This window comes from Clostridium swellfunianum, from assembly GCF_023656515.1.
In the GTDB taxonomy this organism is placed as follows: Bacteria; Bacillota; Clostridia; order Clostridiales; family Clostridiaceae; genus Clostridium_AT; species Clostridium_AT swellfunianum.
The window spans coordinates 927,058-984,728 of record NZ_JAMOFV010000006.1 but is presented as its reverse complement, the minus strand read 5'-3'; the positions used below and the strand labels follow the sequence as shown (position 1 = coordinate 984,728).

Genomic DNA, 57,671 nt, shown 5'->3' with positions numbered 1-57,671 from the left:
GTGCTTATAAAGTATATCTTACTGAAGAAGGCAGACAAACTGCTAATGAAGTATTTAAAATACTTTATGAATGGAATGATACTTTAACTTCTGATTTCACTGAAGAAGAAAAAGAGTTAGCTCTAACTTTTCTTCAAAGGATGGTAAAAAATAAAAATAGGATAATACGAAAGGAGAATGTAAATGATTGATAGAGAAAAAAGATTAGCAAATGAAAGTATTCCGAAGCTTTTAATGAGCTTTTCTATCCCAGCTATAATTGGAATGCTTGTTAACGCCTTGTACAACATAGTAGATAGAATTTATATAGGAAAGATGGAGGGGGTTGGCCAATATGCTATTACTGGTGTAGGCTTAAACTTTCCAATAATGACAGTTATAATGGCATTTGCCATGCTTTCAGGTATTGGGGCAGCAGCTACTATATCCATAAGACTTGGTCAAAAGAAAAAAGATGAGGCGGAACATATACTAGGAAACGCTTTTGTACTGTCTATTTTATTCTCAATTATTATAACAATAGTTGGTTTGTTATCAGTAGATAAGCTTCTTCTTATATTTGGCGCTAGCGAAAATACTTTTGGTTATGCAAAAGATTATATTGTAATTATACTTATTGGTACTATATTTAATGTTACAGCTTTTTCAATGAATCATGCTATAAGAGCCTCAGGAAACCCTAAAAGAGCTGCTTCAACAATGCTTATAGGTGCTGTATTAAACACAATTTTAGACCCAATCTTCATATTTACGTTTAATATGGGTGTAAAGGGTGCTGCCTTGGCTACTATTATTTCTCAAGCTGTTTCAGCTGCTTGGGTTATAAGCTATTTCTTAACAGGTAAAAGCAACCTTAAGCTTAAAGTAAGCAACTTTAGGCTTGATGCTCGTATTGTTAAAACAATCTTTGCAATTGGAATGTCTCCTTTTGCGATGCAGCTGGCTGCCAGTGTAGTTTCAATAACTGCAAACAAATCCCTTCTAACTTATGGAGGGGATTTAGCAGTTGGTGCAATGACTGTTATAAACAGTATTTCGACATTGTTCTTGATGCCTATCTTTGGTATAAATCAAGGCTTCCAGCCAATAGTAGGATATAATTATGGTGCAAAAGCATATGACAGAGTCATAGCTACACTTAAGTATGCAATATTTGCTGCTACATCAATAGTTGTTGTGGGCTTCATATTTGTTCAGATCTTTGCACCTCAAGCTATTATGCTGTTTAATGATAATACTGAGCTGGTAGCTATTGGTTCTAAAGGTATCAGAATTTACCTGTTCATGCTTCCTATAATAGGCTTTCAAATAATAAGCACTAACTACTTCCAAAGCATAGGGAAAGCTAAAATATCAATGTTTTTAAGTCTGCTGAGACAGGTTTTACTACTGATTCCGCTTTATGTTCTATTGCCAAGAATATTTGGAACCTTAACAAGTATTTGGTTTGCAGGGCCACTTGCAGATGCTACAGCATCAGTATTAACATCATTTTTCTTGTTTAGAGAGTTGAAGCATTTAAAGGATGCTCATGAAAGCTCAACTGAAAATTCAAAATTAGTTGAAGAGTCTTTATAGACTCTTCTTTTTTATTAATTTAAATAATAATTTATGGAAAAAAGCAAATACTATTATCACAAGATATTATATTTTAAAGGAGATTTTACCAATGAATAACCAAAAGGATATAAAGACTTTATTTTGTCAAACTTATGACATTGGAGAAGATGAAGTAAAAGTTACAGATTTCTCAGACAATACTTTGTCAGTAGAAATTCAAAATCAACCTTTTCACTACACTTATTCCATAGTTAATAAATTGATTCGTTTCAAGCCTGTAGAAAAATAAAAAGAAGCTGCAGAGAGATTACAACTCCCTGCAGCTCAATCAAGTCTTATATGGCAGTATCCGCCTGGATTCTTCTTTAAATAACGCTGATGATACTCTTCTGCTTTATAGTAATTTTCTAAAGACTTAATTTCAGTTACTATCTTTTTCTCATACTTTTTCTGCTCATTTTCTTTGCTTTGTATTATTGCTTGCAAATCATCTTGGTCTATATAATATATTCCAGTTCTGTACTGGCTTCCAATATCATTTCCTTGTCTATTAAGCGCAGTTGGATCTATTATAGTCCAAAATCTCTCTAAAAGTTTTTGTAAAGAAAGCTTTGTTTCATCGTATTTTATCCTGCACACCTCAGCATAGTAAGTATTTTTATAACATACCTCTTCATAAGTTGGATTCGGTGTTCTGCCATTAGCATAACCTACTTCAGTTTCAACTACCCCTTTTATTCGTGAAAAAAACTCTTCAACTCCCCAGAAACAGCCTCCTGCTAGAACTACTTCCTTCATATCATCATACCCTTTTCTACAGCTTATTTTGTATCTTATTTATAAGATTTTCTTCCACAAGCTCGCTCTTGCTAAAGCCTTTTCTAAAGTATCTTATCTGCTTATACTTAATTCCATTCATCTCAAAATCCAAAACATCTATTCTATCCCCAGTATAAACTACCGGTTCTTTTTGCCCTTTTAAAAATATATGAACTTCCATTTAGCACACTCCATTCTATATAGCTAAGGCACCTCAACTCAGGTGCCAGCGACTAACTTATATGTATTATATTGTTTACATTCCAACTTAAAACTAATCCTTTATTTCTGCTATCTTTTACATTGTTAACATACATATTTGCACCCTAAGCACTGGTGTGCAGCCACCCTTTATTCTTAATTTGTAATGTTAGTATACTACCAAAATAATCCTTATACAAGATTTTCTTATATCACTATAAAATTTTACAAGCTTCTTGTGCATTATTTTATTATATTGTAATATAATGATATAAGGATATATTAAGGAGGAATCTGATATGAAAAATGTAATTATGTATACCTCAAGTACATGACCGCACTGCCATACTGCGAAGATGTATCTTCGAGAAAAAGGTATTAGCTATGTTGAAAAAAATATAAGCCTAGATCAATCAGCTAGAGCTGAACTTATGAAGCGTGGAGTAAGAGGTGTTCCTGCCTTTATTATTGGCGATGATGTTGTGGTAGGACTAGATACAAATAAAATAGAAAACTTAATTGATTATACAGTTATAAACTGTCCAAATTGTCCTTCCAGACTTAGACTTCCTAAAAGCAAAGGCAAAATTACTGTAACTTGCCCAAGCTGCAGTCAGGAATTTAAAACAACAACCTAAAAATATAGAGCAGCTGCAAACTGCAGCTGCTCCTCTTGCTTTATATTATTTATTTAAACAAGATTTAAAGTTAATCTTAAGCGTTAACAATTTCCTTTGTATCTCTTGCTATCATAAGCTCCTCATTAGTTGGTATAACAAGAACTCTAACCTTAGAATCCTTATCGCTTATATCGACTGCTTTTCCAAAAGTATTATTTTTTTCTTTGTCTATTTTAACTCCTAAAAACTCCAAACCTTCACAGCAAGCTTCTCTTGCCTTTGAAGAATTCTCGCCGATACCAGCAGTAAATATGATGCAGTCCACTCCGCCTAAAACACCAGCATAATTGCAAATAAAACCTCTTATTTTATAGTGGAATACATCTAAAGCAAGCTTCGCTCTCCTATCTGTTTCAGCCGCAGCCCAAAGGTCTCTAAAGTCGCTGCTAATACCTGATATTCCTAGCACTCCTGATTTTTTATTAAGTATATTGGTTACTTCCTCCACAGATAAATCTAATTCTTCCATCATATAAGCTATTATTGCAGGGTCAATGTTTCCTGATCTTGTACCCATGGCAATACCAGCAAGAGGTGTAAAGCCCATACTTGTTTCAATAGACTTTCCTCCTTTTATAGCAGCTAGGCTTGCTCCATTGCCTAAATGACAAGAAACGATTTTTAAATCATTAATATTCTTTTCAAGCATTTCAGAAGCAACCTGTGAAACATACTTATGTGAAGTTCCATGGAAACCGTATTTTCTTATTTTATTATTTTCATAAAGTTCATAAGGCAGCGGATAAATATATGCATGCTCAGGCATTGTCTGATGGAAGGCTGTGTCAAATACAGCTACCATTGGAGTACTTGGCATAAGGGCTTTACACGCATTAATTCCTATAATATTTGGAGGATTATGAAGAGGGGCTAGTTTAGAGCATTCCTCTAAAGCCTGCATAACTTTTTCATCAATCAATACTGAGCTTGAGTAAAATTCTCCACCGTGAACAACTCTGTGTCCTACAGCTGAAATTTCATCTACACTGTTTATAACTCCGTTAATCTCATCTACTAGAGTATTTAATACTAATTCAATTGCATCCTTATGATCCTGCATACTCTGCTTAATGATGTACTTTTCTCTTCCTTCAACCTTTTGAGTTAAAGTTGATCCTTCAATACCAATTCTTTCAACCAAGCCTTGTGCCAAGCACATTTCATTATCCATGTTGATTAATTGATACTTTAAAGACGAGCTTCCGCAGTTAATTACTAAAATTTTCATATGTTTTCCCCTTCCCTAGCATTACTATATTTATATATTATTTATCACATATTGTATATCACATAGTTTATATTATATATCATATATCTTAATATGTATATAATTAACCGTGTATTTTTGGTGTTTTAAAATATTCTTTAACACATAAATTAAAAGCACCTGATATTTCGGTGCTTCCCAACCTGATACTGTTAAAATACTTAATATATAACAAATTTTAAATAATACTTAATTTTTCTTGAAGCAGATATTACATGAACTGACTGCTCAGACGTATAGTTTCCTTTTTCCAAGTCTTCTACACTAAGCTTAACACCTTGATGTTGCAGCAGTTTTGTAAGGATATACATTTCCGAGTCATATTTATTTTTGTCATCCGAAACTATTACAATAGCCTTTTTTCTTAAGTATAAGCATTCTAATGCTTCAGCCAAGCTAGTTGTCCTTAACATGCTGACCCCTCCCTTTGCTTAAATCTCTATCTACATTATACTATATATTAATCATATATTTCCATACTTCGCCAAATAAAATACTAAAGTTCTCACTTCTTAATAAAAAATCAAAAGAAGCAGCTAAGAAACTAAGCGTTTCCTAGCTACTCCAAAACAGTGCACTATCCTTGATTTATAAACTTCTTCTTGCAAAATCCACAAATTTAAATTTATCAGGTCTATGTCTTGATTCAGTATACTGAAAAAGACTGGTGTCTTCTAAATATACATGGCTCCTTACAACAACAATCATGTCATAACCTTTTAGATCTAAATATGCCTTATCTTCTTCAGTACACGCCTGAACCGTTATTTCTTTTTTTGCATAACCTATTTTTAGTCCTAAGGATTTTTCAAGATGCTCATATATAGAATTTTCACATATATCAACAGTTAGATTAGGAACAAATTTCTCACTCAAATAGTCTTTATCCAAAATAATTTTCTGATCACCTATTTGTCTTATTCTAATAACTTCCCATACCTTACCTTCTTCAGCTAAATCCATATCGTTTTTTAAAAAACTATCCGGCTCAAAAAGCTCAAGTTTTTTAACAGTTGTTTTAGCTTTCATATTCATCTTTTGTGCAAGTTCTTTGAAACTTATTAATCCGGATACAGGGAAATCATATCTGTTTATATCCAATACAAAAGAACCTTTTCCTTGCAGCTTTTGTATATACCCCTTTTGCTCTAGAAGATTTAAAGCTTTTCTAACAGTATCTCTTGAGACACCATAACCTTCCATCAATTCACTTTCAGAAGGAAGCTTTGAATTAGCTTCAAGATATCCGGTTTCGATTCTGCCAACAAAATCATTATAAATACTAAAATATTTGCTATCCATAATTCATCACCGTTGCTATTTTACCACTTCCAAGTCTATTTCACAAGATGATACACTATAGACTCATAGGGTCTTAAACTTATTTTACTAAATTTTTCAGATGAATCCCTATAATTTGATGTTAATATTTTACTTTTATATTCTTTAAAATTGAACTCATCGCTTAGATCAATGTAGGTATTTTCGCCATAGAAATTGTTTATAACAATAAGTTTTTCATTTTTATAGCTTCTCATATATGCATATACTTTTTTGTGATTTTCAAGTAATGGTTTATAATCTCCATAGGCTATAATATCTTGCTCTTTTCTAAGTTGAATTAGCTGTTTATAGTGATAGTAAATAGAATTCTCATCTTTCAGTGCATTATCAGCATTGATATTCATATAATTGCTGCATACTGATATCCAAGGAGTTCCAGTAGTAAATCCCCCATTCGCACTGTTGTTCCACTGAACTGGTGTACGGGAATTATCTCTAGACTTAGCCTGTAGAATCTTAATTATTTTATCTTCCTCTACTCCTTGCTGCTTTAATATGCTGTAGTAGTTTATAGTTTCAATATCCCTATACTGTTCAATACTACTAAAATAGGGATTTGTCATTCCAAATTCTTCTCCCTGGTATATAAAAGGTGTTCCTCTAAGCATATGCACTGCCGTTGCCAGCATCTTTGCTGATTCCATTTGGTATACTTTATCATCGCCAAAGCGAGAAACTATTCTAGGCTGATCATGATTACACCAAAATACAGCATTCCATCCATTTCCTTTTTCCATGCCAACCTGCCAGGAGTTGAGGATGTCCTTAAGCTTTTTAAAGTCAAAGTTCATAAGAGTCCATTTATCTCCATCTTTGTAATCTACTTTCAGATGGTGAAAATTAAATACCATTGATAATTCTCTTTCCTCAGGATTTGAATATCTAATACAGTTGTCTATAGTAGTTGAAGACATTTCACCTACAGTTATAACATCATCCTGTTTTCCAAAACTCTCTTTGTTAAGTTCCTTTAAATATCGGTGAACTCTTGGGCCATCTGTATAAAATTTGCGGCCATCTCCTAGTGTATCATCTTCAAAATTATCCGGCTTTGAAATTAGGTTTACAACATCAAACCTGAAGCCTTTTACACCCTTATCAAGCCAAAAGTTTACAACTTTAAACAGTTCCTCTCTGATCTGCTGATTTTCCCAATTTAAATCTGCTTGAGTAACATCAAATAGATGAAGATAATACTCATCATATTCCTTAATATACTCCCAAGCTGACCCTCCAAACTTTGAATTCCAATTTGTAGGTGCATCGCTATCCTTTGATTTTTTAAAGATATAATAATTCTTATATTTTTGATCTCCCGACAAAGCCTTTTTAAACCATTTGTGCTCTGTGGAAGTATGATTAAAAACCATGTCCAGCATTATTTCTATATTATGCTTACGTGCTTGCGCTACAAGTACTTCAAAATCCTCCATGGTACCAAAGCGAGGATCAATGCTGCAGTAGTCAGCAACGTCATAGCCATTATCCTTTTGAGGCGAATGGTAAAAAGGTGTCAGCCATAAATAATCTACCCCTAGGTCCTGAAGATAATTAAGTTTTTCAGTAACCCCTTTTAGGTCACCATAACCATCCCCATTTGAATCCATAAAAGATTTAGGATAAATTTGATAAACTACGCTCTTTTTAAAGTCTTTCATACTGTACACCTCTTGTTTTATATTTTAAAGCAGAAAAGGAAGGAGTTTAAGCATCCCCCTCCTTTTTTATTCTTAAAACTATTTTTTTACAACTATTTTTCTCTTATTGAAGAAAATTGTTAGTACAAATGGTACGACTATTGCAACCAGCATTGCTAAGGCAAATATACCCATGTACTGAGGCTTTATTGATAAGATGCCTGGAAGTCCACCAACTCCTATGGAGTTAGCCATTACACCTGAACCTACAGATATAACAGCAGCTATACCTGAACCTATCATTGCAGCTAAGAATGGGTATACATATTTAAGGTTTATACCAAACATAGCTGGCTCAGTTACTCCTAGATAACAAGAAATTGCGGCTGGTATTGATATTTGCTTTTCTTCTTCATTGTTTCTGTTTAGATATATAATCGCTAAAACAGCTGAACCTTGTGCAATATTTGATAAAGCTATCATTGGCCAAAGATTTGTTCCACCCAGCTGCCCCATAAGCTGCAGATCTATAGCATTTGTCATATGGTGGAGTCCTGTTATAACCAGCGGTGCGTAAACAAAGCCAAATACTGCTGCAAATAGCCATCCAAAAGCTGAAGTTAGTCCTGAATAAACTATATTGGATATAAAGGATCCAATTTTCCATCCTAATGGGCCTAATATTGTATGTGCTATTAAAACTGTTGGTATAAGTGCAAGAAATGGTACTACTATCATGGAAATTGCTTCTGGAACTGCATCACGAAGCTTAGTTTCCAAAAATGTCAACAGGAAGCCCGCTAGTACTGCAGGGATAACCTGTGCCTGGTAGCCAATCATCTTTATCTGTGCAAAGCCAAAGTTCCATACAGGAATTTCCTTAGCTCCTGCAACAGCATAAGCATTAAGAAGCTGCGGTGACACCAAAGTTAAACCTAAAACTATTCCTAATATCTGAGTTGTACCCATCTTTTTAGAGATTGACCATGTAATTCCTACAGGCAGGAAGTGGAATATAGCTTCACCAATTAACCATAGGAAGTGATGTGTACCTGCCCAAAATTGCGAAACCTCAACCAAAGTCTTAGTACCGCCTTCAAGCATTTTTATATCGCCTATAATATTACGGAAACCAAGTATTAAACCTCCAACAACTATAGCTGGAATAAGTGGTGCAAAGATTTCTGCCAAGTGAGCAATTGCCCTTTGAAGAACATTCATATTTTGTTTTGCTGCCTTCTTCGCTGCATCCTTATCTACACCTTCAATACCAGAGCTTCCTACAAAATCGTTATAAAACGTTGATACTTCATTACCTATTATGACTTGGAACTGACCTGCTTGAGTAAAAGTTCCTTTAACTACCTTCATTTCTTCTATTTTTTTAACATCCGCCTTTGACGCATCATTTAAAACAAAACGCATACGAGTAGCGCAGTGTGTTACTGCGGCAATATTTCCTTTACCTCCAACAAGCTCCAAAAGTATTTTGGCATCATTACTAAACTTACCCATATAATAACCCCCTCTTTCTTTCTATAAGGACAATACAATTATTCCATTAATCAGTAAACATTTTCATATGCTTTTAACTTATACGTACAAGTTGTTCTATGATTAAATTATATCTTGTACGTATATGTCCGTCAATATGTATTTTACTTTTTATTATAACTATTTTCCTATTTATAATAAAAATAGAGTAGCACATCTGCAGAGTATCATTCTGCAGGTGTGCTGCTCGTTGTCTTATCTTATTAATTTACTCCATGTCCTTGGTCCCACAATACCATCTGCAGATAAACCATTATTTCTTTGAAATCTAATTACCTGACCTTTCGTATTAGGTCCAAATATACCATCAACTGCAGTATTAACTCTAGATTGAATGTATCTTACAGCAATACCTCTTGAACCAGCTCTTAAGAGCGGTTTAGCTAGTATTGTATTTATTGCGCCTAAAGTTTTAGGACCTGCTATCCCATCTACTCCTATGCCTGCAATCCTTTGTAATCTTCTAACTGCTTCTCCTGTCCTTCTACCATGAATTCCATCTTCAACTAATGCATTACCATTATTATCTCTAATTTTTAATAGGTTTAGAACTATTTGAAGTTCTAAAGTGCCTGTGTCAGCTCCAGCCACCTTACCGGGACTTGGAGTTGTTTCTGGTTCAGGTTCTACTATAGGTGGTTCTGACGGTTCAGTGATATTAAGCATAGCATATATTTCCTTTTGCACTTCATCCCTAAACATATCAACAGTTCTTCCATACTTTGCAAAGTAAGCAATTGGATCTGTATGGTTAGTTTCTCCCCACCTATCACTCACTTCTGCGTGTGACATTAAAGTATCTTTAGTTATTGTGGTATCTTTAATAATATTAACATGCAGCCAAGCAAAAAGCCAAACTCCTCTTTTCCAAATCTCTTCAAATTTGTCTCTATCATTATAGTTGCACAGCTCTATCCCTATATAACTTCTATTAGCTGTGCCTCCTGCATGCCATGCCTGTTCATTCCAAGGTACAGTTTGAGTTATGCTGTCATAATCTACAAAAGCATGAACAGAAACACTTCTTCCACCTGCCCCGCTATCAAAATATCGAAATTCATCTTCATCAGATGCACCTGGTGTAGCTGTTTCATGAAGGACAGTACCTACGGCATTTAAAGGCTTATAGGATCTGTTTTTTGAAATATATCTCTGAGTAATTGTATAAGCCATATTCTCACCTCGCTTATTATTTCTATATCATATACTATGCAGCTAACCTGGTATTGCTGATAAAATATATGCTATAGCTAAGCCTAATTTTCACTTTGTTCATTTATATTGTAAAATATATGTAATTCCTCCATATTTCATGGCTAATATTTCAATTTGCTTGAGTATGCACCAAAAATGGTGTATATTAGTAATAATGTAAACTATAAAACCATAACATTTAAACGGATTACACTATTTTTGTAAGTTTAACTGGTATAAGAAAAGGCATAACCGCATACATTTTATAGTTTCTAGTAATGGAGGGATAATAGTGTCTAGAAAAATATATATAACTCAGCCTGACAAAGACAAGCTATTAAAAATAATTAATAAGGCTAAATTTGAAAGTTTAGACGATAACTTAAATTTAAAAGACCTTGAGGTAGAAATTATTAGAGCTACTGTTACTGATATTTCAATGCTGCCGAGCAATGTTATTACTATGAATTCAAAGGTTTTATTATTAATGGAAGGTATTGAGGAAGAAGTTACTCTCGTGTATCCTAGTGAAGCTGATATTATAGAAAATAAGATTTCTATATTGTCACCTATCGGAACAGCAATTCTTGGTTATTCAGAAGGTGATATTATAGAATGGAATGTACCAAAAGGAACAGCACAAATTGAAGTAAAGAAAGTGCTTTTTCAACCAGAAGCACTTGGATATTATGACTTGTAAAAGCTATCGGAGTATGCCGATAGCTCTTTTGTTTTGTGCTCATTAAATATCATGGACGAAAAAAACCAGGTGCTATATGCCTGGTTTGAATTAATACATTATTCTAGCATGTCACAAATATAAAATAACTCATCCTTACTTAACTCAATATTTAAGGAATTTCTAAATACTTCATTTGCTGCTTCAAGACATTTTAATGCTAATAAGTTGTAGCTATCTCTTTCCTGTTTGTAGACTAAACCATCCTTTATAACCATTCTCTCTAAAGCACAACCTACATGTACCAAAATCCTTATTCTCATTGCATTATCAAAATTCTTTTTAAGATTATTCTCCAATACACTTAAGAATTCCATCAATACACCAATTATTTTACTTGGATTTAGGTAAGTTAAAAATTGTTTTAAGCTATCCTCACACAAGTCTTTTACAACTGTATTTGTATGTTTTGGGTTTATTTTTATATGGTTGTTCTTAATAATACCAGCTATTACTTCCTCTCCATTGCCTCCAATTAACGCTTCTAATGAGATGAAAGGCGACTCAATATTAGGGTTTAAGATGCCTACTGAGGCAATTATACTAAACTTTTCCTTAAGCGATTCAACCTTTTTATTTAAATCTTTTACACTAACTGGGATAATCTTAATTGTTTCATCAGTTAAACTCTTAATTACATTTGCTACCAACTCTGTTAACTTTTCTGCAGTGCCAACACCGGTGGAGCATATGGTAATTATTGCTTTTTCCTTATCTTCTTCCTTTTTTGACTCTGCTATTAAATTTCCATATCCTTTAAATCCCTTTAGTGAGTCATAAAGTGTATCTAAATCCATATCAAAAAGATTAGATTTTCTCACTGCTTCAAGCACCAAAGCAGTTGAAACCATATCTATTGTCTTAACTTTAATACCTGTCTTATCCGTAATTATGGTATCAAAGTTAGCCAAGGATCCCATATCTACTAATAGTAGAACCCCTCTTCCAGCATTAACTTCTTTAACTTTTTCTATTATTTCATCTAATACTTTCTTAGGGCTAATTTCAAGGGGCATATCTATAGCTTCAACAATGCCTTCACCTAGTAATCTCCTAGTAACACTTACCATACTGCTTGCGGTACTTGTCCCATGCGCTGCTACGATTACTGCAACATGCTCAGTATTTTGATTATCGTCAGTTGTATTTAAAAGTATTGTTAAGTAAATTAGCTCCATTTCCGGTACTAGAATATTATATTTTTCTTCAAAAAGCCTTTTAATCTCTAGGGCAATATTAAATTGTTCTGGGCTGTCTTTTATAATATCTTCAATGTTTTCATACTGTAAGGGTTTCTTAGATTCCACTCTTTTAATAAAAGAGCTTAAATGAAGGCCTAGTGCATATAAAAATCTTTCACTTAACTTTTTATTAAATTTCTTTTCTATAAAAGCCTTTACTTCTTCAGAAAACAGCAGCATATCTTCGCTAATTATCTCTAAAATCTTATTCCTACCCGATGAAGCATTTTTAAATTTATCATAGAAAGATTTTATATGAATATTAATGTCAGTAGTAATAAAGTTCTTTATATACTCTTCATCCACTCCTTCTTCCTTAAGCAGTGCAGCTTTATCTTCTATAATCTTATACAGGTTAAATGGCGGTTCATAGTCGTCACCTTGTATTAGATTCTTACTGCCATTGGGTAAAATTACCATATGAGATTTGGTATACTCCGATATTTCCTCCAGCTCTTTTCTTTTAGAACTTATATTAAAAAGGCCGCTTTTAATATCTGAAGGCAGAGCTTTAAATTCAATATTTATGGATTCTTTATCCTCTATGCAATTTAAAAAGCCTTTAGCACATACAAGTTGTATATTGGATTTCATCTGACCAACGTTACCATAGGAAGCACTTCCTATAAGTGCTTTAACTGCATCAGCCTCAACTTTGATACTTTTGTTAACTCTATGCGCCTCATTGGATAATAAAAATTTAACTATATCAAGCCTGTCCTTTACTGGGCGATCTTCTAAGCTAGGGATGTTTATCACTATTGGAATCCTTCTTACGAAGGTTTTTAGCAGTGAAGATCCAGGTTCTTCAGTAGTTGCTCCAATAATTAAAACATTAGCCTTTCTCTTTCTCTCAGATTCACCTAATCTATTAAAGGTACCAGTATCCATAAAATAAAATATCATTTCCTGGCCTTCAGGTGATAATCTGTGTATTTCATCCAGGAACAATATTCCGTTGTTAGCCTTTTCAACTATTCCTTCTTTTTCGCTTTCTGCTCCAGTAAAGGCACCTTTTATATGTCCGAAAATATGGGATATAAGAAGCTGGGGATTGTTATAATAATCAGCACAGTTAAAAACAATAAAAGGAGCATTTTCTTTAAGTCTCTTAGCATACTTAGCATAGCTGTACATCATATTAGCAAATAAGGTTTTTCCTACACCAGTTTGTCCTACAATTAAGGTGTGTAATCCATTTGGTGGATAAAGCATTGCAGCCTTAGCTTGTTCAATCTGATTTTTTAATCCAGAATCAGCACCAATAAGAGAACTAAAAGGCGATTGGTCTGTTACTTCAGTTTTTTCTTCATTTACTAATTCTTGAAAATCTTTTATTTCGCAGAGCCCCTCTTTTAGTTTTAATCCCATAAGCTTTTCAACCACTGTCTTGTCAATATACAATACCGGCCTGCCCTTAATCCTTAGAACTTTATTCTGTCTTAATAGTGTATTAAGCTCCATACTTACGTTATTTCTTAATATCCCTAAAGCCTCAGATATTTCACTTGCACTAAATCCTTTATTATTCTTTAAATCTTCTATATTTAATACTTGAGATTTCTCCATAAGATAGTTATAAATCTTATCTATTCGTTTCATGAACCCTCCTGTATTCCTCTATGGTACGTAAAGACTATTAATCTTTACGCCTCCTGTATTCCTCTATGGTACATAAAGATTATTAATCTTTATGCCTCCTGTATTCCTCTTCAGTACCCAAAGTTCATTAATCTTTGTGCCACCTGTAGTTTCTAAAACAATAACAAAACAGCACTGTATCAATGTGTATCAATACACTTTGATACAATTATAGCATGTTTTATTAAAAATGTGTACCCTAATCGGTCATGAGATAAAAATAAGGCGCTGTTCAGGAATAATGTTGTTTTACATGTTATATTAAGTTGTAGAAATGTTCGAACAAGCATTAATAATATTTTAATTATTAGTCTTATATACGAAGTGATAGTTTCCTAAACTTTATATAACATAAGGATTTTCAACACTATTCTTGAACAGCACCAAAATAAAAAAGCCTTATTCTACAACGAGATTAAGATGAGCTTTTCTTAAATCTCGATTGCAACGCTCTTTTCACCACATCAAAAAAACCTAACGAACGAACCATATGACTTGGATCTACATATTTTGAAACAGCACGAAGCACTGTCTTTGGTTCTTTAGAAGAAAAAGTATAGGCACCATTTTTCTTTGTTTGGATGGCATATCGCGGAATCCACTTTCCTTTTAGAAGTACAGATGCAATAACATAGTCCACCTCTTCCCAAGGAATTTGAATAAACTTTCGAGAATCTCGAGAATTATAAAACTCAAAACCCTTGTCACCAACCATGACTTTACCATAATCTGTTAGTCCCGTAAAAGCTGTTGCATCAATTACTAGATCCACCTTTGTATTGAGTGACTGAATCATACGCTCTACCTCTTTTCTAGTTTTACACACATTGTTTCTATCTATATGTTTTTAAAGGAAATAAGGATCCATTGGTAAAAAACCACATAAATAAAATTTAACAAAAGCCCAGGCTATAAGCCTAGGCTGAGTATAAAATATTACATTAAGCCAATTAAGTGGAATACAATACCAATAGCGAATAGTGCAAGGATAATAATAATTGGAGATACTTTCTTCTTAAGTAACCACATACAAATAAGTGTCACTATTAATCCTGCAAGTCCGGGAATCAATGAATCCAAGTTGCTTTGTAAGGTTGTAATCTTAGTATCAGTTAAGGACAAACCAGCTGCTTGCTGAAGCAGAGCTTCTTTAATACCTTCAGCCCCAGCAGGAAGCTTGTTCCAATCAATGTAAGCACCCTCACTTAACTTAACGGAGGATACTACAGGTTTGAATCCAACAGATACCCATCTGTTAACCAAGGAGCCTAAAATGAACATACCAAGGATGGATGCACCTTTTGTAATATCTTGTAGTAAACCACCAGATAAATCGTCAGTAATACGAGAGCCTGCTTTGTAACCAAACTCTTGCGTATACCACATAAATCCCATACGGATAATATTCCAAGCAAAGAAAAATATAATTGGTCCAAGGATGTTGCCACTTAATGCAAGTGAAGCAGCTAGTGCCCCTAAAATCGGCCTAACAGTAAACCAGAAAACTGGATCTCCGATACCAGCTAAGGGCCCCATCATACCAACCTTAACACCTTGAATAGTTATGTCATCGATTGGCGCGCCATTTGCTCGTTCTTCCTCTAAAGCCAATGTTACACCAATAACTGGTGAAGCTACATATGGGTGAGTATTAAAGAACTCCAAGTGACGTTCTAATGCAGCTGCACGTTCTTCTTTAGTCTTATATAATTTTTTGATTGCCGGAATCATTGCAAATGCCCAACCACCGTTTTGCATTCTTTCATAGTTCCAAGATCCTTGAAGAAAAAATGAACGCAACCAAACAGAAATACGATCTTTTTTTGTTAATTTTAATTCCTTTGACATTTTCCTGCTCTCCCCCTTCTTAGTAACTATCTATAAGATCACCTAATGGATCACCAGTATTTGAGTTTCCGCCATTACCTGAACCGCCTTGTTTACTAAGCGAAATGTAAAGAAGAGCTAAAGCTACACCAATTGCACCTAGTCCAATAAGAGTAATTTGTGAAACAGTTGCTAATACAAAACCAATTGCAAAGAACGGCCATACCTCTCTGGTAGCCATCATGTTTATTACCATTGCATAACCAACAGCTACAACCATTCCACCACCGATTGCGAGTCCTCCTGTTAACCAAGTTGGCATGGCTTCAAGTAATGCACGAATTGGATTAGCACCAATTGCTATTATAAGGCCTGCTGGAATTGCAATACGTACACCTTGCATACAAATAGCAGCAATTTGCCATGCTTCAACTGTTCTGAAATTTCCCTCTTTAGCCGCAGCATCCATAAAATGTACAAAGGCAGTAGCAATAGTACGAACAATAATTGTTAATAATAATCCTGCAACTGCAAGTGGAACAGCAATAGCTATAGCGGAAGAAACGCCTGCTTCACCCTGTCCGCTAAGAACCAGAATGATTGCGGATGCAACAGATGCTAAGGCTGCATCAGGTGCTACGGCAGCACCTATATTTGCCCAGCCTAAGGCAATCATTTGAAGAGTACCACCTAAAATTAGGCACGGTACTAAGTTACCAGTAACTAATCCGATTAGAGTACAGGCAACTATTGGTTGGTGAAATTGAAATTCATCCAGGATACCTTCCACACCAGCCAGAAATGCTATAATTATGACTAACATTATTTGAATTATACTTAGAGTCACGATTATTGAACCTCCTTATTTATCTAAAATAGTTAGATTATTTTACTTTGTTTAATTCCTCTTGTGCTTTTTTAAGGATTTCTTCCATATTTCCTTTTGAATCATTCGGAACTTTACGAACATCAAAATTAAGTCCTGCCTGTTTTAGCTTATTAAAAGTATCTATATCATTTTGATTAAAAGCAAGAACTTTGTTTGGTTGCACTTTACCTATAGAGTGAGCCATAGAACCAACATTAATTGTCTTTAGTGGTACTCCTCCTTCTACCGCTCTAAGTAAATCTTGTGGATTTTCAAAAAGTAGCATTGCACGTTGTCCACCAAAATGCTCTTTATCTTTTGCAAGTTTAATCATATGATCAATTGGAACAACATGAGCTTTAACTCCTGGAGGAGCAGCCTGCTGTATAAGTTTCTTACGAAGCTCATCTTTAGCTACTGAGTCTGACACAACAATAATTCTTGTTGGTTGTACAGTTTTTGTCCAAGCAGTTGCAACCTGCCCATGAAGCAAGCGAGAATCAATACGAGCTAAAACATATTCGAAGGATCCAGGTGCACCTGCATTGAACTTAACTGCCGAAGCTTCTAACGATTTAGATTTATCTGCTGGTTCCAGTTCTTCAGGCTTAACTTGAACTCCTTCTCTTGATGTTTTTAATATATTAGCTGCAATTTCCTGTGCGGATTCCATTGAAAAACGTGATCCAAAAGCTTCAAGCACCATTGGCAGATTCATGCCGGCTACGATTGCCCATTTATCTTTGTGTTCTTCAAATAGACTGCTGGCTTGGTTAAATGGTGTACCGCCCCAAAGATCAACTAAAAATAAAACCTCATCTTGGCTTTCAAAGGATGCAATTGCATCTTTCAATTTTGCTTTATAATCATCAGGACCTTCACTAGGCAGCAACGTAACAGCTTGCACGTTTTCTTGTTCTCCGAAGATCATCGTACCGGATTGCAAGATGCCTTTAGCGAATTCTCCGTGACTAGCAAGAATAATTCCTACCATCTTTATACCTCCTCGTATTCCTATTAGGTGCATAAAGCTTATTAATCTCTATGCTCCTATTTTTCATATGTTACAGTAAAATTTATAAATAAGTTCTAAGGAACCTGTAACCAAAATTAATGATTGTGATTTTTTTTCTGAATTAACTCAAACAGATTATGTTTTCGATCAGCGGGAACTTTTCGAACTTCTAATTCCACATCAAGTTCTTTTAGCTTAAGAAACATTTTAATGTCTTCATCATCTACTGAAATAAAGTTTGTCAACATTGTCTTTCCTTCTTTGAAAGACATGCCCCCTATATTCACACTCTTTATGTCTACTCCGCCTTCAACCATTTTAACTACGTCTGTTGGATTAGTGAATAAAAACAAAACTCTGTCATTTTCATACATAGGATTTTTGTATGCTCTTATTGCCTTTTCAATCTCTACTACGCTTACTTTAATTCCAGGTGGGGCAACTTGAACTAAAAGTATTTTTCTAAGAGAATCATTAGCGGCATTGTCATTGCATACTATTATTCTGTTACATTTTGTTTCTTTTGACCAAACTGTTGCTACCTGTCCGTGTATTAATCTGTCATCAATTCTTGCTAAAACAATTTTCATTTTATAAATCATCCTCTTCACTTTGTAATAAAGTTTTTTTGGCGAGTTTATCCCTTGACTAGCGCTGCTTTAGCTATATTTAAAAGTTCTTCAACACTTAAAAACTTCTATGTATCAATTAATAGCAAATGTCATGCCAATAAAGTGTATTAAATACTCTTAAATTGCTTAAGGCTATATGTACCAATGGTTTAACATTTAATTTTAGTTATTGTAATCTTTTTCTTTAATACGCTTTCTATGAACTTTGATACACTTTTATTCTTGTTTCAAACCATTTTGATATACTTATTCTGATATTTCTACAATATAACGAGTTTCTTCTTCATTTGGCATAATATTTAAAGAATCTTTAAATATATAGTTTCCTTTATAGGTAAGTTTTATTATATTTTTAAATACATAACACCTTTAATCAGTATCCTTTCAAGTTTACACCCTAAAGGCGCTTATGAACAAAGCTATTCTTTTCACAGCATCCTGCGTGTATGATTATTTTAATACTCATAGTATTGTGGAATTCTATCCTATGCTCTTTTTCTGATACACTTAAAAGTTTTATTAATACACTAGTATTTTTATAAATTCACAGGATCTACTGAAGCTGCTATATTAACCTCATTGAAAAATCGTCAAGTTTAAGCTGGATGCTCTTTTATTCAAAGTTAATCTATATTTTTTACCTTAGGTTCTAAGCTAATGATTATGGAAGTATTGTTCGTGATCAATAAATTATAAATAAGCGAACTACTAATAATTATTAGCAAAATTCACCTCCAAATCATACTATAAAGTATGTTCATATTTTTTATTGGAGGTTTTCATATGAGAAAAAAACAGCTCACTTTATTTTCTTTAATTTTTTCCTTTATACTTATAGCAACCTTGTTTAGCGGCTGCACCAGTAAGAGTTCCCAAACTACTGTTAAAGTAAGACTAAACGAAGTTACCCGTTCCATTTTCTATGCTCCTATGTATGCAGCAATTAGCGAAGGTTTCTTTAAAGAAGAAGGAATCGAAATCGACCTCACAACTGGAGAAGGCGCAGATAAGACAATGCAGCAGGTTTTAAGCGGCAATGTTGATATTGGTTTTTCAGGGCCTGAGCAGGTAATTTATATCTACAATCAAAAACGTGAGGATTATCCTGTAGTATTTGGACAGCTTACTCAAAAGGATGGTTCCTTCATAGTTTCTAGGCAGGATGAAAAGAACTTTAATTGGGAAACCTTAAGAGGTAAAAAACTTCTAGGCGGAAGACCTGGTGGAGTCCCTCAAATGGCACTTGAATATGTTTTGAAAAATAAGGGAATTGATCCAAACAAGGATTTGGACATGATAACAAACATCGCATTTGCAGCAGTTACTGGAGCCTTCAAAGGCGGAACAGCTCAATATGCAGCTTTGTTCGAGCCTAACGCAAGTTTACTGAGAAAAGATAATACTGGTTATGTTGTGGCTTCTGTTGGTGCTGAAGCAGGTACTATACCTTACACATGTTTCTATGCAACAAAATCATATATTGAAAAGAATCCTCAAGTCATAGAGAAGTTCACAAGAGCTATCTATAAGGGACAGTTATGGGTTCAAAAGAATACAGAAGCAGATGTAGCTAAATCCATTAAGTCCTTCTTCCCTGGCACAGATGAAGAAGTTATAGTTAGTGTTATTAAGAACTATAAGGCTATTGAAGCTTATGCTCCTAATCTAGTGTTAAAAGAATCAGATATGACAAGACTTATGGATATTATCCAATCCTACAAAGCTGACTTGATAACTGAAAGACCACCTTACAGCAAGATAGTAAATAACAGTTTTGCTGAGAAAGCTATAAAAGATGTGAAATAAATAAAATGGCATACCGAGTTCGGTATGCCATTTGTAAGGTGTTCTTTATTTCCTATTTTTATGAAATACTTACTGATTTCTTTCTTAATTCACAGTCAAAGTTTTTCAGTTTTCATCCATTTTTAAAAGTTCTACAAAGAAAATTGAATATTGCCTTTGCAAACGCTAAGCTTCCATGTGGTTTTGGCGATAATTTTGATTTCTAAACCCAGGTATATCTTATACAGGATTTATACCACACATGTTCCTGTACATCCATTCTCCTATGGAACCATATTCATAGCCACAATCATAGCAGTCTGTGTATTAACAGCACTTCTACCGTTAGATGTAAAATACTCTTAGTATTGCTTGTCTTACTTCCTCTGTCAGGTTGAAATATTCTCTTTATATTTCTTGTTTACCTAGAACTTTAGCTGCCTTAGAAACCCAAACATGTAATACTTTTTGGGTTACCCCGAATATTATTTCTCATACAAAAATTTCTCAGGAAGTGTTACCTTAAAGTCTCTTCCCAAATCTCTAAAATTTTGTGGTGTAATAGTTTGTAATTTGTCAGGTCTCATTGATAGCATTTTTATAATAATTTCAGCTGATTTCTCAACTGTATGCATAAGTCCAAAAGTAAAATCAAAATCTTCACCAGAGCAGAACATGCCATGATGAGCCCATACTGCAACATCATACTCTTTCATTAGTTCGCTGGTAGCTACTGCAATATCACGTCCTCCTGGAACCATCCAAGGTACTATGCCTATACCGTCTGGAAATACAACAGGACATTCCGTAGCCATTTCCCACAATTCGCGAGTAAAAACTTTATCCTCTAAAGGAAGTATAAAGGTTAGAGCAATTACATTTGTTGTATGAGCGTGATATATTACTCTATGCTTTCCACCTGATGATATCATTTTTACTTCATGATTCATAAGATGAGAAGTGAGCTCGCTGGTTGGTCGTCCGCCATTTACAAGCCCCCAGCAGATTCTGTAATTTTCACCTTTATCATCTAGTTCTATTATTGCCATAGAATCTTCAGGCTTTATAATTATATTTCTAAAAAATTTGCCGCTGCCTGTTACTAGGAAATACTCCCCTTCAAGCTTTGGTACACTGGTACCTATAGCCTCCCATTCACCCTCTTTATTTAAAGCTTCAGCAACACTTTCAACTTCTTCCTTCTTTATTCTATAAGTTAAGTTTCCACCGTTTCTTTCATGCCAACCTTGCTCCCATCCATCATTTGCCATACGAATAAAGCCTTGTACAAATTCTGAATCTAGTACTCTCATTTATAAACCCTCACTTTCTATAATTAGTTTCTCTTACTTAAAACTTCTTTCTCGTATTTCTTTACTTCTTTAAACCAATCTTCCTTTTGCAACACTCCGTTTATTTCGCAGAAGTAATTCCATACATCTCCTATAGGATATAATTTTAATTCCTCTTGAAGCATCATAAGTTCTGTAAATTTTCTTGTGTTTTGAAGCTCAGTTAATTTTTCTTCTGGAAGTAAAAGTGCATTTAAAAGTGCCTTTTGCATATTTCTCATACCAACCACCCAAGCTGAAATTCTGTTTATGCTTGCATCAAAGAAATCAAGTGCCAATATAACTCTATCTGAGCCATTTCTAATAATTTCCTTTGCAATTTCCTTTGTCTCTTCATCAAATAAAACTACATGGTCGCTGTCCCAACGCACTGATCTTGTTACATGAAGAGCAACTTTATCAGAAAACAGCAGCATGGAGGAGATTTTATCTGCCACAGATTCTGTTGTATGATAATGCCCATTGTCCAATAAACAAAGCAAGTCCTTTTTAGCTGCATAATTCATGTAGAATTCATGAGAACCTACAGTATAACTTTCAACACCAATTCCAAAAACCTTTGATTCTACTGCTACATAAACCTTACTCTTGTCATAAGGAATAGAAAGAATCTGATCTAAAGAATCTTTTAGTCTTGCTCTTGGTGCCATTCTATCTGCTGGTATATCTTTAAAACCATCTGGTATCCAAATGTTTAGAGTACATGGTGTGTGGAGCTCTGTTGCAAAATATTCAGCTATACGAAGACAGCACTTTCCATGCTCAATCCAGAAACTCCTTATTTCTTCATCCTCACTTGATAGAGTCGCATTTGAAGCCTTAGTGTGAGAAAAATAAGTTGGGTTAAAATCTATTCCAAGCTTTCTTTCCTTTGCAAATTCAACCCACTTTTTAAAGTGCTTTGGCTCAAGCTTATCACGATCTACCTGCTCATTTTCTCCAAATATTGCATAGCTTGCATGTAAATTTATTCTGTGACCTCCTGGTATAAGACTTAAAGCCTTATCAATATCTGTCATTAATTCTTCTGGATTTCTGGCTTTTCCAGGATAGGTGCCTGTTGCCTGAATTCCTCCTGATAAGCTTGAAGCTCCTTCAAAGCCTGATACATCATCTCCCTGCCAGCAGTGCATAGAGATAGGTATTTGTTTAAGTGTTTCTATAGCTGCATCTGTATCTACACCTACTCTTTTATATATTTCTTTTACGGATTCATAACGTTCCTTAATTGTCATAGTATTTCCTCCTGCTATTTATATATTTTTATTTCAAAGGATTTATATATACAGTTTCTTGCCTCCTGTAAATCAGTCAGATCATCATTCATCATCATTTGAATTGCTAAATTTCCTACAGCCGTAGCCTCTACAGGACCTGCAGCAACCTTTCTTCCAGTATATTTTGCTGTAAGCTGATTAAGGTATTCTGCATTGGCTCCTCCCCCTACAACATAAATCTGGTCATAACTTAAGCCAGTAAGTTCTTCTATTTCTTTAATTGTATTTCCATAGCATAAAGCCAAGCTGTTATAGATTACCGCAGCAAACTCTCCATCAGTAACTGGCTCCTGCTGTTTTGTTTCTCTGCAATATTTCTTTATTTCATTAAGCATACTTTCTGGTGCTAAAAACCCGCTGTTGTTACAGTCTACTATAGTGCTTATACTTTCTTTTGACGCCATATCACATAGCTCAGCAAACGAATGCATTGTACTAAATTCTTTTCTTGCACACTGAATCATCCAAAGCCCCATTATGTTTTTCAAGTATCTGAATCTGTAGTCATAGCCGCCTTCATTTGTAAAGTTGAGCACCATGCTTTTTAGGGAACAATCTGCTTTAGCTCTCTCTATTCCCATAAGGGACCAGGTTCCTGAACTAATATATAAAGTGTCTTCCTTATTTGAGGGTACTGCTATTATCGCGGAACCAGTATCATGAGTTGCAGGCATAACAATCTGACAATCATAGCCTATTTCCTTCTGAATTTCCTTAGTAAGTCCTCCAAGAACTGTACCTGGTGTAACTATATCTAGAAAAATTTCCTGTGGAAATCCTAACTGTTCTATTAGTTCTCTGTCCCAATCCTTTGTTTCTGGGCTAACAAGCTGGGTAGTAGTAGCATTAGTATATTCTGTTTTCTTAACTCCACTTAACAGGTAATGGAAATAGTCAGGAATCATTAGCATGCTTTTAGCCTTCTTTATATATTTAGGATGTTTTTCCTTAACAGCCATCAATTGATAGATTGTATTAAAAATCTGCTTCTGTATACCTGTTCTTTCATAAAGGCTTTCTTCTGATATAATTGAATATACTTTTTCATCCATACCTTTTGTTCTGCTGTCTCTATATGCTGCAGTATTTCCTAATATGTTATCATTTTCATCAAGAAGTACAAAGTCAACAGCCCATGTATCTATTGAAGCGCTTCTTGGAACCTTTCCAATGTCTTTACACTTCTTCATTCCAGCTTTTATTTCGTAAAATAGCTTATCTAAATTCCAGCAGAGTTCATGGTTTTTCATCTCCATTGTGTTTTCAAATCGATATATTTCTTCTAGAATTATTTTTCCATCTTTAATATATCCAAGTATATGTCTTCCACTGGATGCTCCAATGTCTATGGCTAAATAATAATTATTCATTGCTCTTCCCCTTTCCAAAGCTTGCCCTATATCAACATTTTATAGTGATAAGGGATATAAAAAAAGAACACCATTTGTAAAAAAAGTGTCCTTATTTGTAAATTTGGCTTATTTAATTTTCTGCTTTTCTATATTGCTTTGGCGAAACACCATACCTGGCTTTGAAAATACGATGGAAGTAACTTAAATTGTCATAGCCTACAGCATAGCCAACATCGGATACCGGCATGTTTGTGCTATTAAGTAGAAATGCAGCCTGAATAAGCCGTTTCGTTTGAACAAGCTCCGTATAAGTTTTCCCCGTAAGCTTCTTAATTTGCCTGCTGATCCAGTATAAATCAAAATGCAAAGCCTCTGCAAGAGCTGATAATTCACCATCCTTATAATGTTCCTCTATAAATCTATATACCGTTAAGATAAGTCCCTGCTCAAAAAGATTCCTGCCTACTGTCACTTTATCTGTATGGTTCATTAACTGCAAAAACATTAGTCCCATTGTAAGTTGATTTATACTGCGCTTATTCAGCTGATTATTAGTGAGAGTCCAAATGAGATTTTCCACAAGGTTTTGAATTGGCAGAACATCTGCAACCTTAAAATGAAGATAGCCAATATTATAGTCCGTACTTCTAAGACATCCTATAATAAAGTGCCTTACCATATTTTCCTCCTCACCAATCATTTTTAAGGATTGATCAAAAAATTCAGGAAGAATAATAAAATTTACTGCAACGTCGTTGCCCTCTGCAGGTAAAATCTCCTGAGTGGCATTTTGATTAAGAAATAAAAGTTCCCCTTTATTCAAGGTAACCTTGTCTCCATTAATAATATGCTCTGTTTTCCCCTCACACATGTATACAACTTCTACATAATTATGGGTATGCATTGGAAAATGAACAAACCTTGTATGAGTTCTAACTTCAATCAATTTACCGCTGTCTAACAGTTTTCTGCTATCTACTATAGTTGACTTTGAGCTCATATATAATTCTTTATCAATTTGATTTTTACCATGCAATATACCAATCTCTTCCTTTGTGAGATGCTTTAGCTTTTGTAGAATATCTTTATTCATCTTTCACCTATGTTATATAATTCAAATTATTTCTCTTTAAAATAAGACTTACTATCTATTTTCATTTTAGTATAATTTCCATCTAGGTGCTATCAATACTCCCATAGGCTTTAGCTGATATTCATATGCCCAGCTAGTACCCTCAGTTCGCCATGCATTAGGACCAAACCAAGTTGTTGAGTGATTGCAGTTGTGAACTGTACCAAAAGTATTAACTCTATTTCCGAAGGCTGTAATATCAATTACATGAGTTCCTTCCTTCACCTTTCCCAGACTTAAAGTATAAGGAGCAAAAGCAATCTTACCCTTTTCTACTCCATCAAAAGATACTGATAGAAGTGGATTTCTAAACTGTGAAGCTTCAAGCACTAATTCACCTTCCTGACTTTCAATTAAGCAGTGATAGGTTACGTTTCCAGTATAAAAAGGCAGTCCTTGCTTAGTCCAATCCCCAAAGGCTAATATTTCTACAGGTTTTATTATTTTTGCCCTGCTTCCCTTTACCTCTACTCCAAAGTCTCCAAGCAGATAACACCATTCCACATTTGTCTTTGAATTAAAAGGGATATTTAAAATTATTTCTGATTTACCTTCTTGTAAACTTGGAAGTTTTATTTTTTTAATACACTCATCAACGTACCAGCCTTCTATGAGTTTTTCCATTTTACTTCCATTTATTATTATTTCTGCAGCCTCTGCATTTTCTATAGCTAAATAAGGATTTTTTACTGCTATCTCTGATTCAATAGTGAATTTTAGGCTAAGCTTATGTTCAAGTTTTTCTTCTTCAGGATTAACCCAAGGCTGTGCAAACGCCTCCATCCTTAGTGGATATCCTAACTTTTCTCTAAACTTATTATCAATTCGTAGTAGTTCCTCTCTTTCATTCCACTCTCCTCCATCAAAAGAGTATTCCGCCATATCAAGTAAAAGACAATTTGGTTCGGAAAGTGATACTGGTACAAGGTCCTTTAAATGTAACTCATTGATGTGCTGTTTATTTTCATCTCTTAATGAGTTTTCTTTTATAGGTTCTCCTTCTTCAAGACAAAGCAATAGACTGTCATGCTGTGAAAATTCATGTTTAATCCAAGTTTCATCACCCTTGATTAGAGCAGGATAAGGATAAACCTCTCCGTTCATAGCATTATATACTTGTATATTCCATTTTCCGTTAACTTTAATGTTAATCTTTTCCATAGATGCTATATCGGGATTATTCATCTTTTTAACATGACAAATAAATAGCCATCTCCTGCCTTCATCCTCTCTCATTTGATAAAATAAGTTATCCGAAGCTGATCCATCTTCTTTCCTTATATCTATCTCTCTATAGCCTTCAAGCGCTTTTAATATCCTGTTCTTTGTAAAAGGAATATTTGAACACTTATGAGCCAGTTCTTTAACTCTATTGGACTTTACAGCATCTACCAATGTTGGAATCTCACCAATAAATATGATTTTACCTCCTGCCTCCGAGAAAGCCTCCAATCTTTCTACAGTAGTTGAACGCAGAGTCTCACAATTAGGCACTAATACAACATCATAATTCATTTTCCCAACCTTTACAGGTGTAGCTGCTTCTAATGAAGTTTGATCAGGAAACAGAGATTCAGCAATAAAATCAAAATCAATAAGTCCAAATAATAACCATTCAATAATATTTTCAAAGTTATTCTGCATCTCCTCACGTATTACTGCTGTCTGCTCTTCTGGACCGAAGTGTATCCAGTATGACTCTATTGGGTGTATAACTCCAACCTTAACACGAGCTTTACCTCTTGTCATAACTGTGTTTAAACGGCTAAAGTAATTCTCTATCAATGAATATTCCTTATACCAGGGAGACTGATAACCAATACTTGCAGGATAATCTCTCTTAGCTTCTCCCTCCATGGATACCCAACTCAGGTGGTGGACACGTGTTGTGACCCCTAATGCTGCCTGCCAGTCCCCTGCCAATTTATGTCCTCTAAAATCAAAATCCCAGTTTGTTACTCCATAAATCTCGCTTAAAACCCCAGGGCATCCAAATTGATGAGCTGCACTTTGAGCCTGTTTTGCAGTTGAATATTCTCTATCATCACATAACATGTCTATACCTGGAAGCTGAAAAGAACGATAGGAACGCATTGCTTCTCCTAAGGCTCTCGTTTGAGAATTAAGAGTTGGCTCCTCCATCATATGGCCAGTAAGCATTATTCTATGAGCTTTGCACCAATTACCTACAGTATCTGCAAAAGCTGAAGAGAATCTTTCGCTTAAATGGTCATGATATAGATATCTTACCTTAGATATTTTACCCTCTGAAAGCTCCCAAAAAATCTCTGGAAGATAATCAAGAATACTATTTCCATAAGCTTTTTTATAAGTTTCATCAAAATCATCTGTGAAGGGCAATATTATCTCCTTTTCTTCTTCAGCATAACCTAGATTTTCCTTATGACAAAATTGAGGCTCGTCTGTAAATATTGCTGGTATTGACTTTCCGAAGTCGTCTCCAAATTTACTATAGTATCTTTCGTGAGTTACTTCTATAAATTTATTAATTGCTTTCGGATCTAATGTATTTACATAGGCTTGGTTATTAAACCAAGGATTAATACCAGCGGTTTCAAGATAGGCCAACCAAACCTTAGCCCCTATAGAAGTTGATTCATTATCTTTTAATCTCTTATAGCTTGCCAGGCGCCCATTATCTAGTATTACTTCATACCTTGCAAGCATCTTCCTATCGCTACTTCTCTGTGGTCTTGCTGATGAAGTATACTCACTTGCAGCTAGATCTTCCCCTTCATAAGGTTTTGGTGTAAATACAAGAAATCTAGATATATATTTCTTTTCCTTTGTAACTAACCCGCCAGCTGATCCTGAAGGCCATCTATCCTCATCATATAGCCAGCAGAGCATTTTATTTTCTTTAGCTTTATCATTACACTCTTCTACAAGCTTCATAAATTCATCACTTAAATACTCTATAGCCATACCGGTACGGCAATGAATATGAAAACCTCCCATTCCCATTTCCTTAAGCTGGTCAATTTCTTTTAACAGCAGTTCTTTATCTATCTTGCAATTCCAAGCCCAGAAAGGAGTCCCTCTGTACTCTGAGGTGGGATTACTGAAAAGTTCTGTACATAGTTTTTTCTCTTTATTTCTAGGATAAAGCATAAATTCACCTCATTATTAAAAATACAAAGGAGCTGTCTTTAATTTTAACTTTAAGACAACTCCTTTTTTAAAAGAACTATTTTATATTTTTGTATTACTTTAATATTTCTTTGAGTTCGCCCTTTACCTTATTCCAATTTTCTGTCCACCACTTATCTGCAGTGGCTGAACCCATTTTCTTAATATCAGCTATCATGCTGTCCTTAGTTGAAGCAAATTCTGCATCACTCTTAGCTAATACTACTTTTGAAACATTTTTCTTCACATAGTCCTCTATGTCAGCTGTTATTTTCTTAATATCATTTGGTATTACAGGCATAACAGTTTTCATTTCAGGAGTATATGATGGAGCTTTTAATTTTCCTTCTTTTTCAAGCTTAGTGAATAACTCACCAGGTACTGAAACTCCATATTTGTCGCTGTAATCTTTATATCCAGCATTATTTCTGCTTGCATATGCTGCTTTACCGTAAGTAAATAAATCCATTGGAGACTTATCAATTTCACTTACTGATTGTGGTAAGAAGCCTGAAAGTTTTTGATATGCATTTATTCCAGTATTGTTAAGGAAGTTTTTATCATTCTTTTGAGCTTCTAATGTTTCTGGCTTAACAACTGACTTGCCATCTACTATATCCCACTGAGTTCCTTTTACTCCGCTAAATATAGTTCTTGACCCCTCAGGTGAGAAAGTGTAGTTTAGAAGGTCCATTACTCTATCAGGAACCTTGCAGTCCTTACCTATGAATAATTGGAAAACTCCATTAGTTCCAATGTAACTTTCATTAACATAAGTATTGTTGTAACCAAAATCACCCGGAATTGGAATACCTATATAAGATGCTAGCTTAGCATCTGGATTTGCTGAGTTTCCTACTACACCTGTGTAAATTTCATCTGGCTGCCAGAATGCTGGAACAGTTAAGAACTGACCTGCTTTAGCCTTCGCCATATAGTTATCATATTTATTTATAAAGAAGTCCGGGTCAAGTATGCCTGCTTTATTAGCCTTATAATAGAATTCTGCAGCTCTCCAGAATAAGCTATTCTTATCAGTGAAAGATGCTTCTAAATTATCATCTGGAGTTTGGTTATACATTACATTCATGTCTTTCATACCATTTGGATAAGCGAATTGAGTAGCAAAATTCCAAAGGCCCCAATCCTGCCATCCTGAAATTCCATAAACAGGTTTTCCGTCTTTAGTTGTTGGATGAGCCTTCTGCATTTTAGCAAGTACATTTATAAACTCATCTAGCGTCTTTATTTCAGGAGCTCCTGCTTCTTTGTAATAATCCCATCTTGTATAGAATGAGGTTAAATTTGGCTGGAAGTCTTGAACCTTTCCGCCTGTCGGATTACCATTGAGTACTGGAAGAAAGTACTGTTTTCCATCTCCTCCGCTTTTATATTTTTTATAGATTGCTAATGGTTTTGCATGATATTTTAAAATATTTTGTCCATTGCTCTTTAGCAAATCATCAATAGGTAAAGCTAACTTATTAGTCAATACTGTTGGGATATTATCATTAGTAACAAAGTTTAAGTCATAAACGTCGCCGCCTGCAAGCATTACTTTAGACTTATCAGGACTTCCAGCTATTACATTGATCTTAACTCCTGTTTGCTTCTCAATTTCTTTCGCAACATCATTTGCTGATGAAGCAGTAAAAGCATCTTCGAAATACCAGTCTATTGTAACTGGCTTTTTAGATTTTTCACCTTGTGAGTTTTCATTAGCTGGTTGACTTTTGTTACATCCAGAAGCTGTTGTAAAGATACTTATAACCAAACCTAATGCTAATACTCTTGATAGAATCTTTTTACATAACATTTGCATGCTCCCCCTAAAATAATATTTAGTTACTTCTATATTAATATAATTAGTATAGACTTTAAAATGGTAACATCTACCCTTTCACAGCCCCCATCATTATTCCTTTTACAAAATACTTTTGCATAAAAGGATAAACAAGCAATATTGGAAGTGTTACAACAACAGTTATTGTCATTCTTATTGATTCCGGCGATAAATTTTTTAAGGCTGATACATTAACATTGCCGACGTTAGCTGATGCTGCAATACTCTGGGCCTGATTCAAATAATTGTACAGAATAAGCTGCAGTGTCTGCAGATTTTTGCTAGCTACAAGGAAAAAATTATCATGCCAGGTGTTCCACTGGCCTACTGACGCAAATACCACAATAGTTGCTAATATCGGTTTGCTTAAAGGAAGAATAATCTTCCAGAATACTGTAAAGTAGCCTGCTCCATCTATCATAGCGGACTCTTCTAATGAAGCCGGCAATTGCTCGAAAAAGGTTTTTAAAAGTATTATATAGTAGGCATTAACGGCGTAAGGTAGTATATAAAGCAGAAAGTTATTTTTTAGTCCAAGGTTTTTCATAGTAATATACCAAGGAATAAGCCCTGCATTTAAATACATTGCCATAGCACATATTCTGTAGATAATTTTTCTATAAGGTAGTTCGTTCTTTGAAACTGCATAGGCAAACAAACTGGATAGCACTAGCGTAATAGTTGTACCAATTAATGTCCTAGCAAGTGAAACTATAAATGCTGAAAAAATTCCGTTAAGGTTGAAAATTTGGGAATAAGAATCAAGTTTAAATCCAGCAGGTAGAAGATATATACCGCGAGCTGTTTTATCTGGATTGCTTATTGAAAATATAAAAACGTAATAAAAAGGATATATGCAGATGAGCATAAAAAGTATTAATATTATTGTGTTAATAACGTCAAAAGTCATATCTCCAATACGTATTTTTCTTCTATTCATTTGCAAAAGTCCTCCTTTCCAAATTTATATAAATGCTGTTCCTCTTATTTTTTTTGCGACAAAGTTGCATATAAACAAAATTGTGATACTGATGGCGCTCTTAAACATGCCTACTGCTGTTGCAAAAGAATACTGAGCATTCTGTATTCCTGACCTATATACATAGAAGTCAAGCACATCTAGCTTATTTGCTACTATAGGATTATTAAATACGAAAAACTGATCAAATCCATTTGATAGTATATTACTTGCTTGTAAAAGCAATAATACTAGGAAGGTCTCTGATATACCCGGCAATGTAATGTAAATAATCTTATGAAATCTATTAGCTCCATCCACTGTGGCTGCCTCATATAACTCCTGATCTATTCCTGTTATAGCTGCTAAGTATATAATAGTGTTCCATCCTGCTGTTTTCCAAACTACAATAAGTGCTTGTATTATCCACGCATGATCAGCATTAGCTAGGATATTTACTCCCTGTGAATTTGGATTTATCATTTTTACTAAGGAATTAAGCATACCTTCATTTGAAAATATGGCATATAGGAAAGCGTAGACTAATATCCAGCTTATAAAGTTTGGTAAAGTTGTGGTAGTTTGAATTAGTTTTTGCAAGCGTTTACTCTTTAGTTCGGAAATCATCACTGCTAATATAACTGGAAAAAAGCTAAATAGTAAGTTTAATAAACTGATTGACAGGGTATTTACTAAGACACTCCTAATTTGTAGTTCTGTAACTGCCATCTTTATATATTTTAATCCTGCAAAAGTCTCAGCATTTAATTTAATGCCAGGCATATAATCGAAAAATGCATAACTCCATCCAAACAACGGAAGATAACTAAAGGTAATGAGTAACAATAGAGGCGGTATCGCCATTAACAACAGTGTTGCCTTTCCAGATCTATTTTGTTTTTTGTATTTACTCAAACCTGTTTTTTTGTGTTTTGCTACTTGCATGTTCAACTTAAGAACCTCCTCTCCTCTTCATACTCATATGATACTATCTTTCTTTTTTTTAATATATAAATGATTCTACGAATTTTTGCACTATTATACTAGCTTTGCATCGCAGTCAAAAAACTAGATATTATTATTGCATTATTTTACGAATTATTAATTTTCAAGCATTTAAGACATTACAAAAGGTATAGGTGCTGTATTAAATACAACCTCTATACCTTTCTAGGAAAATAAAATCTTTAATTAAGTTTTGGTATCTTCAAGCTTACTGTTGTGCCTTTTCCTTCTATACTATCCAAGTGCATTCCATACTCATATCCAAAAAATAATTTTATTCTTTTATTTACATTTACAAGGCCAATACTTTTTTCTTCTTCTTTATCTTCTATGACCTCTTGAGTTTCAGTTTCATTTAATTTCTTTTGAATATTTTCTATAATGTCCTTTTTCATTCCTTCACCATTATCCTTAACTTTTACTAAAATATCCTGTCCTGAACTTTCAGCACTAATAACAATCCTAATTTCAGGACGTTTTTCCTCTAATCCATGCAAAATGCTATTTTCAACTATAGGTTGAAGCACAAACTTTATTATTTTAAAGTTATTAAATTCCTCACTTATCCTTATTTCCAGCTTTAGTACTTCACCATACCTGTAATTCATAACCCTTACATAATTTTCTATATATAAGGTTTCTTCGGAAATTGTGCAAAGAGGATTGTTTTTTTTAAATATTGGCCTTAGCATATTACCAAGAACAGTAATAGCATCTGCAACATTTGTCGCATTTGCTCCATAAGCCATCCACTTAATAGTATTTAAAGAATTATATAAAAAATGCGGATTTATTTGGGCTTGCAAGGCTTCGATTTCATACCTTCTCTTCTTTTCTTCAATAACCTTTACTTCATATACAAGTCCATTTATGCTTTGTGACATCTTATTAAATTGTCTTCCTACATAATCTAGTTCGTTATTCACATTTAAATCAAGAGTTGTATTTAAATCTCCACCCTGCATTTTCTTCATGGCACTTACTAAATGATTCAAGGGATTAGTTATTCTATAAATCCAATAACCTGAAATAATAAAGGAGGCAATTACACTTAATACATTGACTATAATAATAGTTAATCGTAATAATCGAATATCACTATAATATATATTGTAAGGTATTTCTGCCACAAGATGCCAATCCTTCATTATAACGTTTCCATTAACCACATGTCTTTTATCGTCTTTTGCATCATAAACAAAGCTGCTATTTACTTTTTTATTTTTTATGTCATCAAATATCACGCTCTCTGTTTTAAGAGAAGACTTGTCTGCGCTTGAGACAATTATTCCCTTGTCATCAGTAATGTACATATTAATTCCAGATTGATTATTAAGGTTGTTATACATGCTTGTGAAATTTGATTCATAAAGATTTATAACAATAGATCCAACCACAACTTGTACAGAGTCCTTTAAACTTCTTGATGCTGTAATTAAACGCTGGTTAGCTCCTGTGTATCCATATCTTTGAATATCAAAGTCTCCTGCAATAAAGCTTCCATTCCAAATAGTACTTATAGGGTTTTCTTTTATGCTTTTGTATATATCCGAAGAATAAAAAAAACAATTTGATGGGTTAACTCTATAATAGTCAAATCTACTTCTAGTGGATGCAAAAATTACCCCATTTTCACCAAATACATATATAGAATGAATTGCTCTATTGTTATCTATGTAAGCTTCCAGCCTTTCTACAACAGATTTTGCAGTTTGAACTTTTAAGTAATCATTTAAGTTATCGTAATTCAACATGTTCTGAATATTAATATCTGATGAAATTAAATTAATAACTCTATTAACTTCATTGTCTAAAAAAGATATATTATATTCAGCCTGGTTTATACGCTCCTCAACAATTACCTCCATTTGCTTTTTCATAATATCAAAAACATTTACATATACCAATACGGAACCTACAGCAAGAATTAAAAAAGTCATTGCCATAAAAGATATGATAAGCTGAGTTTTAAACTTTAAGCTAATTCCCTTTCCTCTTAAGAACTTATTCTTGCCTGATATCATTCCTATAACATATTTCCTAAACATGTCCCCTCCTATATTCGTTAGGTGTCATTCCCACAACTTTTTTGAAAAGTCTGTTGAAGTAACTATCATGAGAAAATCCAACCTCTTCAGCAACCCTGTAGGACTTCATAGGAGTATCTCTAAGTAATTTTTTTGCTTCTTCCAATCTAACTTGATTTAAAACGTCTACATAATTAACGTTAAGCTCCTTTTTAAATAAGCTGCTGAGATAATTGGGGCTGATACAAACCTCATTAGCTACTTGCTGAAGCGAAATATTTTCTTTATAGTTTTGTTTAATGAATTTAATTGACTCAACAATCTCACGACTGTAATTGTGCAATTTGCTGTCTAGTTTCTTTAAGTCCCTCATATACTCTTCGAAAACAATCAATGATTGTTTATAAGTATCCACATCATCAATTCTTTTAATAAATTCCATTAAAATTGATGAAACCGAAACATCCGACATATTAAACATGATTGGAATAACATCCAGCAGTTTGCATAGTTCTCTTAAAACAGCTTTCTTCTCAACCCTTTTACTAACCATTTGTTCCTTAAATATAGTTTTAAGTTTCATAGCTTGTTCATTTTCAATTAACTTCTGTGAAACCGCTCCACCCAGTTGCAAGTTCATTTTCTCTATAACGTCTTTATATAGACCTTCATAATTTATTTCTTTTGAATAGATTATAGCGCTTTGTCCATAAAAAAACTTTAGTTCAATAGCCTTTAAAGCATCTTCATAGCCTTTTCTTAATGATTTATATCCATCGTTGATTTCACTTGCGCCAAAGGACACACTCACATTAAAGAAGGATCTAAATACTCGCATTAAGTGTTCAAGTATCTTATTTATTTCAGCTGATACTTTGTAATCGTTTGAAATATCATTAAAACTAAATAAAATTATAAATCTTCTTTGATCATCTTGAAAAACTTCACCGCGTCCATAGCTGTCAAGCACTTCGTTAATCATATTGAGAAGTGAAAATCTAATAAGCCCGCCTTTTTCATCCTTAAAAACGCCCTTGAGCTTATTATATTCATCTATTTCCATAACACATACAACAAGCCTTGCTGGATTAATTCTGCAGTCTAATTCCTTTAATTGTCTTTGAAAATCTTCATCTTTATAAAAATTATAGAATAAAAAACCCTTAAAAAGATTCTCTTTAAGAAAAATCGTATCCTTATCTTCCTGGTTATGATTATGATTTTTACCCTTGCTATGATTAAGTTTGTCCTTTACTTTTAGAAGAACCTGCTCCATTTCTGCAAAGGTCATAGTTAGTTTAAGTATATAATCACATACTCCTAATCTCATTGCACTTTTGACCAAATCAAATTCCTCAAGACAAGAAAGTATAACTATTTGGGTTAATTTATCCTGCTCTCTTATTTTTCCTATAAGTTCCATACCACTCATAATGGGCATCTTTATGTCAGTGATAACTAAGTCCGGCAACTCATTTTGATATATTTCCCATGCATCTTTTCCATTTGAAGCTTCATCAATGACCTGCATATCGAATTTATCCCATTTTATAGAGTTAATAATTCCATTCCTTACGAGTATCTCATCTTCTACAATTAACACCTTGTACATTAAATCCCCCTTTAAAGCATGGATTATATTAATAATTAATCCTATCATATTATTGTTTTTATATTCAACACAATATTACTTCCATCTGAAAAGTACTGACACCTTTGAATAGAAAAAATGCTACCAGTACATGCTAAAGAAGAGCATAAATAGACTTGTAATTTCAAATCTGTTTACACTCTCACTTTATTGTTGATTATTTTGTGGAATCATCTAGTATTAATATCCAGTCGTTATTTCTACCATTTGAAGGAGCAGTAAAATGTTGAACTCCATCATTAGAGTATTGATCGATATATAGAAACTTCCCATTTCTCGGGTTATACCATTGAGCCTTTATATTACATCCTGATATTCTACCCATGTTAACTTTAATAGGCAGCCCATTTGGGCTGTATATATAAGCATAATCTTTTCCTCTTGCTGCTTGTAAATGACTTGCCCCTGAATAATTTTCAGCAATTAAATCTTGATCAGGAATCATATCAAGAAATGTTCTTGATTCAATTAACGCTCTCGCATATTTCATCTGGCCTGCGCCCGGACGATCCAGAGCTGTTTTCCAATCCATTATATAAAAGTCATCTGGCTCTGTGCACATGCACCATACAGTACTATGGCCATAGGTATGACCAAAGGCCCCAGCAAATAAAGCCCAGTAAGTTGCTTGTCTTACATCAAAGTCATCAAAGAAGCCATTTTCAGCTTTAAAGCTGATTGGAAAATCTTCATAACGAGGTTCTCCATCAAAAGTAGGCTTAATAGGCTCCTTTAAGTAATCTTCGCTGACAAACAGATAATTTTTCAAATTCAGGCTTCCATGTCCCGATTGGATCATATTAAAATCCAGCCACTGTTCATCATGAAGATGATAGGCAGATGAACGCTCTCCTGCGGTGTGGAAAGTCATTAGATGCTTTCCGTTATCTCCTTCTCTTATACCTCTAGCCATTTCATTTATCACATCAAAATGTCTTGTAGTTGTCAGATATCTGTCACCGCCTAAAATCCATATTATATTCTTTTTATACTTATAGCGTTCACCTAGCCATTTGCCATATACCCTTGCATTTTCAGCATTGAATATTTCTGGTCCTTTTCCATCACACTTGTTAAACTTATCTCCCCAAGTAGGAAGCAATGCAATATATAAACCCAAAGATGCAGCCTTATCTATTATATAATCCATATGATCCCAATAAGTATATTTATTTTCTCCTTCAACACATATGTCAGGCATTGCAGGATCATATTCACCTTTACTGTTTTTTAATAATGGCTTTCTTCCATATGCATTAGCAATTTCTAAACCGTAAAATTCAGCTAAAGCTACAGCTTGTATTACATTAAACTCTTTTTCCGCTCTGTTCTGAAGATAGAGTTCTGCCTCTTCCCTACTAAGTTTATGAAAAAGCTCCCAAGCTGTATCCCCCAGCCAAAAGAAAGGACTTCCATCCTCTTTTACTATAAACCTCTTATTATCACTTATTTTAAGTTCTAAAATCTTTTCCATATTATCACCCTGTTTATTAAGACTTATTCTACTTTTCTAGGAGCTTTAAGTTTTTCTCAATTAATTCACTTCGTTGTGCTGCACATTCTAGGGAACGGAATCTATCCTCTGGAGTATTGAAAACATAATCCATCAATTTTACTTTTGTAGTGGTTGCAACATGCATTCTTGTGTCGCTGGACGCATAGTAAATAAAAACTTCTTCACTTTCGTTCACTACTGCTCCATTACAGAATATTACGTTAGACACATCTCCAACTCTTTCTTCATCATAAGGGGATATAAAATGTCCTCCCGGTATAGCTGTAATTTCAGCTGGATTTTCCAAGCTTGTTGCAAACGCATATAGTACATATCTTAGTCCTGCTGCAGTATTACGTACTCCATGAGCAATATGAATCCAGCCCTTGTCTGTTTTTATAGGTGCAGGTCCCTGTCCATTTTTCACTTCATATATGGTATGATATCTTTTCTCATGAATTACTTTCTCTTGTACTATTGCAGGTTTTGTAATGTCTTTACATAATCCAAAAGCAATTCCACCGCCGCTCCCTGTGGAAATAAATCCATCTTGGGGACGAGTATAAAATGCATATTGACTATCAACAAATTCCGGATGAATCACAACATTTCGCTGCTGAGGAGATGGAGTTTTAATATTGGGAAGTCTTTCCCAGGTCTTCATATCCTTTGTTCTTACCAAGCCAGCTTGAGCAACAGCACTTGATGTATCAAAAGCAGATGCCTCAGGATCCTTTCTTTCAGAGCAATAAATTCCATAAATCCATCCATCTTCATGCTGTACTAATCTCATGTCATATATATTTGTTTCTTCTTTATCTATGTCTTCCCAGGATATAGGGTAATCCCAAAATCTAAAGTTATCAATTCCATTATCACTTTCAGCTACAGCAAAAAATGACTTTCTGTCTAAACCTTCTACACGAGCTACTAAATAGTACTTTCCGTTTAGATAAATAGCTCCTGCATTAAGAGTAGCATTGATTCCCAATCTCTCCATAAAATAAGGGTTTGTTTCTTTATTCAAATCATATCTCCAGTAGATAGGGGTATGATGTCTTGTAAGCACAGGATATTCATACCTATCATATATCCCATTATAAAAATCATCTTTTTTTATGTTTTCTCTACTTAATAGCTTCTCTTGTTTTTCTAGTAATTCATAATATTTTTCATGAATCATACATTCACATCCTTATATTTATTTAAAAACACATATCTCTATATATTACTTTCTGGAACGATAGCTCCTTCTTCTTTTAGTATTTTTCTCAGCTTCATTATGTCAATATCCCTTACCTGAACATTACTTTTAATACTTAATACTGCTGCTGCAGCAGCTGCTTGTCCCATAGCCATACAAGATGCTTTAATTCTATAGGCTGAATTAGCCAGCCTGTCACCAGAAATACATCTGCCTGCCACCATAACATTTGAAAATCCCTTTGGAATTAATGCTCCTAGAGGTATTACAGGCACCTTTCCCTTATCTAAAAAAATATTTTCCAAGGTATTTTCTCCCTTTGTATGCAAATCCACAGGATAATAAGTATAGCAAACTGCATCATTAAAAAGTTTGGCCTTCAGATAATCTTCAACGGTTATATATTTATCTCCTATAATACGCCTTGTTTCTCTTATGCATACTTCATTGCCACAGGCAACAGGTTCTATATTCTCAGCACCATTTACATACTTTCGTGCCCATTTTATTATGCGATTTACAGATTTACGTCCTTCTACTTCAGCACAAGCCTTACTTTCATTATCTACTCCATTAACCTCAATATGATTGATGTTGTTTCCGTAGTGGCTGAATATTACCATAGAATTTCCGGACCAATAATCTTCTCTTGTTAGCTCTCCCTTTTGTCTGGCATAGCTAAAGGCTTCCTCAACTTGGACTTCCTTAATATCTTTTAAGTCATACCCAGTTGGGTAAAATCTTAGTGTTCCCGGCTGAACTTCCTTGGTAAAAGGATCTCCGAGCTCATATTCAGCTCCACCCATTGCACAAACATCACCATCTCCTGTACAATCAATTATCATTTTTCCTTTCAAAGCTTCTGGTCCGTTTTTTGAAGCAAGAATAATTCCTTTAACCTTCTTAAAGCCCTCTTCTTTAGAAACTATAACGTCTATAATCTGCTGAAGCAAAAATACCTTTACATTGGCTTCAGCACACATTTCATCCATCATATATGCTGCCATAGGACCATTTACTTTAACTCCTAATTCCCAATGAGGTACACCAAACTTAAAGTCAGGTATTTTTGCAAACCCTTCCTTTTCAAGTCGCTTCATAAGCTCCCAGCCCACACCTGATATTATTTGTTTATCACCTGCAAAGAACAATGCCACTTCAGTATTTCCACCTGTGGTTATTGCCCCTCCAAGAGCCCCATATTGCTCCACTAAGGCAACCTTTAATCCCAATCTTCCTGCTTGCACAGCTGCTGAAAAACCTGCTGGTCCACCACCGCAGACAATTATGTCATATTCATCTATAACTTTTAGTCTTTTTGTATAGTCAAGGAACAAAATAAAACCTCCCCACTATTTCTAAACAACTTATCTAATTATCTAAATACTCATAGGTAGCCATTTTATTATTTCCTGAGCTACAATTCCATGACCTGCCCGGTTTGGGTGATTAACACTTATAAGGAAATCCTCTGTCGCATAGCCTAGCTCTAGTTTTTTACTTAATGCTGCATAGGAATCTACAAGTCCCACAGAATATTCCTCAGCAAGATTTCTTATCATCTGTGCAAGACAGGACAGATCTGATTGAAGACTATTCGCATCATAATAAACCTGACCGCAATCTAAGGTTGGTGTCAGAAGCAATATCTTAATATTTCTTTCAAGCGATGCTTCAATCATTGTCCTCCAAGCTGCTTCAACTTCTATCCTGTTGTTAAAACGATCATTTAGTGCATAATCAATAGTTATTAAATCAGGGTTATGAGATAAAGTATCCCTTTCAAATCTATTAACTCCCTGAACAGCACCTTCACCGCCTATAGCACTTGTAATAACATTTGTTACAGAAAAGGGAAATCTTTTGCACAGCAGCTGCCGCATCAAATGTGGATATGCATCAAGAGCACGTACAATGCCTTTAGTTGTGTATCCTGCAGGAACACTATGTCCATGGCAAACAATATTAATAGTTCGATTTTCCGGACTGACTTTGCAAAGCTCTTTAACAATTGGTAAAAGATATTCATTTCTTTCTGCCAGCATAAACTTCGCTCCTTATATTTATATTTCATAATTTATTGTTAGATTTCTTTTAAATATACTTTTTCATACTCATATGATACTATCTTTATTTATACAAAATATATAAATAAATCTACGAATTCTTATACAATTATACTGACATACCTATAAGAAAAGGGTCTCCATAGATTTTTTTATAATATCTTACGATTTATTAACTATAAAGGCATAGGATTTATAGTTTCTTTAATTCCTATGCCTTCTTACTTTATTAATTCAATTTACAAATCAATTGAAGGGAGTTGAAATCATCAGTTCACCTGTTATATTTATCGCTTCCAGCACAATTCCCCAAGGGGTATTTTTCTTATGTATTTCTATTTTTTCAGTAACCATATATGGATGTGAAGAATTTAAAAGAAGCTCTGTGCTTTCTTCAAAGCCTTTCTCAGGAAAAATTCTTACTGTAGCTTTTTTAAGGCCGCATACCTGTATCCTTCTCCTCATTTGATAACTTACAGGTGTATATTCCTTACAGAAGAGCATAGTATCTTCCTCTTGTTCAACAAATACACGGCATTCGGCTTGCCAAGCTCTTGGCATTGAGTATACAGAATGTCCACTAGTAAGTTTTGTTTCACTTCCCATTAGAAGTGGAGCACCTAAAGGAAACTTCATTTTCATTCTTACTGTTGTATTTGGAATATATCCTGAGAAATAAAAACCATTATTGTGTCTGTGAAGCATGGTCACAGGACTTTTCACATAAGGTCCATCCTTTATTAATCCTATATTAAATCCAAATTCCTGAAGAGCTAGACGCATCAATATTTCCATTGGATAATATTCTTCAGGGTTATGGGGTAGCAATAAAAAGGAGCCTTTAACATAATTATTAGAGCTTGTTCCTCTAATCCAGGCAACGGCGCCATTATTCCATTCATCACAGTTCCTGTATAAAGCGACAACTCTATTTTCCTTATTATCTTGAACCTCTGCCAATACTTTTGTACAGCTATCTAGTTCATTATTTAATACAGTATCTATCCCTCCATCGGACATAAGTTTTATGTGGTTTATCTTAATTGGATAGGCACTTGATTCCATATCATCGGATAAAAGGTTAAGCTTAAGATCCAGAATCCCGTCAATGGATACAATACGCTGAAGATTTAATGCTTCAAGCAGTTTTTTTCCTGCTTTATCTATACCACCGTAAAGTATAACCTTACCTCCATTTTGTATAAAGCTTATTAATACCTTCTCAAGTTTACTATCTTTTTCCGGAACCGGTGTTATAATTACTGAACCTGCAAATAAATCTACACTCACACTTAAGGAGGATATAAAATTATCCGTAGAAACTACCGTACTTATAGGAAGCCCATTATTTATTGAGCCACGAATAAACCAGTCCTCAAAGAAAGGCTTTTCCACCTTTGCTTCATTAGGTGAGGCATTTTCATAGTATTCTCTGAAGGGATAAACCCACACGAAAGGTGAAACGTCATCCGGTTGATTATTGTAGGCCTTCAGAATATGTGGAATAATTTCATTAGGGCACTGATCCGGCATTTCACCTAAGGAGGTATCGATAGTTAAAAAATTCAAGTGATTTGGATTCTTTATTTCACCTTGCTCATTAAGCCTTGAAACTGCAAGAGGCAGATAAATGTCATGTGGCTGTCCTTCATATCTGTCAATCCATGGACTGTTCATCCACCATGGATCATGAACATAAAATCTATATAAAAAGTCATCTCCAGCTGGCAACTCTGCTATTCTAGACATATAACCACATAATTCTAAGCCGAAGTCACCGTCTAAAGCTGCCCAGGGTGAGTTAGGGGGAGGAAGTATATTGTATCCACCATCATAAATATTTTTTAAATTCACTCCATCTGTTGCAAGATCAATTCCTGCTGAAAGGTTTGTCCCCCTTGTTTCAACAGGAAACTTTGGACATTCCTTTCTGAATAATTCCCAAAACTCTATGATTTTCTGCTGTGTCTCTTCCATTTTTTCAGGATAGAATTTTTCACCGTCGAAGATAGCCCCAGTAGTTCCCCAGGTTTCAGTGCCAAAACCAAAACCATTAGAAAGCCATAGATAGTCAAAGCCCATATCCGTTAAAAAATTCTGACATTGCCTTCCAAAGAATTTTCCAAAAGGTGTGCCCTCAGGTATTCCAAATGGGAATCCTGCATAGTGGCACTTATCAGCATGTAAAACAGAATAGCAGCAGACAAAGCTCTTTTTGCCCATAGTATCGCCTAAAAGTATTTCCTCATGACGATTATATTTAAAGTCTGATTTTGCAAATTCTGGTCCTGGGTCAAAGGTTGCCCCCACCCGTGTAGTTTTTCCTGTAACTTCATGTCCTACTCTTTTGAAGGTTTCTATTACCTTCTTTAAAATGCCGTAGGTGAATATCGCAGGGTTTTCAGTATATAAGTAGTAGGTTGTGTGCAAACCCTTTCCCTCAGGATCTCTTTCTTTATCCCAGCTAGTTCTGGGATTTGCTCCACCAATATATCTAGCCCATTCAAATTGTTCATTTAAATCTGCCTTATAATCTAAAATTTCAGAGCCATCAGATATCCATAAAAGTATGGAAACCATATTAGCGTGGTCTAATAGCTTTGACCATTGAGAAAATGCTTTCCGACAAACAGCTTCAATAGATTTGTCATCTGTTTGTTTAAATGGCTTCAAACTTATCTCTAAAGTGATATTCTTCAAATTATCCATGCTATCGCTCCTTTTGTTATGCTTTTACAATCACAGCTTCAATCCCTAATACTTCCGCAATTTTCTTTAATGTTTTTGCATGGTGTCCTACTCCTAAAGCATAGTGATGTGTAGGCCCTTCCATAACCCATGCTTTTACAAACTCTTTTGTATTTGGTTCAAAGAAACCACGAGTATTAGTGTTTCCAGTTGCAGGAATAGGTCCTTTCTTAGATATGCCTTCCCCAATTACAAATTTAAATTTCCCCTCAGCATTTTGAGTAATTCCGAGCATGGTAATTGGACCTTCCTTCAGTTTAAATTCAACAGATGCGCCGTTCCCAGGCTTGCCGTGATACTTTATTAGAGTCCTTAAAATGGGTTTTCCTTCAGCAATGGCTAAATGATGCGGTCCGTCATGACCTACTAAAATAAAGTCTTCTCTGAAGTCGAAGGGGTGGAATTCTGCAAAGCTGCCTCCAATGTTTAACCTGTCCATAATTAACATTGCTATGCAGGTTTTAATATCATATTCACCACACATAGGAAATCCTTGTGCATTTAATATGGAATTACCTACTATAAAAGAGCTTGCAACTGTTCTATGCAGCGATCCTTCAAGTCCCTCATAGTAATACGCCAAGCCAGTCAGCTTATATTTTTCAATAAGCTTGTCCAGCGCTACAGCAGTTTTAGCAGCTTGATTCAAGTCTGCTTCAGCCAATTTCATAGTTACAGGATCACTTTTGGGATCTGGCATATCAAATTCTTCTTTAATTAATTCCTTTTTTCTCTCTATTTCCACTTCAGTGATTGTATTATATAGCCTAATAACATCGTCTACTTCAATAAGCGGGACATGAACACCAAAGGCTGAAGCTATAGCAGTAGGGTCAGCGTGCATATCATACATAGCTTCTAAAACATGGCCCATAAGACCCATTCTAGCACCCCTTAAGTCATGCAATACTTTAGAAATTTCACACCACTGTGCAATTTCTGCTTTAGCATTTTCATCATTGTACAGTGTTCCTATAACAATATCGCTAACTTTCTTGCCCATCCTTATAGCAACACCAGTAAACTCAGGTACTGAACAAATATTATCGTTCTCAAGCTGCATGAAGGTATTTGCCTTTGAATAGTCCAATCCTCCCAAAGGTTGAAGAGTAACTAATACAATAGGAGCATCAATATTTCTTATAATAGGCGCAAAAGTAGATGAAGTAGCATAGGTTACCATATTACAAAAGAGCATATCAACATTATCAGCCTTCATTTTTTCAAGTATTTCAAAGGCAGCCATGCTGCTGTCAACCATTCCATAATCAATAACTTCAACTTCATTTTCCTCAACCATTCCTTTAAAAATCTCATGATACCCCATGAGGTTATCAAGTAACCCTTCAAATTGACCCCAATAGGTGTCATGACCTACAGCAAATACTCCTATTTTTGCGTTTCTTTTCTTTAATCTTTGAAGCATCTTATTTCCTCCCTAAATAAACTATACAAAATAAACCTTATAACACACACTATCTAAGAATCTATTTTTATTTATAGCTTGATTATATACGGTATACATGCTTATATATATATATAAAGCAAACCGTTATTAGTATAAAGTAAACCTTTTATGGAGGTATTCAGATGAATCGAATAGTAATGTCTTTTGATGAAATCAATCCTTTTATCAGATACCCTCGTTTCTTTAGTGTTGAAACTAATCCATTACTAACAGAGGTTAAAGCCTATGATTACAGACTTATGTACATATACGATGGAAAAGGTGCCTTCACCATTAATGATATTAGATATGAGGCTGCGAAAGGTCATCTTTTTTTGTGGAGACCAGGAATCAAATACAGCATACACACTGATTCACAAAATCATCTGTCTATCATAGCTATTAGTTTTGATTTTACATGCATGAAAAGTGATATAAGTTATCCTATACCGCCAGAAAAAGCAAATATTTTTGATGAGGAAAGAATTTCAGAAGTGATTGAGTTTAATGATTTAAATGGATTTAATAAGCTAATTCATTTAAAAAATATGCAATCTATTGAAAGCAGGCTAATGGAACTAATAAATGAATATATGACTAGAAAAAAACATTATGTCCATAAAATACGAGGCAGCTTTCTTTCTATCTTATGTGATATTGCTCGATGTCTTTCAACATCAAATACAGACTCTTATATGATGAACAATAAAATAGATTTAATAATTGAATACATTCATAAAAACTATCATAATCCGATAACTAACCAAGAAATTGGAGAATATTTTAATTTTCACCCTATTTATATAAACAGATTAATGGTTAAGCATACTGGCTTCTCCCTGCATCAATACCTAATAAACTATCGAATCTCTTTAGCCATTGATTTTCTCCAAACCACAAGCAAATCTATAACTGAGATTGCGTATTTAGTAGGCTTCAAAGACATAAATCATTTTTCTAAGTGTTTTAAAAAAATGGTTGGGCTTAGTCCTAAGAATTATATCACTACTTCCCGCAGCTCCTTTTAACCAGTTTAATTGTAATTCTTTATCTTGATTGCAATAAAGAAACCTGCATCGCCGTACTTATTTCTATTAAGATATCATCTTTCTGCTGACTTGATAACTGAAAGACCACCTTACAGCAAAATTGTTAACAACAGCTTTGCTGAGAAAACTATAAAAGATGTGAAGTAAATTAAGAGCATACTAAGCTGATTTGATTACAACAAATTAGACAAATTTAAATAAGCAATTATATCTGAAATGATTCCTCTAAAAGAATCATTTCAGATATAATCATACATTTATTTGCTTGGTACAGAAACTAGGTGGCTTTGGACATACTTCTTCTGTGTCTCAGTGAGTTTCCCGCTATTTTCCAAGACCTTCAGTGCTGGTTGTGGAAGATACTTATCTAAAGGCATGTCATATGGCAAAGCCTTATAAAGAGCTACAAAATATCTTACGTTTTCAGTTCCTATTTCCTTTTCAGTTTGTTTATATTGTGCATATATATTCTCAATATCTTTCACCTTAAAACTTCCTAAATCTTTTACTTCTTTAATTCCAAAAGCCTCAGCTAAATCTTTTACTGGCACTTCAAAAGATTTATTTATGTCGTTAAGTGTATATGACCCTCTAATATCTGCAGGATTAAACTGACCTGAAAGTTCTCCATTTGTATACTTTGCAGGTATCTTTGTAGATTCTGTAATCCATACATTGAAGATTTTAGATACTCCAATGCCACCAAAAAGTATTACAACCGAAACTATTACTGCAGTTAATGGTTTTAAATTTCTTCCTGATAAATTACTGCTTAAATTAACTGTGCTTGATACTGAACATGTTTCCTCTGAAGTACATTTCATACAGGATATACATTGATGATTTTTTACTGCACTAGTCTCAGATACATTTATATTCATTGGACAGCTTTTATCACACTTTTTACAGGATACGCAGGTTGCACTATTTCTCTTTATTCCGAACACTCTAAACAAATTGAATATACCTAGAAAAGCACCATAAGGGCAAGCATATTTGCACCAAGGCCTTTCAACAAATAAAGAAGCTAATACAACTGATATAAGAATTATTAAACCACTTACTGCTAGTTCTGAGCTCCACAAATTAAATAAAGTATAAAATGGATCATAGGCCTCAAAAGCGATTTTCCCAGTGGCAGCAGTCATGTATACTACCCAAACAAGTATAATATATCTTAAGTATCTTAGATATTTATCGTATTTATATGGTATAAATTTATTGTACCTTTTTTTAAAAATCTTTTTTCCTATTTTAGAAATCCACTCTTGAAATGCGCCTAAAGGGCATACCCATCCACAAAATACTGGACCAAACAAAACTGCTAATAATATGCCTATTGCCATCAATACAAGAGAAGACTCATGTAGTTTTTTAACAAAAGTTCCTGCAGTTAAAAATTGATATATGGTTGTTACTCCTCCAAAAGGACATAATGCATGAAGAGAAATAGATGACAATAGTGGTATTTCCATACCTCTTTCAACTAGACTATGATTTAATGATACCAATGCAATAAACATAAAAAAGAATATTTGTATGCCTCTTCGCATTATTATTTTCTTTGATTTTTTCATTATTAATTCACTCCCTCATCCAATTTTATATAAAGATTATAGCTATATATTTTGTTCTATTTTCCATAAATGTGTGATGTATTTGTGAATTTATATGAAATAAAGTTATTTTTTCACATTATAAAAATAGAAAGAGGATTGTACTAAGACATCCTCTTTTAATAAATTAGTTTGTATCACCTATGAAATTATTTGCTTGGTGTAGCAATACAACCTCGTCCTTGACCATTACCCATCATTCTACCACCTTGGCCTCTGCCTTGACCTTGTCCTTGCCCAAAGTTTCCAGTACAATTTTGCATATTATCATTTAATTTTGCTTTTAAATTCTCTCCCTCATCCTTTGTAATTGTACCTTTAGCTACCGCATCATCAATAGCCTTTGACCTCTCTTCAAGTAATGATGTTTTTAACTGCTCATCAGTCATTCCTTTTTCTTCAGCTAAGTCATAAAGTGTTTTTCCTGAGTTTCTAGCATTTATTATATCAGAATCTGATATACCTAGCTTATTCTTAAGTATATTAGTTATATTATCGTACCCTCTCATAGATGTAATTCTTCCTAAGCCTAACCTTTGCCCTGATCCAGCGGCTGCTGTATTGTCTGCTGACGCAGCATATGCAGTTGCCCCCATGCCTATAGCCATAGTAAGTGTTAAAGCAGTTATAATGTTTCTCTTTTTCATTCTCAATTTCCTCCTCATTAATTCTTTTTTTATATTGTTATTACCATCTTTGCGGTACATTTTTATATTAACCAATCTTTTCGATTAAATAGTGTTGTAATTGTGATGAAATTGCAAATGTTTTATTCTTTTCCGAGATAATATCATCAATTGCTGAATTGTTTATTATTAAATTTTATTTACAATAGAAACCTAAGCTAAGGAAACCATGATTTTTTAAGCACAAGTTTTGATGCGGAAAATGTTAAGTTCTATTTTGTTGTAAAGCAAGATAATATACGTACATTATAAATTTAATATAAAGTCAGTTTTAATAATTAACATCTCATTAAAAACAGCTTATATATCCTAATTACTTCTCTACTAATAATAGTAATTTTAATTAGGATATATAAGCTATTTTGATTTTTTCTCTATCAATTTTCCTGAAGACATAATGAATAATCTGTTACCTAAGGTCGCAATCTCATTTTCATGAGTAACCATAAGAATTGTAGTACCATTACAATTTATATCATAAAACAATTTCATTACTTCTTTAGTAGTTTCATCATCTAAATCACCAGTAGGCTCATCTGCAATTAAAATTTCAGGATTATTTATAAGTGCTCGAGCAATAGCTGCTCTTCTCATTTCACCACCTGAAAGCTCAGCTGGATATCTTTCAGCCAAATCTTTTAAGCCAATCTCCTCTAGAAGAGCCATTGCAGGCTCAATACCACTTCCTTTTTTATGTAAAAAGCAAAAGGGCAGGCGAACATTATCTAATATTGATAGATTCGAAAGAAGGCTAGGTCCCTGTGGTATATATCCAATCTTAGAATTACGGATTTTTGCCATAGCTGTATCATTCATAGACCATAAATCATAACCATTTATTAGGATCTTTCCATCGGTCGGACGAAGCAGACCTGCAATCATATTCAAGATAGTTGATTTTCCACTTCCAGACCTGCCTATGATACTGATAAAATCTCCAGGCATAATTTTGATGTTTACATTTTCTACTGCGGTAAATGAGGACATATTAGTTCTTTCATAGGTCTTCTTTAACTGTCTCAATTCCAGCATTATTTATTCATACTCCCTTATCATAATATGGGTTTCAAAATGTTCTATGCGTTTTATAGAAAAGATGCAAGCAATTATACCTGTAAGTAATGAGATTACAATACTCATAGCAGCTAATCTCATTGTTTGCCCTATTGTAGGATGCATATACGGGATTCCTAGTGATATTGCAATTAACATGCGGAATTCAAACATAATTAAACTTGCTGTACTTGCTCCTAAAAATGCTCCCCAAAAGCTTATAATCAATGTTTCAGTCATAAGCATGCTTTCAAGCTTTTGGCGAGTAGCGCCAATTACCAATAACAATCCAAATTCACGCTTACGTTCATTTGCTGCAAATTCATATATTACTATAAGAATTATAACGGCTGCTGCCCATAAGAGCCCTTGAATGCTATATGCTAAAATTTTTATATTTTTTACTTGAGATTTAATATTATCCATCATCTCATCCAATATAACGACATCTGTTTGAGGATATTTGTTCAAAATAATTTTGCCTATTTTAGATGCGTCTGAGTCATTAGTCAATTTAATAAACAATGCTGACACAGGCTCTTTTCCACTTCCTGCAGGATGAACTGCTGCTTCTTGTGATGTTTCTATCATATGTTTAGCAGTATCTATTGTCATAAATACTGAAGAATTAAAACCCATTCCTGTATCATCTAAGGTTGCCGCCACCTTAAGGGGCTGACCAAACAACCAAATGTCAGACCCAATTGCTGCATTTACACGACTTCCTATTACAACCTCTCCAAAGCCTAGCTCACTGCTATCAATCTTTGTCATCCAGGACCTTATTGTAAAATCCGTTGTAGGATCAAACCCTATTAGCTGTACCGGCACTGTACAACAGGAAGCATTTAGGGACCCAATATATAATTGAGGAGAAACTTTTTCTACTCCAGGCATTTCTAAAATTCTATCTTCTAGATTTTCGCTCATATAAAAGGTATTAGACTCACTTCTTAAAAGTGTATTCTGAAGCTGAAGTGCACACCCGCGGGGTACTACCATAATATCTGCTCCCATTCGGCCTGACATATAATTTTTGCCTAATCTTAAACTTTCTGATAGCAATGCTCCACAAAAAATTGTAAATGCTAATACAGCAGTAATAGCTATAAGACCTTTTGTCCTAAAGGAACGTTTTTTAAGGTTTTTAATAGCCATTACAAATGTTGTCAACCTCATCTTTTTCATTACTCATTTACACTTCTTTCTTTATGCAGCTGCTGCGACCTTATAAAACCTACCTGAGAAAAAACATTTACTATTGAAACTGCCATAATTATTGCACTTACTACTATTAGCCCAGGTTCAGTTCCCACTCTGCAGGCCATAGCAGCTGTTTCACACATTCCAATAAGCAATGTAGGAATAAGCAGTACAGATACGCCTAGTAGAAACTGCAATATGCTAAGCGCAAGACGTGTTTCATACTTTTTGAATGCAACAAGCAATATCCCGTCAAATATAATAAGCCCTCCAACCAATAACTCTGCCATAGCTGTCCAGTGACACTTCATATATAAAGCTTTACCATTCATCAATTCTATCATATCAGTACATACCGGAAATATTACTTCAGGAATTAAGGTAACTAGCACTCCAAGCCCTATTGCAATTAAACCTGCAGCTTTTTTATTCTTCATTTTAATTATCCTCCCTATTATATTTGCATTGAGCACTGAGTATTTTAATAAAATATACTCTTCTTTGAGAATTATTGACTCTTTAGTATACATTATACAAACTCAAATCCAATACAGGATATATTTTAAGCACATTCTTTAAAATAATAAAAGGGAAGGTAATAAATTTATCCTTCCCTTTTATTATTCATCATAATTTATTTTTATGCTTTAAAGTATATAGCTTTAGCAGGGCATTTTTCCACTGCTTTGTTTATATTTTCAATATTATTCAAATCTTCTATCTTTACATTTCCAACTATAATTTTTGCTTTTTTATCAGATATTATAAAAGTATTCGGAGATAATTTTTCACATAATCCGCATCCTATGCAATATTGATGCTTAATTGCTAAAGCTGAACTTTCACTTTCTTTCTTATCTTCTATACCTACTAGACTTTCTTTATTAACTGCTTTAGATATTATATAAGCCATAGCAAATATGGAAATTGTGGTTAATACCCATCTAATCAGCATGAATTTAGGTCCTAAGAACTTAGCCTCATTTGCAAGCATTGGTATCTTAATTACTGCCCAAGCACTTAATATAACTACAATATTTGAAACACTGGCGCCCTTTTTAAGAAGCATCTTGCATACCGGAAAAGCTGCATATATTGGTCCCGCTGAAAAACTCCCTAAAACAAAGGAAAAAAGTGTACCTTTAACCCCTGAATTCTCTCCAAAGCTGTTTGTAATAGCTTCTCTTGGTACCCACGCTTCTATAAGAGAAGTCAATATAAAAATTACAGGCATAATCTGAAGCATTTCTATTACATAATAAGTGCTGTTTTCACTTGATCGAGCTGCTTTATCGGGCATAGCCACAAGAAGAACCAGGTATACTGCACCCACCATAAACAATAATTTATTTTTCTTCGCTACATTCATCAGCTTCACATCAACACCACCATAACTAATGCTATAACTATAGCAAATCCGAAGCTTAAGGAGTTTCTTACAACTGTAAACTTAAGACCAAACTCTTCTTTCTCAAGCGGGAAAGTTACTACACCTACCATAGTTAAAGTAGTCAAAAATGCAACTGCAGGAACAATGTTAAATCCAATATCTATAAGTGAACCTACTAAAGGAAACGCCACAAATGCAGGTATCAGCGTTATGCTTCCAACTAAAGCAGAAGCTACAGTTGATATTAGTCCATTTGTTTTCTCCATTAGACTTTTTATGGTCTCTGGTGGAAAAAAGGTTAATATTAGACCTATTAAAAATAATATCCCAAGTAGTTCCCCTATCATATTTTTCATCATACCTCTTGCCATTCTCATGGAGCTCAAGGTCTTATTCTTATCTTTTATCATTGATAGGATAAAGGCAATACCTGTAACAATCCAAAGGACTTTTGTAAATATATCCATAACTATCTATCTCCATAATATTTAGGGTTTGGTGCTTTGATAACAAATAACTCTAATACTTCTTCATCAAAGTTATTTACATTCATTTTCACTTTATATGGAATATTGATAATCTGTCCTTGGGAATACTTGTGAGACTCTTGATCATTTAACTTTAATGTTAATACCCCTCTAGCTACGAGCATATACACATTTGAATCTGAGTAATGCTCTGGCAATCCTGTTCCTTTGGTAAAAATCATATGATTTAATGCTAAGTTGTCGTCATCGATTAGCTTTTCAACCACCCTTTCATCTACTCTTTTAAATTCATAATTTTTTTCCAACATAATAATTCCCCTTTCATGATTCATATATTTATACTATAATCTTTATCAATATATTAAAAGTAACCATGGTTACTTTTTGAGGGGATTATTTATGGCTATTAAAAATTATATTAACATGCTTAAACATTTAGATTTGTTTAAAAGTTTTTCATCAGATGAATTGCTAAACTTATTTAATAAACAATGCTATGAGATTAAAGAATGCAAGAGAGGCAGTATTATTTATTTCCAAAATGAAAGGTGCTCAACTTTAGATATTATTTTGAAAGGAAATATAATCGTGCAAAAGATTGATTCAAATGGCAACATACTAACTATATCATCCTTTGGGCCAGGAGATGTTATAGGGGGTAATTTAATTTTTTCTCATAACAATACTTATCCTATGACTATAGCTGCAAAAAGCTCTAGTACAATCCTTCATATAAGAAAGGATTTAATACTCGAGCTTTGCCAAATGAACAAAGATTTCTTAGTTATGTTTCTACAGTCTATATCAGATAAAACTCTTATACTTACAGATAAGATTAAATCAATTACTATGAAAACTATAAGACAATGCATAATAGATTTTCTGACATATGAATATTATATTCAGAAAAACTTGAGAATTGTTTTAAATATTTCTAAAAAGGAGCTGTCTGAGAGAATTGGAGTTCAAAGACCTTCTCTTTTGAGAGAGCTAAAAAAGATGAGAGCTGATGGCTTGATAGAATATGATGCTCATTCAATAACTATAAAGAATGATGCGCTTATAGAATCCGCTACATAGCTTTTCTCATATTAGTTGTGCAAAATTCTGGATGTATACTATTATTTATTATGAGAAAAGTAGATTATATAAATAATCTATCTATTTCATTAAGCTCAATTGATGTAGTCATAGTTCTTTGTATAAATGGAAGCATAATCTTCCTTCTAGTAATCTCCAATAATATTAGCAATTTATTATATACTTAAAGGCATGCCCGAGCTTAAGCATGCCGCTTCTTTATATTTATTCCTGCTGCCAGCCCTTGCAAACATCTACCCAGGTTTTGCTTAAGGAATATTCCTCAAGTTCATGGCATGTGAGCTCAATAGCTGAATTGCTGCTTCCACAGGCAGGATAAATCGTATGAAATCTCTTAAGAGATATATCTAGAAAAACAGGAAGCTTGTGTTTCAACCCAAAAGGACATATGCCGCCAACTGCATGGCCGGTAAATTCCAAAGCTTCTTCAGGTGTTAACATTTTTGCCTTGATACCAAATTCACTTTTAAATTTGCTGTTGTCTATTTTAGCATCTCCAGCTGCTACAACCAGCATGGCGCTTTCTCCCTGCTTTAAGGAAATAGTTTTAGCTATCCTTGCAGGTTCAACATCAAGTGCTTCAGCTGCCAGCTCAACTGTTGCACTTGACACGTTAAATTCTAAAATATTATCTTCTCTGTTCCATTTCTTTAAGTGCTCTCGTACCTTATCAATTGCCATTATGCTTCATCCTCTTTCAAACAAAATTTCTTTAGTAGATTATAGCATAATATTTAAAAACTTGATAATATGCCATGATTACAATCTGTGGTGCAATTAATAGGGGTTTTAAATCCATATATACACTCTACTAATAAAACTCTAACTGAATTGCAGCTAAGTCCTCTTTTCCTCGCAGCAGAAAAAGTTAAATTGTTAAAAAGTTAAATTGTTAACTTTTCGCTTTGCAAGGTAAATTGCTTTGGCTGCTTGCTTGTATTTAAAAGCTAGTGTGGTTTTTCATTACACAAATTATTTAAATATTAAACTGACATATTAGAAACATGGTACAATTCTCCTCCTGCTTCATATGATGATAATGGATGAATTTATAAGTAAAAGGAGAAACTATGCAAATTCATGTTGTTCAACCAGGACAATCCATTTACAGCATTGCTAGAACATATAATTCTACCGTTGGCTCTATTGTCGGAGCAAATCAACTTCCAAATCCCGGTAGACTGGTTGTAGGTCAGGCACTGGTGATTCCTATTGTTGGAAGTTTCTATCAAGTTAGGCCAGGTGACAGCTTATACAGCATTGCAAGGCAATTTGGAATAAGCTATCAAACTCTTGCAAGGGTTAATGGAATATCACCTGCTAGACCTCTCTCTGTTGGCTTTAGATTGTATATTCCGCCGAGACCAAAACGAAGTGCAGAAATAAATGCATATGCCGAGCCAATTGGAGGCAGAGTCTCACCAGTATTAGAGCAATCCGCTAGAAGTGCAGCTCCACATCTAACCTATTTAGCGCCCTTTAGTTTCCAAATCCAAAGAGATGGAACTTTAAAAGAGCCTAACTTAAACAATTTCAGAAGAATTGCAGAGGATAACGGCGCAATCTTACTGATGGCAGTTACTAATCTTGAGCAAGGACAATTCAGCACGGAACTTGGAAGATTAATACTGACTAATGAGCAGCTTCAAAATACTTTGCTTAACAATATCATTGCCACAGCAAAACGTCTTAATTTTAAAGACATACATTTTGATATGGAGCGTTTGCCTAGAGAATTAAGAGAAAGCTATAATGCTTTCCTTAGAAAAGCTAAAGCCAGATTAAGCGCGCAAGGCTTTTTAATGTCTACAGCCCTGGCACCAAAAACAAGCGCTACCCAAACAGGTGAGTGGTATGAAGCACATGATTACAGAGCTCATGGCCAAATTGCAGATTTTGTTGTTATCATGACCTATGAATGGGGCTACAGCGGCGGCCCTGCAATGCCAGTTTCCCCACTGCCTCAGGTTAGACAGGTTCTGGAATATGCCTTAACAGAAATGCCAGGCTCTAAAATTATGATGGGACAAAACTTATATGGATACGATTGGACACTTCCTTTTGTGCCCGGAAGTGTTGCAAGAGCAGTAAGCCCACAACAAGCTATTTTACTAGCAGCAGACAATAATGTACCAATAAGCTATGACACCAGAGCACAAGCACCTCACTTCGACTATACCGCCTCAGATGGAAAACGTCATACAGTATGGTTTGAAGACGCCAGGTCTATTCAGGCAAAATTTAATCTAGTAAAGGAACTTGGTCTCAGAGGTGTAAGCTATTGGAAGCTAGGAATTTCTTTCCCTCAAAACTGGCTGCTTATTGAGGAAAACTTTAATGTAGTGAAACGATAAGCATAGAGATTAACTACCTTTCAAACCTTAAAATTTTAGAGCCCAGACTTCATGGTCTGGACTCTAATGGTTTACAACTACATCTTCTTTATTCCTTTAGAATTTTTTCCGATTAATAGTATGGATCCTACTATTATTACCAACATTCCTAAGCTAAGTATAAGATTGAAATCTATAATTGAGCCTGTCTTAGGTAAAACATTTGAGCTATTTTCAATATCTTTTTCAGGTTCAGTACCCTTGGAATTGTCAGTACCTTCTCCTGGATCTACAATTACAGAGTCATCACTATCTTTTTCTGGTTCTACTATTTTAGATTTTTCAAAATCCTTTCCTGCAGCTATTAAATCACTAACTGCTTTGTCAACCTCTTCCTGTGAAACTCCAATCTTTAGTGCAATACTCTCTGCTGCATCAATAGCTTTTTTAAGTTCATTTCTAGCATTCTCAGGATGTTGTCCTACATCAGTTCCTGCAGAGGACTTATTGTATAAATCCTTAGCTCTATTTAACTCCTGAATTAGCATATCTTTATTAGCTAAAACAACAACTTCGCATACAGCCTTGAAATTACCATTCTTTGAAGTAACTGTAACATTAGCCTTTCCAGCCTTTATACCTTTAATAACGCCATTATTGTCAACAGATGCCACCTCAAAATTATCTGAAGTCCAATTTACTTCCTTATCTGTTGCGTTTTCAGGATTAATTATAACTTGAAGAGTCTCTGTCTCACCTGGTTTTAATGATAAAGTAGTTTTGTTTACGCTTATACCTGCAGTAGGCACTACTGTATTAACATTAATTCTATAAAAGTTTACACCCTTTGTATAATATATATTTCCATCATCACTAAGTGTAAACATAGCTGTATCCACTATAAATTCAGACTCCATGGTTTCTGGATTTATACAAGTTAGCTTTTCTGCAACATTAGCATAAAGAAGCCCATCTTTAGACCACTTTAAATATACTGGTCTCCATCTGCCATAGTCCTTCACTTCTGGATAGATATTTTTGCTCTTTACTACCTTTAAGGTTTCCGTATCTATTGCAAATATAACACCATTTACAGCTCCCCATAATAATCCGTCAGGACCTATGGAAAGACCGCTTATCATTTGTGGATTTGACACTCCATCAATATTAAGGTCAAACTCCTGAAGTTTTCTATTTTCTTCTACGTCCCACACAAACATTTTAGCTTTAGCTGCAATTGGTGCTTCTCCTAATCCTCCATGGACTGTAGTAGAACCATAAATCTTACCATTTTTGTACGCGATTCCTGCAACCCCTTGATTTTCAACTACGTCTTTATTAACCTTCCATTCATTCTTTTGAGGATCAAATATTGTTAAAGCACCCTTGTGCTTTCCATAACCAGCTATAGTCCCGATAAACAACTTATTATCTCCATATGTTACAACAAAAGGTCTATCTTGGTCATCATCTATAGTTTTTATCTTTTTAACAGCAGGGGTTTCCAAGCCAGTATTCATTTCATAAATCTCTGCTTTTGGATATACCCCAAAGTACATCTTGTCGCCAAGTGACCCCATGCCTTCCGCTTGACCTAAATTGAAGGTCTTTGATTGTCCTGTTTTTGTATCGTATTGAATTCCTATACTGCCCATATATCCGCTAAGATATATCTTTCCGTCGGGTCCCTTTTCAAGAGATTGTACATTTATAGGCTGTGCTTGAACTAGAATAGGCAAATTAGCTTTTTTGTTATTTTTAAAGTCAAACAACATAACTGAGCCATCCCAATTAATCATCGCAAAGGTATTGTTACCAAATTCAGGATTGTTCTTTATATTTATTATGGAACCACTTCTCAAATTTAAGTCAAATGGCATAACCGATTTGTACTGCTTTGTTTCAAGGTCAAACTCATAAAGATTTTTATCCTTATTCGAATAATATACCTTCCCATCTATTTCTGTTGTTGTAGCAAGAAGGCCTCTTACATTTGGAATACTTACATCCAGCCATTCTTCCTTATCTAAGTCATATATAA

General features: G+C 34.3%; 48 protein-coding genes and 1 pseudogene (2 of these 49 only partly in view). 9 read left to right on the top strand and 40 right to left on the bottom strand.

What is annotated here, in order from left to right; all coding sequences use genetic code 11:
- The 3 genes from NBE98_RS04445 to NBE98_RS04435 form a co-directional block, all read left to right on the top strand.
- On the top strand, positions 1 to 191 hold the end of the coding sequence (locus NBE98_RS04445; protein ID WP_250812984.1) for a MarR family winged helix-turn-helix transcriptional regulator. It extends 262 nt beyond the left edge of the window; only the last 191 of its 453 coding nucleotides appear in the window; its start codon lies beyond the left edge, outside the window; its stop codon occupies positions 189 to 191.
- The gene (locus NBE98_RS04440; RefSeq protein WP_250817471.1) at positions 187 to 1,578 is read left to right on the top strand and encodes an MATE family efflux transporter; all 1,392 of its coding nucleotides are present in this window, start codon (positions 187 to 189) and stop codon (positions 1,576 to 1,578) included. Before NBE98_RS04445 ends, NBE98_RS04440 begins: the two co-directional genes overlap by 5 nt.
- Positions 1,579 to 1,669: 91 nt before the next feature.
- Positions 1,670 to 1,849: a hypothetical protein gene (locus tag NBE98_RS04435; protein ID WP_250812982.1), complete on the top strand. Its 180-nt coding sequence runs from the start codon at positions 1,670 to 1,672 to the stop codon at positions 1,847 to 1,849.
- A 35-nt stretch (positions 1,850 to 1,884) separates the two neighbouring features.
- On the opposite strand, the gene msrA is transcribed toward NBE98_RS04435, so the two are convergent.
- Both msrA and NBE98_RS04425 read right to left on the bottom strand, forming a co-directional pair.
- Positions 1,885 to 2,358 carry a peptide-methionine (S)-S-oxide reductase MsrA gene (msrA, locus tag NBE98_RS04430; RefSeq protein ID WP_250812978.1) on the bottom strand — a complete coding sequence of 158 codons (474 nt, stop codon included), beginning with the start codon at positions 2,356 to 2,358 and terminating at the stop codon, positions 1,885 to 1,887.
- A 16-nt stretch (positions 2,359 to 2,374) separates the two neighbouring features.
- Positions 2,375 to 2,560: a hypothetical protein gene (locus tag NBE98_RS04425; RefSeq protein WP_250812976.1), complete on the bottom strand. Its 186-nt coding sequence runs from the start codon at positions 2,558 to 2,560 to the stop codon at positions 2,375 to 2,377.
- Between the two features lie 367 nt (positions 2,561 to 2,927).
- Between NBE98_RS04425 and NBE98_RS04420 the strand changes: the two are divergent.
- Positions 2,928 to 3,218, top strand: a pseudogene (locus NBE98_RS04420) (glutaredoxin family protein); the annotation flags it as partial.
- A gap of 76 nt (positions 3,219 to 3,294) precedes the next feature.
- Here NBE98_RS04420 and NBE98_RS04415 read toward each other — a convergent pair.
- From NBE98_RS04415 to NBE98_RS04390, 6 genes are all read right to left on the bottom strand, one after another.
- Positions 3,295 to 4,488: an acetate kinase gene (locus NBE98_RS04415; RefSeq protein WP_250812968.1), complete on the bottom strand. Its 1,194-nt coding sequence runs from the start codon at positions 4,486 to 4,488 to the stop codon at positions 3,295 to 3,297.
- Positions 4,489 to 4,688: 200 nt separating this feature from the next.
- The gene (locus tag NBE98_RS04410) at positions 4,689 to 4,940 is read right to left on the bottom strand and encodes a hypothetical protein (protein ID WP_250812966.1); all 252 of its coding nucleotides are present in this window, start codon (positions 4,938 to 4,940) and stop codon (positions 4,689 to 4,691) included.
- Between the two features lie 175 nt (positions 4,941 to 5,115).
- Positions 5,116 to 5,829: a trehalose operon repressor gene (treR, locus tag NBE98_RS04405; protein ID WP_250812963.1), complete on the bottom strand. Its 714-nt coding sequence runs from the start codon at positions 5,827 to 5,829 to the stop codon at positions 5,116 to 5,118.
- Between the two features lie 35 nt (positions 5,830 to 5,864).
- Positions 5,865 to 7,529 carry an alpha,alpha-phosphotrehalase gene (treC, locus tag NBE98_RS04400; protein ID WP_250812962.1) on the bottom strand — a complete coding sequence of 555 codons (1,665 nt, stop codon included), beginning with the start codon at positions 7,527 to 7,529 and terminating at the stop codon, positions 5,865 to 5,867.
- A 78-nt stretch (positions 7,530 to 7,607) separates the two neighbouring features.
- A complete protein-coding gene (treP, locus tag NBE98_RS04395; protein ID WP_250812961.1) occupies positions 7,608 to 9,023 on the bottom strand; it encodes a PTS system trehalose-specific EIIBC component in 1,416 nt (471 codons plus the stop codon).
- A gap of 234 nt (positions 9,024 to 9,257) precedes the next feature.
- Entirely contained in the window at positions 9,258 to 10,235 is a 978-nt protein-coding gene (locus NBE98_RS04390) for a peptidoglycan recognition protein family protein (protein WP_250812960.1), read from the bottom strand.
- A 313-nt stretch (positions 10,236 to 10,548) separates the two neighbouring features.
- Here NBE98_RS04390 and NBE98_RS04385 point away from each other — a divergent pair, with 313 nt between their 5' ends.
- The gene (locus NBE98_RS04385; protein WP_250812959.1) at positions 10,549 to 10,956 is read left to right on the top strand and encodes a GreA/GreB family elongation factor; all 408 of its coding nucleotides are present in this window, start codon (positions 10,549 to 10,551) and stop codon (positions 10,954 to 10,956) included.
- 98 nt (positions 10,957 to 11,054) lie between these two features.
- Here the strand turns inward: NBE98_RS04385 and NBE98_RS04380 are convergent, their stop codons facing one another.
- From NBE98_RS04380 to NBE98_RS04355, 6 genes are all read right to left on the bottom strand, one after another.
- Positions 11,055 to 13,838, bottom strand: a complete 2,784-nt coding sequence (locus NBE98_RS04380; RefSeq protein ID WP_250812956.1) for a sigma-54-dependent transcriptional regulator — start codon at positions 13,836 to 13,838, stop codon at positions 11,055 to 11,057.
- A 454-nt stretch (positions 13,839 to 14,292) separates the two neighbouring features.
- A complete protein-coding gene (locus tag NBE98_RS04375) occupies positions 14,293 to 14,673 on the bottom strand; it encodes a DUF956 family protein (protein ID WP_250812954.1) in 381 nt (126 codons plus the stop codon).
- Positions 14,674 to 14,813: 140 nt separating this feature from the next.
- Positions 14,814 to 15,725, bottom strand: coding sequence for a PTS system mannose/fructose/sorbose family transporter subunit IID (locus NBE98_RS04370; RefSeq protein WP_250812952.1), 912 nt, complete (start codon positions 15,723 to 15,725; stop codon positions 14,814 to 14,816).
- 19 nt (positions 15,726 to 15,744) lie between these two features.
- Positions 15,745 to 16,551: a PTS mannose/fructose/sorbose transporter subunit IIC gene (locus tag NBE98_RS04365; RefSeq protein WP_250812949.1), complete on the bottom strand. Its 807-nt coding sequence runs from the start codon at positions 16,549 to 16,551 to the stop codon at positions 15,745 to 15,747.
- Positions 16,552 to 16,588: 37 nt separating this feature from the next.
- Positions 16,589 to 17,566, bottom strand: coding sequence for a mannose/fructose/sorbose PTS transporter subunit IIA (locus tag NBE98_RS04360; RefSeq protein WP_250812948.1), 978 nt, complete (start codon positions 17,564 to 17,566; stop codon positions 16,589 to 16,591).
- Between the two features lie 116 nt (positions 17,567 to 17,682).
- On the bottom strand, positions 17,683 to 18,177 hold the full coding sequence (locus NBE98_RS04355; RefSeq protein ID WP_250812947.1) for a mannose/fructose/sorbose PTS transporter subunit IIB: 495 nt from the start codon (positions 18,175 to 18,177) through the stop codon (positions 17,683 to 17,685).
- Positions 18,178 to 19,002: 825 nt separating this feature from the next.
- Here NBE98_RS04355 and NBE98_RS04350 point away from each other — a divergent pair.
- On the top strand, positions 19,003 to 20,025 hold the full coding sequence (locus tag NBE98_RS04350) for an ABC transporter substrate-binding protein (protein ID WP_250812946.1): 1,023 nt from the start codon (positions 19,003 to 19,005) through the stop codon (positions 20,023 to 20,025).
- A gap of 464 nt (positions 20,026 to 20,489) precedes the next feature.
- Here NBE98_RS04350 and rhaD read toward each other — a convergent pair whose 3' ends face one another.
- The 16 genes from rhaD to NBE98_RS04270 all read right to left on the bottom strand — a co-directional run bounded on the left by rhaD (position 20,490) and on the right by NBE98_RS04270 (position 44,690).
- A complete protein-coding gene (gene rhaD, locus NBE98_RS04345; RefSeq protein WP_250812945.1) occupies positions 20,490 to 21,317 on the bottom strand; it encodes a rhamnulose-1-phosphate aldolase in 828 nt (275 codons plus the stop codon).
- Between the two features lie 23 nt (positions 21,318 to 21,340).
- Positions 21,341 to 22,591: an L-rhamnose isomerase gene (locus NBE98_RS04340; RefSeq protein ID WP_250812944.1), complete on the bottom strand. Its 1,251-nt coding sequence runs from the start codon at positions 22,589 to 22,591 to the stop codon at positions 21,341 to 21,343.
- A 14-nt stretch (positions 22,592 to 22,605) separates the two neighbouring features.
- Positions 22,606 to 24,003, bottom strand: a complete 1,398-nt coding sequence (gene rhaB, locus NBE98_RS04335) for a rhamnulokinase (RefSeq protein ID WP_250812943.1) — start codon at positions 24,001 to 24,003, stop codon at positions 22,606 to 22,608.
- A gap of 112 nt (positions 24,004 to 24,115) precedes the next feature.
- On the bottom strand, positions 24,116 to 25,078 hold the full coding sequence (locus NBE98_RS04330) for an AraC family transcriptional regulator (RefSeq protein WP_250812941.1): 963 nt from the start codon (positions 25,076 to 25,078) through the stop codon (positions 24,116 to 24,118).
- Positions 25,079 to 25,144: 66 nt separating this feature from the next.
- Complete coding sequence (locus NBE98_RS04325; protein ID WP_250812939.1) at positions 25,145 to 28,249, bottom strand: type 1 glutamine amidotransferase family protein; 3,105 nt, start codon at positions 28,247 to 28,249, stop codon at positions 25,145 to 25,147.
- A 94-nt stretch (positions 28,250 to 28,343) separates the two neighbouring features.
- Positions 28,344 to 30,083 carry a type 2 periplasmic-binding domain-containing protein gene (locus NBE98_RS04320; RefSeq protein ID WP_250812938.1) on the bottom strand — a complete coding sequence of 580 codons (1,740 nt, stop codon included), beginning with the start codon at positions 30,081 to 30,083 and terminating at the stop codon, positions 28,344 to 28,346.
- Between the two features lie 76 nt (positions 30,084 to 30,159).
- Positions 30,160 to 31,050 (bottom strand): carbohydrate ABC transporter permease, encoded by an 891-nt coding sequence (locus tag NBE98_RS04315; RefSeq protein ID WP_250812937.1) that lies wholly within the window; start codon positions 31,048 to 31,050, stop codon positions 30,160 to 30,162.
- Between the two features lie 24 nt (positions 31,051 to 31,074).
- A complete protein-coding gene (locus NBE98_RS04310; RefSeq protein ID WP_250817469.1) occupies positions 31,075 to 32,013 on the bottom strand; it encodes an ABC transporter permease in 939 nt (312 codons plus the stop codon).
- A 242-nt stretch (positions 32,014 to 32,255) separates the two neighbouring features.
- On the bottom strand, positions 32,256 to 34,121 hold the full coding sequence (locus NBE98_RS04305; RefSeq protein ID WP_250812934.1) for a sensor histidine kinase: 1,866 nt from the start codon (positions 34,119 to 34,121) through the stop codon (positions 32,256 to 32,258).
- Entirely contained in the window at positions 34,114 to 35,712 is a 1,599-nt protein-coding gene (locus NBE98_RS04300) for a helix-turn-helix domain-containing protein (protein ID WP_250812932.1), read from the bottom strand. Before NBE98_RS04300 ends, NBE98_RS04305 begins: the two co-directional genes overlap by 8 nt.
- A gap of 196 nt (positions 35,713 to 35,908) precedes the next feature.
- Positions 35,909 to 37,225 carry a glycoside hydrolase family 140 protein gene (locus NBE98_RS04295; protein WP_250812930.1) on the bottom strand — a complete coding sequence of 439 codons (1,317 nt, stop codon included), beginning with the start codon at positions 37,223 to 37,225 and terminating at the stop codon, positions 35,909 to 35,911.
- A gap of 28 nt (positions 37,226 to 37,253) precedes the next feature.
- Complete coding sequence (locus NBE98_RS04290; protein ID WP_250812928.1) at positions 37,254 to 38,429, bottom strand: glycoside hydrolase family 130 protein; 1,176 nt, start codon at positions 38,427 to 38,429, stop codon at positions 37,254 to 37,256.
- A 38-nt stretch (positions 38,430 to 38,467) separates the two neighbouring features.
- Positions 38,468 to 39,787 carry an FAD-dependent oxidoreductase gene (locus NBE98_RS04285; protein ID WP_250812927.1) on the bottom strand — a complete coding sequence of 440 codons (1,320 nt, stop codon included), beginning with the start codon at positions 39,785 to 39,787 and terminating at the stop codon, positions 38,468 to 38,470.
- 42 nt (positions 39,788 to 39,829) lie between these two features.
- A complete protein-coding gene (locus NBE98_RS04280) occupies positions 39,830 to 40,495 on the bottom strand; it encodes an SGNH/GDSL hydrolase family protein (protein WP_250812926.1) in 666 nt (221 codons plus the stop codon).
- 267 nt (positions 40,496 to 40,762) lie between these two features.
- The gene (locus NBE98_RS04275; RefSeq protein ID WP_250812925.1) at positions 40,763 to 43,225 is read right to left on the bottom strand and encodes a hypothetical protein; all 2,463 of its coding nucleotides are present in this window, start codon (positions 43,223 to 43,225) and stop codon (positions 40,763 to 40,765) included.
- A 16-nt stretch (positions 43,226 to 43,241) separates the two neighbouring features.
- Positions 43,242 to 44,690, bottom strand: coding sequence for an L-fucose/L-arabinose isomerase family protein (locus NBE98_RS04270; protein ID WP_250812924.1), 1,449 nt, complete (start codon positions 44,688 to 44,690; stop codon positions 43,242 to 43,244).
- Positions 44,691 to 44,854: 164 nt separating this feature from the next.
- On the opposite strand from NBE98_RS04270, the gene NBE98_RS04265 reads away from it, so the two are divergent.
- Positions 44,855 to 45,739, top strand: coding sequence for an AraC family transcriptional regulator (locus NBE98_RS04265; protein ID WP_250812923.1), 885 nt, complete (start codon positions 44,855 to 44,857; stop codon positions 45,737 to 45,739).
- Between the two features lie 278 nt (positions 45,740 to 46,017).
- Here the strand turns inward: NBE98_RS04265 and NBE98_RS04260 are convergent, their stop codons facing one another.
- From NBE98_RS04260 to NBE98_RS04225, 8 genes are all read right to left on the bottom strand, one after another.
- The gene (locus NBE98_RS04260) at positions 46,018 to 47,337 is read right to left on the bottom strand and encodes a 4Fe-4S binding protein (RefSeq protein WP_250812921.1); all 1,320 of its coding nucleotides are present in this window, start codon (positions 47,335 to 47,337) and stop codon (positions 46,018 to 46,020) included.
- Positions 47,338 to 47,525: 188 nt separating this feature from the next.
- Positions 47,526 to 48,023 (bottom strand): hypothetical protein, encoded by a 498-nt coding sequence (locus NBE98_RS04255; protein ID WP_250812920.1) that lies wholly within the window; start codon positions 48,021 to 48,023, stop codon positions 47,526 to 47,528.
- A gap of 396 nt (positions 48,024 to 48,419) precedes the next feature.
- Positions 48,420 to 49,094 (bottom strand): ABC transporter ATP-binding protein, encoded by a 675-nt coding sequence (locus NBE98_RS04250; RefSeq protein WP_250812918.1) that lies wholly within the window; start codon positions 49,092 to 49,094, stop codon positions 48,420 to 48,422.
- 3 nt (positions 49,095 to 49,097) lie between these two features.
- Positions 49,098 to 50,303 (bottom strand): ABC transporter permease, encoded by a 1,206-nt coding sequence (locus NBE98_RS04245; protein ID WP_250812916.1) that lies wholly within the window; start codon positions 50,301 to 50,303, stop codon positions 49,098 to 49,100.
- Positions 50,303 to 50,755 (bottom strand): DUF4418 family protein, encoded by a 453-nt coding sequence (locus tag NBE98_RS04240; protein WP_250812914.1) that lies wholly within the window; start codon positions 50,753 to 50,755, stop codon positions 50,303 to 50,305. The genes NBE98_RS04245 and NBE98_RS04240 overlap by 1 nt, the downstream gene beginning before the upstream one ends.
- Positions 50,756 to 50,958: 203 nt before the next feature.
- Complete coding sequence (locus tag NBE98_RS04235; RefSeq protein ID WP_284703696.1) at positions 50,959 to 51,687, bottom strand: permease; 729 nt, start codon at positions 51,685 to 51,687, stop codon at positions 50,959 to 50,961.
- Positions 51,688 to 51,692: 5 nt separating this feature from the next.
- Positions 51,693 to 52,175, bottom strand: a complete 483-nt coding sequence (locus NBE98_RS04230; RefSeq protein WP_250812909.1) for a permease — start codon at positions 52,173 to 52,175, stop codon at positions 51,693 to 51,695.
- Between the two features lie 2 nt (positions 52,176 to 52,177).
- Positions 52,178 to 52,504, bottom strand: coding sequence for a cupin domain-containing protein (locus NBE98_RS04225; RefSeq protein WP_250812906.1), 327 nt, complete (start codon positions 52,502 to 52,504; stop codon positions 52,178 to 52,180).
- 91 nt (positions 52,505 to 52,595) lie between these two features.
- Between NBE98_RS04225 and NBE98_RS04220 the strand changes: the two genes are divergently transcribed.
- Positions 52,596 to 53,276, top strand: a complete 681-nt coding sequence (locus NBE98_RS04220) for a Crp/Fnr family transcriptional regulator (protein ID WP_250812904.1) — start codon at positions 52,596 to 52,598, stop codon at positions 53,274 to 53,276.
- Between the two features lie 225 nt (positions 53,277 to 53,501).
- Here NBE98_RS04220 and NBE98_RS04215 read toward each other — a convergent pair whose 3' ends face one another.
- Positions 53,502 to 53,978: a YbaK/EbsC family protein gene (locus tag NBE98_RS04215; protein ID WP_250812902.1), complete on the bottom strand. Its 477-nt coding sequence runs from the start codon at positions 53,976 to 53,978 to the stop codon at positions 53,502 to 53,504.
- A gap of 389 nt (positions 53,979 to 54,367) precedes the next feature.
- Between NBE98_RS04215 and NBE98_RS04210 the strand changes: the two genes are divergently transcribed.
- Positions 54,368 to 55,651 (top strand): glycoside hydrolase family 18 protein, encoded by a 1,284-nt coding sequence (locus NBE98_RS04210; RefSeq protein WP_250812900.1) that lies wholly within the window; start codon positions 54,368 to 54,370, stop codon positions 55,649 to 55,651.
- Between the two features lie 77 nt (positions 55,652 to 55,728).
- On the opposite strand, the gene NBE98_RS04205 is transcribed toward NBE98_RS04210, so the two are convergent.
- Positions 55,729 to 57,671 carry the 3' portion of an Ig-like domain-containing protein gene (locus tag NBE98_RS04205; protein WP_250812898.1) on the bottom strand. It continues 823 nt past the right edge of the window, so only the last 1,943 of its 2,766 coding nucleotides appear in the window; the start codon falls outside the window, past its right edge — the gene reads right to left on this strand; it ends in the stop codon at positions 55,729 to 55,731.

Bases quoted from the DNA above. Each gene is read 5' to 3' on its own strand.
- NBE98_RS04435 (WP_250812982.1), top strand. From the start codon at position 1,670: ATGAATAACCAAAAGGATATAAAGACTTTATTTTGTCAAACTTATGAC.
- msrA (WP_250812978.1), bottom strand. From the start codon at position 2,358: ATGAAGGAAGTAGTTCTAGCAGGAGGCTGTTTCTGGGGAGTTGAAGAG.
- NBE98_RS04425 (WP_250812976.1), bottom strand. From the start codon at position 2,560: ATGGAAGTTCATATATTTTTAAAAGGGCAAAAAGAACCGGTAGTTTAT.
- NBE98_RS04415 (WP_250812968.1), bottom strand. From the start codon at position 4,488: ATGAAAATTTTAGTAATTAACTGCGGAAGCTCGTCTTTAAAGTATCAA.
- NBE98_RS04410 (WP_250812966.1), bottom strand. From the start codon at position 4,940: ATGTTAAGGACAACTAGCTTGGCTGAAGCATTAGAATGCTTATACTTA.
- treR (WP_250812963.1), bottom strand. From the start codon at position 5,829: ATGGATAGCAAATATTTTAGTATTTATAATGATTTTGTTGGCAGAATC.
- treC (WP_250812962.1), bottom strand. From the start codon at position 7,529: ATGAAAGACTTTAAAAAGAGCGTAGTTTATCAAATTTATCCTAAATCT.
- treP (WP_250812961.1), bottom strand. From the start codon at position 9,023: ATGGGTAAGTTTAGTAATGATGCCAAAATACTTTTGGAGCTTGTTGGA.
- NBE98_RS04390 (WP_250812960.1), bottom strand. From the start codon at position 10,235: ATGGCTTATACAATTACTCAGAGATATATTTCAAAAAACAGATCCTAT.
- NBE98_RS04380 (WP_250812956.1), bottom strand. From the start codon at position 13,838: ATGAAACGAATAGATAAGATTTATAACTATCTTATGGAGAAATCTCAA.
- NBE98_RS04375 (WP_250812954.1), bottom strand. From the start codon at position 14,673: ATGATTCAGTCACTCAATACAAAGGTGGATCTAGTAATTGATGCAACA.
- NBE98_RS04370 (WP_250812952.1), bottom strand. From the start codon at position 15,725: ATGTCAAAGGAATTAAAATTAACAAAAAAAGATCGTATTTCTGTTTGG.
- NBE98_RS04360 (WP_250812948.1), bottom strand. From the start codon at position 17,566: ATGGTAGGAATTATTCTTGCTAGTCACGGAGAATTCGCTAAAGGCATC.
- NBE98_RS04355 (WP_250812947.1), bottom strand. From the start codon at position 18,177: ATGAAAATTGTTTTAGCAAGAATTGATGACAGATTAATACACGGACAG.
- NBE98_RS04350 (WP_250812946.1), top strand. From the start codon at position 19,003: ATGAGAAAAAAACAGCTCACTTTATTTTCTTTAATTTTTTCCTTTATA.
- rhaD (WP_250812945.1), bottom strand. From the start codon at position 21,317: ATGAGAGTACTAGATTCAGAATTTGTACAAGGCTTTATTCGTATGGCA.
- NBE98_RS04340 (WP_250812944.1), bottom strand. From the start codon at position 22,591: ATGACAATTAAGGAACGTTATGAATCCGTAAAAGAAATATATAAAAGA.
- rhaB (WP_250812943.1), bottom strand. From the start codon at position 24,003: ATGAATAATTATTATTTAGCCATAGACATTGGAGCATCCAGTGGAAGA.
- NBE98_RS04330 (WP_250812941.1), bottom strand. From the start codon at position 25,078: ATGAATAAAGATATTCTACAAAAGCTAAAGCATCTCACAAAGGAAGAG.
- NBE98_RS04325 (WP_250812939.1), bottom strand. From the start codon at position 28,249: ATGCTTTATCCTAGAAATAAAGAGAAAAAACTATGTACAGAACTTTTC.
- NBE98_RS04320 (WP_250812938.1), bottom strand. From the start codon at position 30,083: ATGTTATGTAAAAAGATTCTATCAAGAGTATTAGCATTAGGTTTGGTT.
- NBE98_RS04315 (WP_250812937.1), bottom strand. From the start codon at position 31,050: ATGAATAGAAGAAAAATACGTATTGGAGATATGACTTTTGACGTTATT.
- NBE98_RS04310 (WP_250817469.1), bottom strand. From the start codon at position 32,013: ATGCAAGTAGCAAAACACAAAAAAACAGGTTTGAGTAAATACAAAAAA.
- NBE98_RS04305 (WP_250812934.1), bottom strand. From the start codon at position 34,121: ATGTTTAGGAAATATGTTATAGGAATGATATCAGGCAAGAATAAGTTC.
- NBE98_RS04300 (WP_250812932.1), bottom strand. From the start codon at position 35,712: ATGTACAAGGTGTTAATTGTAGAAGATGAGATACTCGTAAGGAATGGA.
- NBE98_RS04295 (WP_250812930.1), bottom strand. From the start codon at position 37,225: ATGGAAAAGATTTTAGAACTTAAAATAAGTGATAATAAGAGGTTTATA.
- NBE98_RS04290 (WP_250812928.1), bottom strand. From the start codon at position 38,429: ATGATTCATGAAAAATATTATGAATTACTAGAAAAACAAGAGAAGCTA.
- NBE98_RS04280 (WP_250812926.1), bottom strand. From the start codon at position 40,495: ATGCTGGCAGAAAGAAATGAATATCTTTTACCAATTGTTAAAGAGCTT.
- NBE98_RS04275 (WP_250812925.1), bottom strand. From the start codon at position 43,225: ATGGATAATTTGAAGAATATCACTTTAGAGATAAGTTTGAAGCCATTT.
- NBE98_RS04270 (WP_250812924.1), bottom strand. From the start codon at position 44,690: ATGCTTCAAAGATTAAAGAAAAGAAACGCAAAAATAGGAGTATTTGCT.
- NBE98_RS04265 (WP_250812923.1), top strand. From the start codon at position 44,855: ATGAATCGAATAGTAATGTCTTTTGATGAAATCAATCCTTTTATCAGA.
- NBE98_RS04260 (WP_250812921.1), bottom strand. From the start codon at position 47,337: ATGAAAAAATCAAAGAAAATAATAATGCGAAGAGGCATACAAATATTC.
- NBE98_RS04255 (WP_250812920.1), bottom strand. From the start codon at position 48,023: ATGAAAAAGAGAAACATTATAACTGCTTTAACACTTACTATGGCTATA.
- NBE98_RS04250 (WP_250812918.1), bottom strand. From the start codon at position 49,094: ATGCTGGAATTGAGACAGTTAAAGAAGACCTATGAAAGAACTAATATG.
- NBE98_RS04245 (WP_250812916.1), bottom strand. From the start codon at position 50,303: ATGAAAAAGATGAGGTTGACAACATTTGTAATGGCTATTAAAAACCTT.
- NBE98_RS04240 (WP_250812914.1), bottom strand. From the start codon at position 50,755: ATGAAGAATAAAAAAGCTGCAGGTTTAATTGCAATAGGGCTTGGAGTG.
- NBE98_RS04235 (WP_284703696.1), bottom strand. From the start codon at position 51,687: ATGAATGTAGCGAAGAAAAATAAATTATTGTTTATGGTGGGTGCAGTA.
- NBE98_RS04230 (WP_250812909.1), bottom strand. From the start codon at position 52,175: ATGGATATATTTACAAAAGTCCTTTGGATTGTTACAGGTATTGCCTTT.
- NBE98_RS04225 (WP_250812906.1), bottom strand. From the start codon at position 52,504: ATGTTGGAAAAAAATTATGAATTTAAAAGAGTAGATGAAAGGGTGGTT.
- NBE98_RS04220 (WP_250812904.1), top strand. From the start codon at position 52,596: ATGGCTATTAAAAATTATATTAACATGCTTAAACATTTAGATTTGTTT.
- NBE98_RS04215 (WP_250812902.1), bottom strand. From the start codon at position 53,978: ATGGCAATTGATAAGGTACGAGAGCACTTAAAGAAATGGAACAGAGAA.
- NBE98_RS04210 (WP_250812900.1), top strand. From the start codon at position 54,368: ATGCAAATTCATGTTGTTCAACCAGGACAATCCATTTACAGCATTGCT.